This is a genomic window from Nocardia sp. NPDC006044 (assembly GCF_042871115.1).
Classification (GTDB): domain Bacteria; phylum Actinomycetota; class Actinomycetes; order Mycobacteriales; family Mycobacteriaceae; genus Nocardia.
The window spans coordinates 1-56057 of the sequence record NZ_JBIAID010000001.1 but is presented as its reverse complement, the minus strand read 5'-3'; the positions used below and the strand labels follow the sequence as shown (position 1 = coordinate 56057).

Below are 56057 nucleotides of genomic sequence, written 5' to 3'. Positions count from 1 at the left end.
GGGCACGACCGGCACCGGCTTCGTGAGTGCCGCCCACGCAACGACTCCCGCGCAGGTCAGCGTCGCCGCCTCCACGTCGGTCAGGTGCGCGGGCACGTGCACCACCGAATCCTGCTCGACCACCGCGTAAGTGGCGAGCATGCCGTCGAAGTTGGCGCCGTACTGCTCGGCTGCCATGGCCAGGCGCTGCGGGCCGTCCACCCACCGGACGAAGTAACTGGCGGTGATCCGGTCGCCGAGCGCGGCACGGGTCACGTTCGCGCCGACGGCGATCACCTCGCCGACGCCATCGGAGAGCGGGACGATCCCCGGTGTCGCGGGCAACGGGTAGACGCCGTCCATCAACATCAGGTCGCGGCGATTGATCGAGGCCGCGCGCACCCGGATCACGACCTGGTCCGGACCGGGCCGGGGAACGTCCTGCGCCGCGGTGCTGAGCCCGTCGAGGCCGCGCAGCGGATCCAGGTGGTAGGCAACGCCGTTCATCGGACACCCACGATGTACTGGTGATCGGACAGGATCCGGCCCTCGTCGTCGAGGCCGATGACCTCGAAGCCGCCACCGGCCACCGTGCCATCGGCCTTGGCCACCATGGTCCAGCTCACGCCGATCAGCCCGGCGGGCAACCGGATCGGCGCGTCCTCGACCGCGAATTCGTATTCGCCCGACTCGATGAACATCTCGTAAGCCCGAGTCACCCTGCGGTCTAGCGCATCATGGCCGCGGACCTCCAGTGGCGGCATCGGGAACTGCAGTTGCTCCGCTGCTTCGCGCATCTCCACCGGCGGGTCGACCAGGGTCTGCGCACCGGTCGGCGCCCACAGTTCGCGGATCGCCTTGCCGCGCGCTTGCGGGTCGGCCTCGTTCCACTGCGCCGCGTACTGCTCGGCGAAGCGGGCCAGTTCGTTGTCGTTCAGTTGCTTGCTCATGACCCGAAGTTTTGCGATCCCGGCGATTCCGCGCGATTCCCGGCAGGGAATAGCCGCCCGGCCCCGCTTCTCATACCCTGCGCGGAATCGCACTCCGGTGCAGGTCAGATAAGAATGTGGGCATGACGACGGCGATAGAGGCACCGGGGTTCGCCCGTGAGCTCAAGCACTGGCGGACCCTGCGTCGGGTCAGTCAGCTGGATCTGGCGATCCGGGCGGACACCACGCAGCGACATCTGAGTTTTCTGGAACAGGGGCGGTCGCGACCGGGGCGCACGATGGTGGTGCGGCTGGCGGAGTCGCTGGAGCTGTCGCTGCGGGAGCGCAACGATCTGCTGCTCGCTGCGGGCTACGCACCCGCGTTTCCCGAATCCGATGTGGACGCACCTGAATTGGAGCCGGTACGGGAGGCGTTGCGGACGATTCTCGACGGCCACCTGCCCTATCCGGCGATCGTGGTGAAGCCGCGCGGGGTGCTGCTCGCCGCCAATGCGGCGTTCACGGTACTGACCGACGGTGCGGCGCCCGAGTTGCTGAACGGACCGATCAACGTGCTGCGCCTGGCGCTGCATCCGGAGGGCCTGGCGCGCCGGGTGATCAACCTGCCCGAGTGGGGCAAGCACGTGATCGAGGCCCTGCGCGGGCGGATGTCGCGCAGCCCCGACCCGGCGCTGGCCGAGTTGATCACCGAGCTGGAAGGTTATCTCCCGCAAGCAGAACCAGGCCCCGACCACCTCGGTTTCGCGGTGCCGCTGCGCCTGCGCAGCGACGACGGAGAGCTGCGCCTGATCACCACCCTGACCTCGTTCGCCACGGCAACCGACATCACCCTCGCCGAACTCCACCTGGAGGCCTTCCTCCCCGCCGACCAGCAAACAGCGCAGATCCTGCGCAACCGCGCGGCCGCATAGACATCCGACGCACACCCCCTGATTTCCCGCATACCGATTCGCATGCGATTGCGTGTGCGGGAAATCAGGGGGTGTGCGGCTACCAGGTTCGGGCGGCGGTGCGGAGGCGGGCGTGGACCAGGTCGACGTGGGGGCGGGTGTCGGTGCCCGCGCGGCGGACGAGGAATCCGGTGTTGATCGGCGGGTCGGGTGGGTCGAGGAGGGTGACCAAGGTGCCTGAATCCAGTTGGGGGGCACAGAGATAGCGCGGGAGGACGCTGATGCCCGCGCCCGCGACTACCGCGCCGGCGACGGCGCGCAGGTCCGCGACGATGACGGCCGCCTCACCGGTCAGCCGGATCCCGAAGACGTGCCGCCAGTATCGGCGCAGGATCGGCAGGTCGGGTGCGTAGCTGACGAGCGGCAGCGCGGCCAGCGCGGCCGGGCCTTCGGTACGCAGCCGCGCGGTATCGATCCGTCCGGCCACTGCGGGCGCGGCGACCAGCACGAACTCCTCGTCGGACAGCGCTTCGGCGACCACGGTCCGGCCGCGTGGACGCACCGTCGACAGCACCAGGTCGTAATGCCCCGCACGCAACCCGGTCAGCAGATCCTCCGAGAGCCCGGAACTAACGGTCAGCCGCACACCGTGCCCGATCAGCGGGGCGAGCGCCGGAAGCGCCTGTACCGCAAGCAGTTCCGCAGGACCGGCCAACCGGACAGGCGGCTGCGGTTCGGCCTCGTCGGTAATCGACCGGCCGGCAACCGCACTCAACGCGTCCAATGGTTCGGCGATCCGCGCGGCCAGCTCCGCGGCGGCCGCGGTCGGCGCCACCCCGCGCGGCAGCCGCTCGAACAACCGCTGCCCGAGCCGCTTCTCCAACATCTGCAACTGCGCGGTCACCGTCGGTTGCGACAACCCGATCAGCCGCGCACCGCCGGTAATGGACCCCGCCCGATGCACGGCCAGAAACGTGCGCAACTGATTCAGATCCAAACTGCCATCGGAATCCCTATCGCTCACCCGGCCAGTCTATTGCCCTGCCGATACAACCTCCGCCCACACGCACCACTTCTGCTTTCCCGCACCGAAATCGCATGCAATTCTCGGTGCGGAAAATCGAGAGTGGCGCGGCTGGGGTCAGCGGGGACGGACCGCGTCGAGGAGTTCGGGGCCGTGGGTGGTGAGGCGCTTTTCGGCGAGGTGGGTGGCGATCAGCGCGGCGGCGATGCCGGTGGCGAGGCCGACCGGGACCGCCAGCCATTCGATCGCTTTCAGCTCGGTGAAGTGGCCGATCAGGAGGATGGCCAGTACCGGGAGCACGGCGAACAGCTGACCGAAGAGCACGGTGAACTGGAGCAGCACCTTCGCGCAGCCGGGGTTGCCCGAACCGGAGAACGGATTCCCGGTGCGCTGCGGAATCGGATACGGCGCGTGTGTGGAGATGAACATGGCGGCGCCGACGCCGACGCCGAGGGCGGCGAAGTACAGCGCGAGCACCCAGGGGTACTGGTCCGCGTGGCCGAACGCACCCGGCAGGATCAGCGCGAGCAGCAGCGTGGGCAGTCCGAGCACGATCCCCAGCGCCAGCAGGCGGCCGCGCACGTCCGCGCGCACCGCGCCGGGTGTGACCAGGGCCTGCCACACGGCGGTGCCGTCGTAGCCGTACAGGTTGGCCCCGGCGAGCGCGGCGAACGAGACCGAGGTGACTCCGGCGAACGGCACACCGCCGGTGCCGTTGCCCTGGAAGGCCGGGAACACCGGCATCAGAATGCCGACCACCAGCACCGGCAGCAGCGCGGCCCGGCGGCGACTGTCCCGCGACCAGGTGCGCAGTTCCTTGATCAGCACGGCGCCGACCGGTCCGCGCTGACGGACCCGGCCGAGCAGTCCGCCGCCGACGCTGCCGGCCACGGAGTTCATCGGCGCGGCCAGCCGCCGGGCCAGCAACACCGCCCAGGCCTGCCAGAGCCCGAGCGAGACCACCGCGAGCCCCGCCAGCGGCAGCAGCGCGAGCAGCCAATTGCCCTGTGCCGCACCCTCTACCGCGACCGGCGCCCAGCCGGACGGAATCCAGCGCACGGCCGCCGACGCCCAGGGCGGGAGGTCGCGCAGCGCGCTCACGTGCGACATCAGCCAGCTCATCGGGTAGTAGGCGACGCCGAGCAGCCCGGCCAGCAGCACGCCGATGTCCCGGCCTCGCCGGGATCGCATGGCCGCGCCGATCCAGGCGAGCACCACCCGGGACAGCAGCACCACGAACACCAGTTGCAACACGATCCCGATGACCGCGACCAGCGTTGCCGCCCAGCCCAATTGGGCCGCGAGAATGATCAACCCGCCGAACGCGACCAGGTTGATCACCGGCGCGGGCCCGGCGAACGCCGCGGCGAGCAACCCGCCGGCCAGCTGCCTGCTGCTGATCGGCAACAGCCGCAGATGCTCCGGCTGGATGGTCTCGTCGCTGCTGCCGATCAGCACCGGCCCGCACAGCCAGCCGAGCGTCCAGATTCCGAAAATCGTTGCGGCGATGGTGATCCCGTTGGCGACATCACCATCGCGTTCGGCGAACCCGATCAGCGCGGCGGTGATGACCGCGAACACGGCGCCGAACAGGACACCCATCACGAAGCTGAAACCCTGCCACCCGTTGCTCAGCGCGCGCCGGGTGAGCAGCAGCCGCATGCGGATCAGGATGCCAGCCACGACAACCCGTCCTCTCCGCCGACGCGGCCGCCGACCAGCCGGACGAACGCCTCCTCCAGGGTGGTCTCGCCGCGCACCTCGTCCACGGTGCCCGCCGCGACCACGCGTCCGCCGGTGATCACCGCGACCCGGTCGCACATGCTCTGCACCAGCGCCATCACGTGACTGGACAGCACCACGGAACCGCCGGCCGCGACGAAGCGTTGCAGGATGACCCGAATCGTGCTGCCGGACACCGGATCCACCGCCTCGAACGGCTCGTCCAGGACCAGCAGCTTGGGCGCGTGCAGCAGCGCGGTCGCGAGGCCGATCTTCTTGCGCATGCCCGCCGAGTAGTCGACGACCAAAGTCTTTTCCGCGCCGGTCAATTCGAACACCCCGAGCAATTCGTCGGCGCGCTCGGTGACGGTGGCCTCCGGCATGCCGCGCAAAAGGCCGGTGTAGGTGAGCAATTCGCGACCGGTGAGCCGCTCCGGCAGGGCGAGGCCGTCCGGCAGCACACCGACCAGGGTCTTCGCCCGGATGGGGTCGGCCCACACGTCGGCACCGAAGATCTCGGCGCGGCCGGCGTCCGGGCGTAGCAGTCCACAGGCCATCGACAGGGTGGTCGTCTTGCCCGCCCCGTTCGGGCCGACCAGGCCGAAAAAGGAGCCCGGCGGTACTGCCAGGCTCACGTTGTCGACGACCCATGGTCCGCCGAAGCGTTTACACAGGCCGGTCAGGTGCAGTGCGGGCTGATGGTCTGGTCGCATGGTCCCCCGGAGTCCTTTCGGATCGACGTTTCTCCAAAGGGTACGGACCATCAGCCCGCGCGGTTCGAGCGAATCAGGCGGCTACCGCGAGTTCTTTCTGCGCGGGGGCATCCCAGTCGATCCGGTACCGCTGCTCGGGTCCCATGCTCTTCTCCGGGTTCATCAGCTTGATGAACAGCGGTGCCATCAGCTGCATCATCTTGCGTCCGACCGGCCCGAGGGTCTTGCTGTGGTTGGCCTTCGCCGCGCGCGCTGCTACGGCTTCCACTCGGGGCCTGCGCAGCTGCTCATAGGTGGCGAAGGCAGCCTCGGGCGTCGGCAGATCGCGCAGGCAGCGGGCCACCTGAATCGCGCTCTCGATGGCCAGCGAGGCGCCCTGCCCGGAACTGTTGGACGGCGCGTGCACCGCGTCCCCGATCAGCGCCATCCGGCCGCGGAACCAGTGCGGCACCGACGGCATGATGTGCAGCGCGCCGGACACCTCCAGCTGTTCCTCGGTGGTGCGCCGAGCGAATTCACCGCCGGGCGTGTCGTCGGCGTAGGTCTCGCGCAGAATGCCGAGCCAGTGCGCCTTCGGGATCGCCCGGGCCGCGGTGAGCGACAGGTACTCCTTGTGCGGCAGGTTGGCGCCCCACATCACCTGGCCGTCGCCGGTCGCCCCGTACAGGTAGTAGGCCTTCTTCCCGAACGCGAAGGTCATGGATTCCGGCTCGACGTGGCCGTCGTAGTCGATGATCGCGCCGAAGCCGAGCATGCCGAGGTACTCCGGGCCCGGCGCGTCCGGGTCGATCAGGCCGCGCACCGTCGACCGGATGCCGTCGGCGCCGATCAGCACGTCGGCGGTGGCGGTACTGCCGTCGGTGAACCGGGCGGTGATGCCCGAGTCCGACTCGACCACATCGACCAGGCGCTTGTTGTACTCGAACGGCACGCCGGCGCCGACCGCGTGATCGTGCAGGGTTTGATGCAGCTCGCCGCGATCGACCAGTTGCAGCGGCGGCAGGTCGGCCATCGGCGGCATGAACATGTCCTTGCCGCCGATGGACAGGCCCATCTTGGCGATCGGCTTCGCGATATCACGGACCGCGTCGCCCGCGCCGATGATGTCCAGGGCGGCAATGCCGTTCGGGGCGAGCGCGAGTCCGCTGCCGATGTTGTAGGACGAGCCGGGGTAGGCCTCGTAGACGCGGGCGTCGATGCCGGCCTTCAGCAGTGCGGTGGCGGCGACCGGTCCGGCGATGCCGCCGCCGATGACCAGTGCGGTTCTGACTTGTGACATGGGTGTCTCCAGGAATTGGTGTTGCGGGTTTTTCGAATCCCCGAACCGACCCGTGCACCACGCACCCAGTTATCCTGTGGTTGCCAGCCTTGTAGCCGGGTGCGCGCATGCGGGCGCGGTTCGAGACTGTTCAATCGGGCTCGGCGGCGGTGTTGCCGCACCCCGCCGAGCCTGGTCTCGCTGTCAGGACGATTCCGGTTGAGTCATCCTCCCTTCCACGGCCGCGACCACTTCAGCGGGCGGGATGTTGTCGGCATGGACCTGCCGCCACCACTCGACCTCGGGGAATGTGCCGTCGACGAGCTCGTCGCGCAGCGAACGGGCCCAGGCCGCTTCGGCTTCCAGCATCGCGAGCCCGAATTCGGATTCGATGATGAACAGCCGCGGCAGCTTCATCGCCATGACTTTGTCGAGTTCGGCGCGCACACCGTCGATGATGTGACCGAGCGCGTCGATGCGCCGGCCGAGCAGTTCGATGACCTCGTCGGGAGGCAGCACCGAGAGAATGGACAGGCCGGCGACGAAGCGGTGTTGTTCCGGCTCCGGCACGGCGACCAATTCCCTGGTCCAGTCGACGAGTTCGGCGCGACCGGCGTCGGTGAGCTGGTAGATCACCCGTTCCGGCCGCGCGCCGTCGCGCTCGCTGCCGATGATCTCCAGATAGCCGACCTTCTCCAGGTTCTGCACGACGGTGTAGAGCGAGCCCCACTTGATCGTCATGTCCTGGTCTTTGCCGCGGTCGCGCAGCGTCTGCGCGATCTCGTAGCGGTGCTTGGGCCGATCGATCATCGCCGAGAGCACCGCCAGGGCGAGCAGGTTGTTCACCTTGCGCTTCGTGGCCATCACACCTCCTTACTCGTCTACGAATATACGTGTACGAGTATTCGTGACGCAAGGGTCTCTCGCGGCGTGTGTGCCGGTGAGTTCAGGCGCGGGCGGGTTCGTGCTCGCCGGCCTCTTGCTCGAGCAGCTTGGCGGCGAGGTTGTCCAGGGCCTGGTCGAACAGCGCACGATCGGCGGGGTCGTCGTTGTTCCAGTCGTCGAGCCTGCGGTCGAGCCAGCGCCGCCACGCGGCCTTGACCCGGTCCAGCTCGGCCTGGCCCTGGTCGGTCAGGCGCAGCTCGTGGCCGTCGTCGACCAGGTAGCCCTTGTCCTCGACCCGGCGATAGATCGGCGCGAGGACGTCGTCGGGGAGCTTGTGCGCCCGGGCGACGGAGTCGAGCGTCGCGCCGCCTTGGACGCGGTCGCGCAGGTAGACCTGGCCGAGCGCCCAGGCTTCGCCGCGGCTCAAGGTGCTGCCCGCGTCGGCGAGGATGCGCAGGCCGATCGGCCCCTCGGCGTGTTCCTTGCGCAGGGTCGCGGCGATGGCGCGTTCCAGGTGCACCACCCGGTCCGCGGAGTCGGGCACCGAAAAGCCTTCGCCCACATCGCCCGCGCTCGTTCGCGCGCTGTCGCGCAGCGGTACCTCTTTGAGGAACCAGGCGACCACGAAACCGATCAGCGCGACCGGAACCACCCAGACGAAGACATGGTCGATGGTGTTCGCGTAGGCATCGATGATGGGTGCGGCCACCTCTTCAGGAACACTTTGCAGCGCTTGCGGATTCGCCGCGACCTCGGGCGGCACCACCTTCACCTGGACCAGCGCCTCACGCAGATTCGGACCGATCTCGTTGCTGTAGAGCGTGCCGAAAATCGCTGTGCCGAAAGTACTTCCGAGCGTGCGGAAGAACGTGACACCGGAGGTCGCGGTGCCGAGTTGCGCGTACGGCACGGTGTTCTGCACGACGATGGTGAGCACCTGCATGGTCAGGCCGATGCCCAGGCCCAGCACCAGCATGTACAGCGATTCTTCCCAGAAACCCGTGTCGCGGCCCATGGTCGACATCAGGTACAGCCCGAGCGCCATCACCAGCGTGCCGACGATCGGGAAGTACCGGTAGTGGCCGGTCTTGCCAACCACCTGGCCGGACAGGATCGAGGTGACTAGCAGCCCGGCCACCAGCGGCAGCGAGCGCACACCGGACATGGTCGCCGAAACCCCGTCCACGTATTGCAGATACGCGGGCAGGTAGGTGATCGATCCGAGCATGGCGAAGCCGCAGATGAAGCTGAGGATCGAGCAGACGGTGAACACTCTGCTGCGGAACAACCCCATCGGCAGCATGGGCTCCTTCGCCCGCAACTCGACCACCACGAACGCCGCGAACAGCACCGCCGACGCGGCGAACAGCCCGAGGATCATCGACGAGCCCCACGCGTATTCCTGCCCGCCCCACTCCAACCCGAGGATGAGCGTGGACACCGCGACGGCGACCAGGCCGATGCCCGCGTAGTCGATGACCGGCTTGATCACCGCGCGCACCCGCGGGATGGTGCGGGCGGACATGGCGATCATGATGATCGCGATCGGCACGTTGACGTAGAAGCACCAGCGCCAGCTCGCGTGGTCGGTGAACAGGCCGCCGAGCGTCGGCCCGATCACCGTGGTCACGCCGAAGACCGCGCCGAGCGCACCCTGATATTTCCCGCGCTGACGCAGCGGGATGGTGTCGGCGATGAGCGCCATCGCGGTGACCATCAGCCCGCCGCCGCCGAAACCCTGGATGCCGCGGGCGATGATCAGCAGCGTCATCCCATTCGCCAGGCCGGCGATCATCGAGCCGATGATGAAGATCAGCGCGCTGAGCTGGAAGATCAACTTGCGGCCGAACAGGTCGCCGAGCTTGCCGGCCAGCGCGGTCGCCACCGCCTCGGCGAGCAGATACGCGGTGACCACCCAGGCCATGTGCCCGGCCTCGCCCAGATCGGCGACGATCGTCGGCAGCGCCGTGGACACGATCGTCTGATCGAGCGCCGCCAGCAGCATGCCCAGCACAATGGTGGCGAACACGAGGTTGATCTTCGCCCGGCTCATCGGCTCGGGGTCCTTCTCGGCGACAGCGACTGCACCGGTCATCGAAACAGTATGGTCTTGTTTCGCTGAGCTGTCCGTCCAGCGACACGGCAGCGATTCAGCCGAGCAGTCCTTCCAGCGCTTTCACGCGTCCCGGTCGACGGAGCTTGGCCATGCCCTTGGCCTCGATCTGACGGGCGCGCTCGCGGGAGAACCCGTAGGTCTTGCCGATCTCGTCGAGCGTCTTCGGGTCGGCGCCGTCGAGGCCGAAGCGCAGCGCGATCACCCGGGCCTCGCGGTCGGTCAGCCCGGCGAGGACCTCGGCGAGCTGGGCCCGAGTCACCGTCGCGAGCGCCGTCTCGGCCGGGTCGGGCGCGGTGTCGGCGAGGAGCTCGCCGAACTCGGCGGCGTCGCCGGCGCCGACCGGGGTGTGCAGCGAGATCGGTTCGCGCGCATGGTCGAGCACCTCGCGCACCTTGTCCGGGGTCAGGGCCAGTTCGGCGGCCAGTTCGCCGACTGTGACGTCGCGGCCGAGTTGCTGGGTGAGTGCCCGGCGGGTGCGGGTCACCCGATTCAGCACCTCGACGACGTGCACCGGGATGCGGATGGTGCGGCCCTGGTCGGCCAGCGCGCGGCCGATGCCCTGCTTGATCCACCAGGTGGCGTAGGTGGAGAACTTCAGGCCGCGGCGGTGATCGAACTTCTCCACCGCGCGGATCATGCCGAGGGTTCCCTCCTGCACGAGGTCGAGCAGCGAGATGCCGACCGGCGTCGGGTAGCGCTTGGCGATCGAGACGACCAGGCGCAGGTTCGCCTCGATCATGTGGTCCTTGGCGCGCCGGCCATCGGCGATCCGGCGACGCAGCTCACGCTGATCCGCAGGGTCGGCCGTGGCGAGTTCCGCGGCCGCGAGTACGCCCGCCTCGATGCGCCCGGCCAGCTCGACCTCCTGGGTGGCGGTCAGCAGCGGGGTGCGGGCGATGAGCCGCAGGTAGTCGCGCACGGGGTCTTCGCTGACGGTGCCGGAGACGCGGGCGGGGCGCGCGGCGCAGAGCTGGGTCACGGGCGAGTCCTTCCGAAGGGAGCGAACCGGGCGCCGGCACGTGGCCGGCGCCCGGCGGGTGGGGCACTCGACGATCAGCCGCGGCCGGGGATGCGCAGCGGACGCTGCGGGGCCGCACGGAACGCGGCCTGTCGCATGCGAGAGTCGCGAGCGGCCTGACCGCGGGACCGTCCCGCGTTCTTCCGGTCGAGCCGAGGCGCGGCAGGGAATCCGTTGGCGCGCTGCTTCTTTCGCTCGGACGCGGGGTCGCTCGGCGCGAAGCGGCGCAGGACTGCGTCGATGGTGGTCTGCGCGGTGGTCTTGTCGGCCATGGTGGCTGGTCCCTTTCGGTCGGTGGTGGAGATGGTGCGGGCCGGGGTCGCTTCGACAAGTCCGTAGTTCATACGCGGTGGCGCTCCTTCGTTCTCGATACCGAAGACAAAGTTAGAACGGACCTAAAAATATGTCAAGCATAAATTTTGGTCGATATCAGATATGGTGGACGCATGAGCACAGAGACGTTGGGCCTGCGGGACCGGAAAAAGGCGCAGACCAGGGAGAACATCTCCCATCACGCGACCGTGCTGTTCCTCGAGCACGGCTTCGACAAGGTGACGATCGCCGACGTCGCGGCCGCCGCGCAGGTCGCCAAGATGACGGTGACCAACTACTTCCCGCGCAAGGAGGACCTGGCGCTCGACCTGCACGACGTGTTCGTGGATCAACTCGCGCGCGTCGTCCGCGAGCGCAAACCCGGCGAATCCGCCTTGGCCGCGCTGCGGGCGGCCTATCTGACGGCGGCGGCCGAGCAGGACCCGGTGGCCGGCTTCTCCGGGCCGGAATTCGCCAAGCTGATCAACGACAGTCCCGCGCTGGTCGCGCGGTTACGGGAATTCCACGACGAGCGCGAGCAGGCACTCGCCGATACGCTGGCCGCCGAAACCGGCTCGGCGGCAACGGATATCACGCCGCGAGTCGCGGCGGCATTATTAGGCGGCGTGCATCGGGTGTTGTTCGACGAGACCATGCGGCGCACGCTCGACGGTCAGTCGAACGACGAGATCGCCACGGCCATCAGCGAATACGTCGGTACGGCGTTCGACGCGCTGGCGCCGTCGCTGGCCGGCTACGCCGTGCGCTGATCGGGAACTTCCAGCAGCGACAGCGCGATCGGCACCAGCAATTCCACCAGCTCGCCGACCGAAGGGCGCGGATCGGCCAGCACCCACTCGTGCGCGAGCCCGTTGATCGCGCCGATGAGCGCGCTTGCGCCCCAGGCACTTCCGCCGCGGATCCGGGCGCCGGGCGCCACCGCCGGCACCAGGCCGGTATCCAGCAGCGTGGCCCACGCGTGCCGCCGTTCCCGGCGGTGCCGCTCCATGCGGTCGCTGACGCCGACCACCTCGACGAAAGCGACCTTGGCCCGATACGGGTCGGAGCCGATCGAGCCGAGGTAGGCCGAGACCATGGCGGTCATCGCCGCGGTCATGTCGACGTGCGGATCGAGTTCGGCCAGCGCCGCGACCAGCACGGCCGCCGCGTCGTCCTGGATCCGGTCGTAGGCGGCGACCAGCACGTCCTCCCTGGTCTGGAACTCCTCGTAGAACTGCCGCTTGGACAGCGACGCGGCGGCGCAGACGTCGGCGAGCGAGCAGTTGGCGTAGCCGCGTTCGGCGAAGATCCGGGTCGCCGCGTCGAGGAAGCGCTCGCGGCGTTCGGCCTTGCGTTCCGTGACGGCACGTCCGCCGTATTGCCTGCCAACAATGGTCACCGCTCCACCGTATCGGAGCCGCCACCGCAACCGTCGTGACCAGGCACGTTTCCGTCGGGAGCGAACCCGCGGCAACCGGACCGCGAGACAAGTCTCGTTGCCGGGTATTTGTGATCCGCGTCATGGCGTTGCATACTCGACGCAGTCTGAAACCAACTGGGCTCACATGTGCGTCCGGGCAACAAAGAGGTTGATCTGTGGTTACTCCGCACAAGCACGCACCGAAGCTGCTCGTCGCCCTCGCCGCGCTGGCGATCGGGCTGCCGTTCGCCCTCGCCGGGCAGGCCGTCGCAGCACCGGACGCTCCCCCGGTCCAGCCCGCGCTGCCGTTCCCGATTCCGCCCATGCCGCCCGGCTTCGACCCGGCGTTCTATCGCCCGGCGCCGGAGACCTACGCGAATCTCGAACCGGGACAGCTCATCGCGGCCCGGCAGGTGAATGTGGCGAACCTGTCGCTGATACCGGTCAACGTCGATTCCTGGCAGCTGTCCTACCGGTCGACCAATACCCGTGGCGAGCCGATCGCCGCGGTGGCGACGGTGCTGAAGCCGCGCGGCTACGTCGCGGATCGGCCGCTGTTCTCCTATCAGATCGCCGAGGACTCCACCGGCAACTACTGCATGCCGTCCTATCAGCTCCAAATGGGTTCCATACCGGCGACATTGACCGGCTCGGTCCTGGTCGCCGCGCAGTTCCTGGAGGTGCAGGCGGCGCTGGCGCAAGGCTGGGCGGTGGTCGTGCCCGATCATCAGGGCCCCGATTCCGCCTATGCCGCAGGACCTTTGGCCGGCCGGATCACCCTGGACGGCATTCGTGCGGCGGAGCACTTCGATCCGATGCAGTTGTCCGGCACCAGCACCCGGGTGGGGATGATGGGCTACTCGGGTGGCGCGATCGCCACCGGCCATGCCGCCGAACTGAAGCAGAGCTACGCTCCGGAACTCAACGTCGTCGGCGTCGCCGAGGGCGGCATCCCCGCCGATCTGTCGGCCGCGCTGAAGATGGCCAACGGCAATCTCTCCGCCGGGCTCATCTTCGCCGGCGCGCTCGGCGTCTCCCGCGAATACCCGGAACTGCGAAACTTCCTGGACACCAACATGAACGGTCTCGGCAAGCTGATGATGGCGGCCAAGGACCAGCTCTGCGCGAGCTACCAGTCGATCTTCTTCCCGTTCGCCGACAACGTCGGCATGCTGGCGAAAAACCCGTTCACCGATCCCACGGTGGCCTCGGTGCTGGACCGGACCAAGATGGGCAAGGCCGTGCCGGACATGCCGATGTTCATGTTCCAGGCGAACCCGGACTGGCTGATCCCGGTCGGCCCGGTCAACGAGCTCGTCGCCTACTACGCGCAGGACCCGAACGCGCGGGTCGAGTACGTCCGCGATCACTTCAGCGAGCACCTGACCCTCGACCCGATCGGCGCGCCGCGCGCGCTGCTGTGGTTGCGGGATCGGTTCGCCGGCAAACCTGTGGCACCCGGCGTCACCACCACCGATGTCGGCTCGATGATGCTCGACCCGGCGACCTGGCAGGTGTGGGGCGAGACGGTCGGTACCACGCTCGCCGCCGCGTTCCAGCAACCAATCGGCAGTGGACGCTGAATGAACTCCGGGTAGGAAAGATGTGATCTGTAGCGAGCGTCTGGCAGACCGCCCGGCACGCTGTTGTTATCTCATACGACTGTGATCTCTCCCGGCTGTGCGCTCGACCGAGTGACAGTAATCACTTCCGTCTGAGACACTCGTCGACAGATCGCGGGGAAACCCTTCCCCCGGAACTTACTCCAGAGTAAGGTTGATTCATGGCGTGGAAACCTTCTGAAATCCCGGATCAGACCGGACGCACCTTCGTGATCACCGGCGCGAACGGCGGGTTGGGCGCCGTGACCACCGAGGTCCTCGCGGCCAAGGGCGCGACCGTCGTCATGGCCTGCCGCAACGCGGCCAAGGCGCAGGCGGTCGCGGACGGCATCACCGGCGACGTCCGCGTGGCCGAGCTCGACCTGTCCGACCTGGCCTCGGTGCGCAAGTTCGCCGACGAGCAGGCCGAGTTCGACGTGCTGATCAACAACGCGGGCCTGATGAACGTCCCGTTCTCCCGGACCAAGGACGGCTTCGAGACGCAGTGGGGTGTCGACCATCTGGCCCACTACGCGCTGACCGGCCTGCTGCTCGATCGCATCCGCGACCGGGTGGTGACGCTGGCCAGCATCGCGCACAAGCAGACGCCGAAGCTGTGGGTGGACGACCTCAACTACGAGCACCGTCGCTACCAGCGCAACCTCGCCTACGCCCAGGCCAAGCTGTCCAACCTGATGTTCGCCAGGGAACTGCAGCGCCGGCTGGCCGAATCCGGTTCGAGCAAGCGGTCTTACGGCGTGCACCCCGGCGTCTCGGCCACCGATCTGTTCGCCCGGACCGAGACCCCGATCGACCGGATCATCAAGCCGTTCGTCGCGATCATCGGCCATCCGCCGAAGAAGGCCGCGCACTCCTCACTGTTCGCCGCGACCGTGCCCGATGCCGATCCCGAGGTCTACTGGGGTCCGCGCCGGTTCTTCCAGACCCAGGGTCCGGTGGAGGCCTCGCCGTCGAGCCGGTTGTCGAAGAACAAGGAGCTGTGGAAGCGCCTCTGGGAGGAATCCGAGCGGTTGACCGGCGTCACCTACAAGTTCTGAGCCCGACGACCCGCCCGCCGACTGCGGGCGGGTCGTTGCGCGTCCCGGCCGGGTTCCGACCGCCGACCTGCTCCTACGGACCGTGTAGTAGACGGGTACCGTGGTAGCCGTGTCCGCTTCACCCCGCCGCTCGGCACACAATCGCCCGGCCCTCATCGTGCTGGTGATCGTCGCTGCGCTCGGTTGCCTGGGTTTGGCCTGGTGGCAGTGGCAGCGGTTCGAATCGACCAGCGGCACCGGCCAGAATCTGGGATACGCGCTGCAATGGCCGTTGTTCGCGGCGTTCGCGGTGTTCGCCTACTTCCGGTTCGTCCGGCTGGAACGCGAGGCCGAGGAGAGCGAGCAGCCCGGCGCGGAGAAGCCGAGACCGGCGCCGAAAGCCGTTGCGCCGCGTGAGATCCCGGCAGGCCTGCTGCCGGAGCGGCCGAAGGCGGCGCGCGACGAGGACCCGGTGCTCGCCGAATACAACAGGTATCTGGCCGCGCTGCACGCCCAGGACATCGATGATCAGGTCCGCGCGGCGAGCCTGAATACTCGCGACACCGAGAGGAGCGCCGGTTGACCGCCAGCGAGAATTCCACCGAGAGCACCGCGGCCACCGCGAGCACCCTGGCGCCGAAGCCGATCGGCGGGGCGAACACCGCCAAGATCAAGTCGGCGCTGCTGCGCTACCGCACGCTGGCCTGGATCACCGGCCTGTGGCTGCTGCTGCTCACCGGCGAGATGATCGCCAAGTACGGCTTCGACGTGCACACGCCGAGCTGGATCGCGGTCGTGCACGGTTGGGTGTACTTCGTCTACCTGCTGGTCACCGCCGATCTCGCGGTGAAGGTGCGCTGGCCCGTGCTGCGCACCGTCGGCACGCTGCTCGCCGGCACCATCCCGCTGCTGTCGTTCTTCGTCGAACACGTGAACGCGAAGAAGGTCAAGCGGGACTTCGGCGTCTAGCACCGCACCACTTCCGACTTCCCGCACCGAGAATCGCATGCGAATTTCGGTGCGGGAAATCAGAAGGCGTGCGGCTCAGCTCTCGGCCAGCTCGGCGAGCGTGGGGAGCAGTTGGGTGAGGGCGCGGCCGCGGTGGGAGACGGCGTCCTTCTGGGCGGGGGTCAGCTGGGCGGCGGAGGTGTCGCCGCCCTCGGGAATGAACAGCGGGTCGTAGCCGAAACCGCCGTCGCCCAAGGGTTTCCGGCCGACGACGCCCGGCCATTCGCCGCGCACCACGATCTCCGCGCCGCCGGGCACGACCAGCGCGCAGGTCGAGACGAACCGCGCTCCGCGCCGCTCGTCCGGCACGTCGCCGAGCTGGGCCAGCAACAGCGCGTTGTTCGCCGCGTCGTCGCCGTGCCGCCCCGACCAGCGGGCCGAGAGCACGCCGGGCATGCCGTTGAGCGCGTCCACCTCGATCCCGGAATCGTCTGCGACACAGGCCAATCCGGTGGCAACCGCGCCGTCGCGGGCCTTGGCCAGCGCGTTCTCCTCGAACGTCGCGCCGGTCTCCGGCGCTTCGTCGTAGGGCGGCACATCGTCGAGCCCGACGATCTCGATCCCCGCGATGCCCGCGTCGGCCAAAATGCGGCGCAGTTCGTTCAGCTTCTTGGCATTGCGGCTGGCCACCAGCACACGACGGGCCATGACTACTTCTTCTTCGACTCGGACGGCTCCGGCAGCACGCCGGGGTAGGGCAACGCCAGCGCCTCTTTCTGGATGGCGAAGATCTGCTCGCAGCCGACGATCGCGGAGTCGAGCATCTTGTCCAGGGTGGAGCGCGGGAAGGTGGCGCCCTCGCCGGTGCCCTGGATCTCGACCAGGGTGCCGGTGTCGGTGGCGACCACGTTCATGTCGACCTCGGCGCGCGAATCCTCCTCGTACGGCAGGTCCAGGCGGACCCGGCCGTCGACGACGCCGACGCTCACCGCGGCGATGGCACAGGAGATCGGCTGCGGGTCGGCCAGCACGCCCTTGGCGGCCAGGTAGGTGATCGCGTCGACCAGCGCGACGTAGGCGCCGGTGATGGCGGCGGTCCGGGTGCCGCCGTCGGCCTGCAGGACGTCGCAGTCGATCGCGATGGTGTTCTCGCCGATGGCGGCCAGGTCGATGCAGGCGCGCAGCGAACGGCCGATCAGCCGGCTGATCTCCTGGGTCCGGCCGCCGACCTTGCCCTTCACCGACTCGCGCCCGCTGCGGGTGTGCGTGGCCGCGGGCAGCATCGCGTATTCGGCGGTGACCCAGCCCAATCCGGAGTCGCGCCGCCACGGCGGCACGCCCTCGGTTACGCTCGCGGTGCACATCACCCGCGTCTGACCGAATTCGACCAGCACCGAACCGGCTGGATGCGTGGTGAATCCCCGGGTGATTTTTACCTCGCGGAGTTCGTCGTCCGCTCTGCCATCGGCTCGTCTAGACACGCGCACAGCCTAGTCATACAGACCGGTCAGCCGGGGACCCGGTCAGAGATCGAAGGTCTCGCCCGGTGCGACGGCGTGGACCGGCCCGGAGAACTGCGCCTTGGCCTCGGCGATGACGTCCTCGCGCGAGGTCCACGGCGGGATGTGGGTGAGCAGCAGCTCCTTCACGCCCGCCCGCGCCGCGATCTGGCCGGCCTCGGTGCCCGAAAGATGAATCCCGGGCGGACGATTCGCCGGATCGTGGGTCCAGGACGCCTCGGCCATCAGGATGTCGGCGCCCTGCGCGAGTTCGTTGACCGAGTCGCACATCGCGGTGTCGCCGGTGTAGACGAAGGTGCGTCCGGCGGCGGTGACGATGCGCAGGCCGTAGGACTCCGGCGGGTGGAACATCCGGCGCGCGGACACGGTGTGGCCGGGCCCGAATTCGATCTCCTCGCCCTCCGCCCACGCCCGGTGGTCGATCACGTCGGACCAGTCGTCGCATTCGCCGCCGACCTCGGCCGAGGCATTGCCGATGCGCAGCGCGCTGTCCGACGGACCGCGCACGATGGCCCGGCCGACCGGCGGGGTCGGATGGTAGCGCCGCCAGACCAGCAGGCCCGGCAGATCCAGGCAGTGGTCGGCGTGCAGATGGGTGAGGAAGATGTCGACCTCACCGGGATCGGCGTAGCGCTGCAACGCGCCGAGCACGCCGGGACCGAAATCGATCACCACGGGCGTCATATCCGGCCCGGTCAGCAGATAGCCCGACGCTGGGGAATCCGGGCCGGACACGCTGCCCGAGCACCCGAGGACGGTGAGGCGCATTCCCCCATGCTCCCACGACGAATTCTCACTCAAGAACCGATCCCCCACATTCCGTTCCGAGCTGCGGAATCACCGTGGCGACGCAATGATTCCGGCCTGATCCCCGCGACGATTTCGGCGTGCATCACCAGAGAGTACCCAGCCGGCGAGCAGTCCACCCACCGCCCCGAAAAGATGGCCCTGCCAAGAGATTCCAGCTTGGCCGGGTAATACACCCCACAATACAGAGCCGTAAACGGCCAGCACCACGAGTCCTAGGATGATCTGACCGAGATTGCGGGCGAACCAGCCGCGCGAGATCAGGAAGGTCAGCCAGCCGAATACCAGGACCGACGCGCCGAGGTGCACGCTGCCGGAACCGCCGGTCAGCCAGGTGCCGACGCCGGCCACGACCCAGATGATCGCGGTGGCGGCCAGGCCGCGGCCGATGCCGGCGAGCAGGGCGAGAAAGCCCAGGACCAGGACCGGAACGGTGTTGCCGATCAGATGCGGCCAGCCGTGATGCAGGAGCGGGGCGAACAGGATGCCCCAGAGTCCGTCGGCGGATCGGGGATGGATGCCCGCGTTGTCGAGTTGGTTGTCATCGAGGGTGTCGACACCTTCGATGCCGTAGAGCAGCACCACGAAACCCGCGATGAGAACGCCCGCGCGCAACCACAATTGCCGGACGACGGCGAAATTGTTCGACTTCACCGGGGCGCCCGCCGCGGTCCGCGGGGCCGACGCGCCCGGATTCCCCAACTGTGCCCGGATCGCCGCGATCCGATCGGGGTCGAATGACGAACCGATTCCCGAACCGCCGGTCATCGCAGCCTCCTCGTCGAGCCGGCGGACGACTCGGGTGCGAGCCGTCCTCCCGCTATTTCGAGGGTACCGGCGCGGCCGCCGTCGGGCGCTATGCCCAGAGTTGGCCGTCGAGCCGTTCCTCGGCCTCTTCCAGCGTGCCGTCGTAGGCGCCGGTCGACAGGTATTTCCAGCCGCCGTCGGCGACCACGAACGCGATGTCGGCGCGCTTGCCCGCCTTCGCCACCTTGCGGGCGACGCCGAGCGCCGCGTGCAGGATCGCGCCGGTCGAGATGCCCGCGAAAATGCCCTCCTCGGACACCAGCTCGCGGGTGCGCTTGACCGCGTCGAACGGGCCGACGGAGAACCGGGTGGTGAGCACCGACTCGTCGTACAACTCGGGGATGAACCCCTCATCGATGTTGCGCAGCCCGTAGACCAGCTCGCCGTAGCGCGGTTCGGCCGCCACGATCTCGATGCCGGGGACCTGCTCGCGCAGAAAACGACCGGTGCCCATGAGCGTTCCGGTGGTGCCGAGGCCCGCGACGAAGTGCGTGATCTCCGGCAGATCGGCCAGGATCTCCGGGCCGGTGGTCTCGTAATGCGCCAGCGCGTTCGCGGGATTGCCGTACTGGTACAGCATCACCCAGTCCGGGTTCTCCCCGGCGATCTGCTTCGCCAGCGCCACCGCCTGATTCGACCCGCCGGCCGCCGGCGAGTCGATGATCTGCGCGCCGAACATGGTGAGCAGCTGCCGTCGCTCCACCGAGGTGTTCTCCGGCATCACGCACACCATCCGGTAGCCCTTGAGCTTGGCGGCCATGGCCAGCGAGATGCCGGTGTTGCCACTGGTCGGTTCCAGGATGGTGCAGCCGGGAGTCAACCTGCCGTCAGCCTCGGCCTGTTCGATCATGCGCAGCGCCGGGCGGTCCTTGATCGAGCCGGTCGGGTTGCGGTCCTCCAGCTTGGCCCACAGCCGCACATGGTTCTCGCCGTCCCACTGCGGGGACAGCGTGCGCAGGCCGACCAGGGGCGTATTGCCGAGGGTCGCGATCAGCGATTCATAACGCGCCACGGGCCGGTCAGCCGCCGGCGACGGCGGGCAGGATGGTGACGCTCGCGTCGGCGGGCACCTCGGCCTCGAGGCCGCCGGCGAAGCGCACGTCCTCATCGTCGACGTAGATGTTGACGTAGCGGTTCAGCTTGCCATCCTTGAGCAGCCGCTCGGCCAGGCCGGGGTGGTTCGCGTCGAGGTCGGTGATCAGCGCACTGAGCGTGGCGCCCTGCGCCTGCACGCGCTTCTCCCCTCCGGTGAGGCCACGCATGATGGTCGGGATGGACACGGTTACCGGCATGAGAACTCCTCGGTTTCACGAACAAGCATCGGTTCAGGCGGTTTCGTACGCGTCGACGATCTGCACCGGCTCCTCGGTGACCTCGCCGTCGACGATCCGGTAGCTGCGCAGCTCGTGCTGCTCGGGATCGCGGGTGGAGATCAGCACATAGTGCGCGAACGGCTCGGACGCGTAGGACACGTCGGTGCGGCTCGGGTACGCCTCAGTGGCGGTGTGCGAGTGGTAGATCACCACCGGGGTCTCGTCGGCGTCGTCCATCGCGCGCCAGACTTTGAGCTGTTCCCCGGAATCGAAACGGTAGAAGGTGGGCGAACGCTCGGCGTTGACCATGGCGATGAAGCGCTCCGGCCGATCCGAATCCTCCGGTCCGGCGATGACGCCGCACGCCTCGTCGGGGTGATCGGCGCGCGCGTGCGCCACCATTGCCTCCACGAGGTCGGCCCTGATCACCAGCACGAGTCAAACCTTTCCGCAGTGCCGACCTGTCGCTGTCGACAACGAGTCAGAATATTCGGCTATTCCCCGGGCGCTTCGGCTGGTCCGGTGTTCTCCGCGGCTAGCGGGGAAATAGATCGCTGTACGCAGGGACTTCCCCGACCGACACGGCGGACAGGATCGCGTCCACGATCGCGCGTTCCACGCAGAGCGCGGCGGCGGTGCCGAGCAGGTCGACCATCAGGATGTCCGGCGGGAACGCGGGCGGCAGCTCGAAGGTCGCGGCCGGCGGCTGCCAGGTACCGGTCGACAGCGCGAAGAACGCGTCGCCGTCGAACGGTCCGTGCGCCGGGCGGATCGCGCGGGCGAGCCCGTCGTGGGCGGTCATGGCCAGCCGCTGACAACCGATCGGATCCAGTGGCGCGTCCGTCGCCACCACGCCGATGGTCGTGTTGAGCCGCATGCTTTTCGCGGGCAGCGCATTCGCCTTCGCCAGCTGCTCGGCGGTCGGCGGCCGCAGGCCGAAGTGCTCCGGTCCGTCGGTGCCGACGCCCCACGGCAGCCCGGTGCGCGGGTCGAACACCGAGCCCGCCGCGTTCGCCACGACCAGCGCGGACACCGTGGCCCCGGCGGCGAGCCCGTCGCCGAGCACCACGCTCGCGGTGCCGACGCCGCCCTTGATCGAACCGGCGCGGGCACCGACGCCGCCGCCGACCACGCCGCGCTCGAAGTCGAGCGAGGCGGCGGCCGCGGCCTGGTAGCCGAACTCGGCGGTGGGCCGAATGTCCCACGCGCCCAACGGAAGGTCGTAGATCACCGCGCCCGGCACGATCGGCACCACCCGGCTCGGGTTGGTCGGATCCATCGGGATGCCCTCGCGCTGCTCCTCGAGCCAGCGCATCACCCCGTCGGCCGCCGCGAGACCGTAGGCGCTGCCGCCGGTGAGCACGATCGCGTTGGCCCGGCGCATGGTGCGGGCCAGGTCGAGCACGTCGGTTTCCCTGGTGCCCGGACCGCCGCCGCGCACGTCGGCCGCGGCCGTCGCCCCGCCCGGCGCGTAGACGACGGTGGTCCCGGTCGCCGCGCCGGAGCCGAGCGTGGCGTCCGGGTCCAGCGCGGTGTGATGACCGACCAGCAGGCCGGATACATCGGTGAGCGAATTACGTTGCCCGGCTTGCACCTTCACACTTGCTCCTGACACTCGGTCGCGGCGACGGTCGATCTACGTTCTGTTCTACCCGTCTTACCCGGTTCCCGTGGGGACCGTGCCGCATCATCGTCGCGTGGACGCCGGAATCGAGGGTGACCGTTCGTGCCGGATGCCGGTGTCGGCTCAGGGGGCCAGGGCTTGCAGCAACGAGTCCTGCATCCAGGTGAGCCAGTGGTAGACGTCCAGGTGCGGCGCGCGCGGGTCGTCCGGGCCGAGGTGGTCGGGAGTGTCCGCGTCGATGCCGAGCACCGTGCCCAGCGCCAGCCGGACGTCGGTGAGCGCGGTCAGCCAGGCGTCGGCCTGCTCCGGCGTGAGTACGATCTTGCCGCCGGAGGTCGGCACGGTGTCCAGGATGACGCTGCCCGCGGCCAGCTTGGCGTCGATGATCTCCGGCTCGTGCAGCCCGCGCAGCGCGCTGTTGAGGTCGGCGCGGTCGGCGTCGGGGGAACCGGGTTCGCTGCGATGGAAGTCCGGCAGCAGGCGGCGCAGCCGCGGATCGTCGGGCGCGGCGGTGTTTCCGGTGCGCAATCCGGTCAGCGCGGCCAGGTCGTCCTCGGGCGCCGACTCGGCTCGTTCGGTGAGCAGCCCGGAGACCGCACCGACCAGCGAGCGCAGCACGTTGGCCTCACGTGCGTCCATCTCGGATCGCAGTTTGAGGCCGCTCAGCGAGTTCTTCCTGCTCCACTTCCGCACGGCGCCAGGGTAGTCGTCCTGATCAGTCGTCCCGCTGCATGGTCGCCCAGAGTCCCGCCGCGTGCAGCCGCTGGACGTCATGTTCCATCTTGTCCCGCGAGCCCGACGAGACCACCGCTTTGCCCTCGTTGTGCACGCAGAGCATCAGCTCGTTCGCCTTCGCTTTGCTGTAGCCGAACAGCTTCTGGAAGATGTAGGCGACGTAGTGCATGAGATTGACCGGGTCGTCCCAGACCACAGTGACCCACGGGCGATCTTCCGCCTCCAAGATCTCGGTGTATTCGACCGCCTCGGGGGTCGCCTGTGCCGCTGACAGTGTCGCGTCCAAGGCGTCCACCGCGGCGCCACCTAGGACTGTGTTGCACAAGGCCATGACGTCAAGGGTACGACTCGACTCCGATTGAGCAACACCCTACTGAGCACTGTTTCGAGCATTTCCCGACTCGCTGACCGGGCCCCCGCCTATCATGCGGCCTCGCGCGTTCGCGCTGGCAAGCGCTCCCAGCGGCCTCGCGCGTTCGCTCCCGGCGGCATCACGCATTCACCGGACTTGCGCGAGCTGAAAGCCGACCGTCCTGTCTACAGTTGGCAGCGTGGATATCCGCGACGGCGTCACCAGCACCGCACTGCTGACCGACCAGTACGAACTGACCATGCTGGCCGCCGCGCTGGCCGACGAATCCGCGCATCGCCGATGCACCTTCGAGGTCTTCGCCCGCCGCCTGCCCCACGGCCGCCGCTACGGCGTGGTCGCGGGCACCGGGCGGCTGCTCGACGCGCTGGAGCGGTTCCGATTCGGCGAGCCGGAGCTGGCGGTGATCGCCCACTTCCTGCCCGCACAGACGGTGGATTGGCTGCGCGAATACCGGTTCACCGGTGACATCGACGGCTATGCCGAGGGCGAGCTGTATTTCCCCGGCTCCCCCATCCTTTCGGTGCGCGGCAGCTTCGCCGAATGCGTCGTGCTGGAGACCCTGGCGCTGTCGATCCTCAATCACGACAGCGCGATCGCCTCGGCCGCCGCCCGGATGGTCAGCGCGTCGGGCGGGCGCCGGATGATCGAGATGGGGTCGCGGCGCACCCACGAACTGGCCGCGCCGGACAGCTCGCGGGCCGCCTATCTGGCCGGCTTCGACGCCACCTCGAATCTGGAGGCGGTGCGGCGCTACGGCGTGCCGGGCGCGGGAACCAGTGCGCACGCGTTCACCCTGTTGCACGCGGGGGCGGCAGCCGGCGGCGCCGACGGGGTGGGTAACCGCTCTGACGGAGAACACGAGGCGGCGGCATTCCGCAGTCAGGTCGCGGCGCTCGGCATCGGCACCACGCTGCTGGTGGACACCTACGACATCACCCGCGGTGTCGCCACGGCGATCGAGGTGGCCGGCCCGGAGCTCGGCGGCGTACGCATCGATTCCGGCGATCTCGGCGTGCTGGCCAGGCAGGTGCGCGACCAGCTGGACAGTCTCGGCGCGACCAAGACCCGCATCGTGGTGTCCGGTGATCTCGACGAATACGCCATCGCCGCGCTGCGCGCCGAACCGGTCGATGTGTACGGCGTCGGCACCTCGCTGGTGACCGGGTCGGGCGCGCCCACCGCGGGCATGGTCTACAAGCTCGTGGAGGTCGAAGGCGTGCCGGTCGCCAAGCGCAGCAGTCACAAGGAGTCGCGCGGCGGGACGAAGAAGGCGGTCCGGTTGTCCCGGCAGACCGGCACGATCGTCGAGGAGATCGTCTACCCGGCGGCCGGGCCCGCGCCGGCGGCACATGGATTCGAGGCGCGTGAGCTGCTCGTTCCGCTGGTGCGCGGGGGCAAGCCGGTCGACGACCTGCCCACGCTGCCGGACAGCCGCGACCATGTGGCGAACGGACTGATCAGCCTGCCGTGGGAGGGGCTGAAGCTCTCGGCCGGGGAACCGGCCGTGCCCACCACATTCGTGAGCTGAGCACTCAACGCCTGGCCAGCCGGAGCAGCAACAGCAGACCGGCCGCGAACAGCATCGCGAACAGGACCCCACTGGCGGCGAAGCGGACCCAGTCGGCTTCGCTCGCCGGACGGTTGCCGAGCAGGATCGTGGTCGCGAGGTAGGCGATGGTGCAGGTGAGGACGCTGGTCGAGAGTCTGGTGCGGGTCATGGATGCTCCGTGCGCTGAGTCGTGGTGTTGCCCGGGAAAATAGGGGCACCAAGTAATCAACGGGCGGGTTCGCGATGTTTACAGTGCGGACAAGGCGTTACCGCAAGCCCCATGGTTCGGTGATCGCGCCGAGCGGCACAATGCACCAGAGGTACTCAGTTCACACCGCGGGAGGTCATGATGACCCGGGCCCTGATCGTCGTCGATGTACAGAACGATTTCTGCGAGGGCGGGTCGCTCGCCGTCGCCGGTGGCGCCGCGGTCGCGTCCCGGATCAGCGAGCACATCGCGGCGTCGGACTACACCGCGATCGTCGCAACCCGCGACTATCACATCGATCCCGGTGAGCACTTCTCCACGCATCCGGATTTCGTCGATTCATGGCCACCGCATTGCCGGGTCGGGACACCGGGTGCGGAATTCCATCCGAACTTCGATACCTCGACCGTGCGGGAAATCTTCTCCAAGGGCGCGTATTCCGCCGCCTACTCCGGTTTCGAGGGCGCTGCCGAGGACGGGACCGCACTGGCCGACTGGCTGCGCGAGCACCGCATCGAGGCGGTCGACGTCGTCGGCATCGCCACCGATCACTGCGTGCGCGCGACCGCGCTGGACGCCCGGATCGAGGGCTTCGACACCCGCGTCCTTCTCGACCTGACCGCCGGCGTCGGCGCCGACACCACCGAGGCCGCGCTGGCCCGCATGCGCGCCGCGGGCGTCGACCTCGAGGGAAGCGTTTCCGGGTAGCCGGATCGGCGCGACGGCCGCCATCGGTGTCGGTCCCGGGCAGTAGGCTGCTCGGGTGCCCGAACTCCCCGCCGTCCCCGAACTTTTGGCCACTGCCGTGCAGGCGCTCGGCGGGAAAGAGCGCGTCGGGCAGGTGACGATGGCGACCGCGGTGGACCACGCGATCGACACCAAGGAGCACCTGGCCGTGCAGGCCGGCACCGGGACCGGCAAGTCGCTGGCCTACCTGGTGCCCAGCCTGCGGCACGCGGTGCGCACCGGGCGCACGGTGGTGGTGTCGACCGCGACCATCGCGCTGCAACGCCAGCTCGTCGACCGGGACCTGCCGCGGCTGTCCGAGGCGCTGAGCAAGCCGCTCGGACGCGCGGCGAAGTTCGCGATCCTCAAGGGGCGCAACAACTATCTGTGCCTGAACAAGATCAACAGCGTGGTCCCGGAGGAGCCGGAGGCGGAGCTGTTCGACGCGTTCGCCATCTCCCGGCTCGGGCGCGAGGTGCAGCGGCTCAACGAGTGGGTCTCCGACACCGAGACCGGCGACCGGGACGAACTCGTGCCCGGCGTCACCGACCGCGCCTGGAAGCAGGTCAGCGTGTCCTCGCGCGAATGCCTCGGCAAGTCGCGCTGCCCGTTCGGTCAGGACTGCTTCGCCGAGAAGGCCCGCGCCGAGTCCGCGCAGGCCGACGTGGTGGTGACCAACCACGCGCTGCTGGCCATCGACGCCATCAGCGGTATCCAGGTGTTGCCCGAACACGACGTGGTGGTCATCGACGAAGCACACGAACTGGTCGACCGGGTCACCGGCGTGGCCACCGCCGACCTGGCCTCGTCGGCGATCAGCGCGGCCGCGCGCCGCTGCACCAAGCTCATCGATGAACGCGAGGTGGACCGCCTCGAGGGCGCGGCCGAGGCGTGGCACGACGTCCTGGCGGAGCTGCCCGCTGCCCGCTGGGAACGGCTGCCCGACGGTGTCGCGCCGGTCCTGGCCCTGGTCCGCGACGCCGCGTGGAACGCCCGCACCGCGCTCGCGCCGCAGGGCGGCACCACCCAGCAGGGTGACGTCGAGACCGCCGCCGCGCGCACCCAGGCGCTGGCCGCGATCGACGAGATCCACGACAGCGCGGTGCGCGCGCTCACCGCGTTCGACGAACCGGATCCGGCGAAACGCCACGACGTCATCTGGCTGTCCGCCGAGGAGATGCGCGGCGTCGCCCGGCGCTCGCTGCGGATGGCGCCGCTGTCGGTGGGCGGGTTGTTGCGCAGCAGGCTGTTCGGCACCGCGACGGTGGTGCTCACCTCGGCGACGCTGCAAATCGGCGGCTCGTTCGACGGGCTCGCGGTCACCTGGGGGCTGCCCGCGCAGTCATCGAACCAGTCCGACCCCAGCCTGGCCAACGGCGCCCAGGCGCCCGCCGACGCCGACAAGGTGCGCTGGAGTTCGCTCGACGTCGGATCGCCGTTCGACCACGCCAAGTCCGGCATCCTCTACGTCGCCAAGCATCTGCCCGCGCCGGGCCGCGACGGTCTCGCGCCCGCCTACCTGGACGAGATCGAGCGGCTCATCAAGGCCGCGGGCGGACGCACGCTCGGGCTGTTCTCCTCGATGCGCGCGGCCAAGGCGGCGACCGAGGCGTTGCGCGAACGGCTGGACACGCCCGTGCTGTGCCAGGGTGACGATTCGACCGGCGCGCTGGTGCGCAAGTTCGCCGACGATCCGGAGACCTCGCTGTTCGGCACGCTGTCGCTGTGGCAGGGCGTCGACGTGCCCGGCCCGTCGCTGAGCCTGGTGATCCTGGACCGGATTCCGTTCCCGCGCCCCGACGATCCGCTGCTCACCGCGCGGCAGCGCGCGGTCGAGTCGCGCGGCGGCAACGGGTTCATGGCGATCGCGGCCAATCACGCGGCGCTGCTGCTGGCGCAGGGCACCGGACGGCTGTTGCGCAGCGTCGACGATCGCGGGGTGGTCGCCATCCTCGACTCCCGGCTGGCCACCGCCCGCTACGGCGGCTACCTGCGCGCCTCGCTGCCGCCGTACTGGGAGACCTCCAACCCGGAGGTCGTGGTGAAAGCGCTGAAGCGACTCACCGAAAACGCGGTGTGAAACAGCGCACATTGGCGCGCATATGCTTCCGGACAGAAGTAAATTAAAGGTGGTACTTCGGTGAACCCCCAATTCCCACACCGAATGTATCGGCGGTCCCCGCGCCAAGCCCTGCACGCGGCGCGGGGACACCACAAATTCCTCCGCGCGCCGGTCCGCGCATGAGACCGTTTCCAGATGAAGCACCCTTACGACAGTGACGTCCTAGGCGAATTCCTGGTCAGCTCTAGATCATTGGCCGAGTATCGCGCGATTTTCTCCCTCACCGACGCCGATCTGCACGGCCGAATTCTCGACTGCCCTGGCGGCGCAGCGAGTTTCACGGCCGAGGCGAGTGCACTCGGCGCCCAGGTCACCGCCACCGATCCGGTCTACCGTCGCCCACCCGGTGACCTGCGCGGACTCGCGATCGCCGAGACCGATCGCGGAAGCGATTGGGCCACCGCGCATTCGGAAAGATACCGGTGGGATTGGTACGGCGGCCCGCGTCAGCACCGCGAGATGCGGCACGCGGCGGCCCGCCTATTCGGCGACGATGTACTCGTCAATCCTGGACGGTATGTCGCCGCCGAACTGCCGTCGCTCCCCTTTCCCGACGACAGCTTCGACCTGGCGCTCAGCTCCCACCTGCTGTTCACCTATGCCGACCGGCTCGACGCCGATTTTCACCTGGCCGCCCTGGTCGAGCTGGCCCGCGTCTGCGCGGGCGAGGTCCGCGCCTATCCGCTGGTCGATCACCTCGGCAACGCACAGCACGACCTCGTCGCATATCTCCGAAAAGAATTGGAAGACAAAGGTATTCGCACCGGACTCCGGGAGATCGATTACGAATTCCATCACGGCGCGAATACCGTGCTGGTGTTGCGCCCTTGACTACCAGCTGTGCGCCACCGCGCGGTAGGTGGTTTCGATGAGCGAGCGCAGTTGCCGCTGGACCTCCTCGGCCGAGGCCGGAGTCAGGGTGAACTCGTCGTCGCCGTGATTGTGCAGCAGGTATCGGCCATCGGCGGGCAGGTAGTCCATCCAGTGGAAACCGCGGCCGTCGGTGGTCGGCCTGCTGTCGATCGCGCCGCCGGCGAACACACCGACCTCGCCCAGCCCGGAGCGGGGACGGCGGACGATGCGGTTGAGTTGCTCGGTGTGCGAAAGACGCGTCGGATGCTTGGCGTATTCGACCCTGGTCAGATCCGAGCGGCGGCCACTGATCGTCGGGTATTTGCCCGGCGCGCAATTCGGCAGCTGTGCGGCGATCTGCGCGGGTAACGCCTGCGGCGGGCAACGGGTCAGCAGGATGTCGCGCCCGTATTCCTGTGTCGGGCCCGGCAATTGGACGGCGACCGTCGCGGCGCGTTGGGTCATGCCCGCATGCACGCGCACCACCTGATGGAAATCGCGTCCGAAGAAACCGTGCACCTCGACCCGAACCTGCGGTTCCAGCAACACATTCAGCGCGTTGAACAATTCCGGGCTCGCGAAACCAGCCAGCTGTTGCCGCGCATTCGCGCGCAGCCGCTGATAGTCCTCGTAGGCCTCGACGCCTTCGATCGTGTAGCGCAGCGGATAAGGCAGGCGGTCCCGGCCGAGCGCCTCCAGCGCCAGCTCGAACATCAAACCGTCCAGGCGCCAGCGGGATTCGTTCATCCGCCGATGACCCCGCCCGGCGGCAGCGCGGGTGGCTGCGTGCCCAGCAGTTCCGAACCACGGTCGTAGATCAGGTAATCCGGGGTCTTGTGCTCCCCGTCCTCGTCCCCCTTGCCGCGCCCCGCACCCGCGCCCATACCCGGTGCGCCGGCGGTGCCCGGCTTGCCGGACGACGCGGCGCGGGCGGCGGTCGACGCGGCGGTGGTGGCGGGGGTTCCCGCCTTGCCTGGGATGCTCTTGCTCGGAGCCGGGGTGGTGGTACTCGGAGTGCCCGGGGTGCGCGACGGCGAGCCCGGGAACGTCGTGGTGGGGTGGTTCGTCGGGGTCGACGGCGTCGAAGGTGTCTTCGTCTTCGTCGGATCGTCGGTCGGCGTGTTCGCCGGCGTCGTCGAGGCCGGCGTCGTGTTCGCCGCCTTCTTATCCGTGGTGTCGCTCGGATTCATACTCGCCGGCTGCGTCGACGGGTCGACGGCACTGTCCTGCTTCTTCGAATAGTCCGTGGACTTCTTGTCCGTCGTATCCGGCGAGCCGGACGGGTTGTTGCTGTTCGGACTACCCGGCTGATCCGAATTCGGACTGCTGTTCGGCCCACCGGGGTCGTTCTTGCCGACGGTGCTGGTGGGCTCGGGGAGGATCGGGGTGATGCCGTCGACCTCGTTGACGCCGGGTCGGTAGTACTGGGTCATGACGAGACGCGCGTCGCTCTCTGCCTCATTCGCACGGTAGGTGGGGCCCTTGAGGATGTTCTGCCCAGGCAACGAATCGAGGATCTTGTCACCGAACGTGTAGTTGTCCGGTTTACCGACAGAGCCCTTGGCCTGAGCCAAATGCCCTTGCGTCAGATCCAAACCGTGTCCGACCATTTGAAACGTCGCCGCCAGCTTCGAGAACGAAGTCGTGAACTCACGGGTGGCATCGATGGCGCCCTGTCCGGATTTTCCGTTCCAGTGCTGAGTGATGGATTGCTCTACGCCCTTGGAGAACTCGTCGACCGCGGCCCTCGCGCTGTCGGACAACCGGCGCCAGCCATCGGCTTTGGTGTTGATCGCGTCCGACTGCACGCCTTGCAGCGCATCGTAAATCGCCTGATGGGACATGGTCTCGAACGGATCCTGGGTCTTGATGGCGCGACCATCGAATTTGTCACTGCCGTACTCCGACAGCAAGCTCGACCACTCGTTGTTTACGTACCCACGATCCTGGTCCCACTTTGCCTTTTCGTCGGACGCTTGCTGTTGGTCGGTGTGCTTGTTCTTGTCAGCCTCATGCCGTGAGTTGGTGATGCTTCCCGCACCGATAGCTACCAGCCAATCGTTGAACGAGGCCATCACGAGGCTCCTGCGTTTAGCTGAGCAAGCTTGTCTGCGGCGGACTGATCCGACTCAGTCAGCTTGCCGATGGCGAGCTTGTATGTGTCGCGCATCAGAGTGGCAACCTCGACGCTCTGCTGAAGTCGCTTAACTGCCGAATCGTCGCCATTGTTTGCCTTGAGTGCGAACTTGGTTCGCAAATCCTCCGCCGACGCTAGGGTGCCGAAACCGGACAGGTGCTCGAGGTCGCCAGCAGCATCGACCATTCTCTGGACTGAGCTGCGCATACGCTCAGCGTGGTCCGCAAGCTGTTGACCGATCTCCTCGTCAAGGCGGAATTCGCCGCCCTCGGCCTGCTTCTTCAACGTCTGCCAACGAGTCACCATCGCCTGCATTTGGGTGTTCTCGCCCGGAACAGATTCCGACATCGCTCTCCTCCCAGCTACTTCGGCAGATACGGCTCGAGTTGCTTCGCATGCTCGACCGCAAGATCGCAAACATCACCCGTCACCGGGTCCCCATAGCGCCAACCGACCGTTACTTCGAACATGCCCTGTGCCGCAGGCATGCTGGCGTAACACCGCAGGTTGCCGGCATCGGACTTGTCCCGGTAGATCAGCCCGGAGCGAGGACCAATCGTCACATCGCGCAATCCGGTGAGTGAATCGTTCTTGCGAGCCTCGTCCTGCGTGGCCGTCGTCGATGACACGGTGACAAAATACGGACCTTGAGTCGAGTCCCACTTGCAGATACGGGCTGTGACCCCGCCCCTTGGCGCATCCGTGACGACATATTTCGTCGCCGGATCTACGTGAGTCACCCGCAATGCCTCATCCGACAAGTCCGTGCACGGGTTGAACTGGACGGTCCGCTGTCCACTGGTCGGCGCTCCGCTCGTGCCCTCCGGGTTCGGTGTTCCATCCTTCGTAGGCGAGCACCCCGCGACCAGCCCGACCACCGCCATCCCGGCCAGGACCGTCCGTGCGGCGACCTTCGGCGACACAATGGCGGTTCGCATATCTCTCCTGACTTCGGCCCAGACACCCCGACACAGGATAAGACGCACTGGCTCTCCCCCTGGTTCCATTCCAAACTAGAGCAATCCAACTGGATCGTTCCAGTCCGGCCGCGGAATCGGGTGCACGCTCACCCACCCGATCAACCTACTTCGGCAGGTGGTCCTCGGACTGGGCGGCATGCCGAAGTGCGAGGTCACGCTGCGGGAGCGCGGAAGCCGAGCACTTTCGCCGTGAGCGTCAGCCGAAGACCCGACGTTGCCGAGTCCCGCCGAAAGCAGATCCGCCCAATCCTTCCCGCCCCGCCGGCGGACCGGATCAACCGCGCACGGCCACCGCGTCCACCTCGAACAGCATCCCCGGCAAGGCAAGCGCGGCAACACCATTCAATGTCTGCACCGGCGGCCGCTCACCCCAGATCTCCGCGATCTTCTTACCCAGAACCGCAAGCTTGCCGAGGTCGTGATCGACGATGAACGTACGCAACTGCGCCACATTCAAATAATCCAAACCCACTGAGCGCAAAGCGATTCCGAGATTCGCAAAGGCATTCTCGACCTGCACCGCGAAATCATCACTCGTCGTATTCCCCTCCCCATCGGAGTCGTACTGCCCCGCAATAAGCACCAGTTCCCCACTCACCCGAGCCACATGGCTGTACCCGAACCCCACCGGATCGTGCAGCCCCACCGGATTACTGATCTCGATACCCATCACCGTCTCCTCGTTCCTCAACTCTTCCGCCCAACACCGAGACGACGACGCAACTTCCCCGGCTGTGACATAGCAAGGCGCGGTGACCCGGATGGGTCACCGCGCCGAGGTACAGCAGTAGGTCAGAGCACCCACTTGAAGATGAGTGTGATCACCGCGGCGATCACGCCCAGCGCGACGGCGGCCGCGCCGATCACGAATCCCTGCCGCTGCCAAGGCCGCCCATGGTCGAGCGAGAACCGACCCGCACCGGTAAAGGCGAAGCCGGCGCCGATGACGCCGAACAGCAGCGGGGTTTCCCAGCCGTTCTGACCGAACAGCCCGGGTGCCCATGTGGCGTTGATCGCATTGATCATGGTGCCCAGCACAATGGCGCCGGCTAGCGGTGTCAGCAGGCCGATTGCGAGAAGCAGGCCACCGGCCAGTTCGCTGAGCCCGGCCAGGGTGCCGAAGAATTTGCCTGGGTTGTAACCCATGACGTCGAAGCCTGCGGTGGTGGCGTCCCAGCCGTAGCCCCAGAACCACCCGAAGAGTTTCTGCGCCCCGTGTGCGGCGAGTAAGGCGCCGAATACGACGCGGATGATCAATAGCCCGATGTCGGCGGAGACGCCGTCGAGTTCGGTGTTGGCGGTGGCTCGTTCCAGAACAGATTTTGTGGTCATGCTGGTCCTCGTCCCTGCAAGTCAGATTCGAACAGCTGGTCAAATGGCCTCGGCGATGAAGCGGACTGCGGTCCGATCCTTGCACAGGGCACCCTAACTTCCAAGACCCCAGTCCTGCTGTGATCCACGTTTCAAACCCGCGCAGGGTTCACTCCGCCAGGAAGAAGAAGTATCCGAGGAAGATCACCAGCAGGGCCCACATCGCGGGGTGCACGTCTTTGATCCGCCCCTTGGCGACCATCACGATCGGGTAGAACAGCATGCCCATGGCCAGGCCGTTCGCGATCGAGTAGGTCAGCGGCATCATCACGATGGTGATGAACGCGGGCACAGAATACTCGAGCCGATTCCAGTCGATCTCGCCGAGCGACCGCGCCATCAGCACGCCGACCACGATCAACGCGGGCGCGGTCACCTCCCCGGAACCGGCGATGACGGCGAAGATCGGATAACAGAACATGGCGAGCAGGAACCAGCCCGCGGTGGTCACGGCGGTCAATCCGGTGCGCCCGCCCGCGGACACGCCCGCGGTGGACTCGACGTAGGCGGTGGTGGTCGAGGTACCGATGACCGCACCCGCCATGGTGCCGACGGAATCGGCGGCCAGCGCGCTCGCGGCCCGCGGCAGCTTGCCGTCCTTGTCCAGCAGGCCGGCCTGGTTGGCGACGCCGATCAACGTGCCCGAGGCATCGAAGAAGTCGACGAACAGCATGGTCAGAATGACAACGGCCATCTGCCCGGTGAACGCGTCCGGCAGATGAATGACCGCCTGCCCGAACGTGTGCTCGAGCCCCTTGGGCGCCGAGACGACCCCGTTCGGCAGATCCACGAGCCCGCTGACGATGCCGACACCGGCGGTGAGCACGATCCCGTAGAGCACCGCGCCGTGCCACCCGATGACCAGGAAGACCACGGTCACGACGAGCCCGAACAGCGCCAGCAGGGTGGTGCCCTTGGTGAAGTCACCCAGCGTGACCAGCGTCGCGTCGCTGTTCACCACGATGCCCGCGTTCTTCAACCCGAGGAACGCCACGAACAACCCGATGCCCGCGCCGACCGCCAGCTTCATCTGCATCGGAATCGCGTTGAGGATCCGCTCGCGCACCTTGGTGACCGCGAGCAGGAAGAAGATGATCCCGGACAGCAATGTCCCGGACAGCGCGACCTGCCACGGAATGCCCATGCCGAGCACCACCGAGTAGGCGAAGAACGCGTTGAGCCCCATGCCCGGCGCGAGCGCGATCGGATACTTCGCCCACAGCCCCATGACCAGGGTGCCGAACACCGCGGCGACGGCGGTCGCGGTGAACACCGCCTGCATCGGAATGCCCTTGGCGCCGAGCGCGCCCTCGTCGCCGAGCACGGACGGGTTCACGGCGAGCACATAGGACATGGCCAGGAACGTGACCGTGCCCGCCATCAGCTCGCGTTTCATGGTCGAACCGGTCGCGCTGATGCCGAAGAACGCGTCGACGCGACCTCGGGGCTCGGTCGGTACGGCGGTGGCCATGGGCGGTCTCCAGTCGGGGAGTGGTACGGGCGTGCCCAGGCACGTTAGCCGACGATTCACCGAATCGGGGAACCCGACTCAGCGATAACCACCTCGGACGGCTTGTCCGGCTCAGCCCGGATCGGTAGCGTTCACGCGCTCGGCGCGGCGACCAAGCCGAGCTCGGCGTCGCCCGCCAGCAGTTCGTTGTGCGGCAGCACCCGCACCGTGTAACCGACCGCGCCGGACAGCGGGACCGGCGTATCCACGGCGAAAAGCTCTACGCCGGAATCGGATCCGGTGTGCTTCATGGCGACGGTGGTGACGTCGGACAGGTCGTCGGCGGTCGACACCCGGCCGAGCACCGCCTGCACGACAACGTCGGAAACCTGGAGGCCGCCGAGGTCGATGCGCGCGGTCAGCGACAGGTTGGCGCCGATGATCGGCGTGTCCGGCAGGCCGGCGCTGTCCACCTGGATCACCTTCACCGACGGCCACGCCGATTCGACGCGGCGCCGGTAGTCGGCGATGGCGCGAGCGACGGCGAACTCGTCGGCGGTCGCCTTCTGATAGGCCCCCGCGGCGGGCGCGTAGTACTCCACGGCGTAGTCGCGGACCATGCGCGAGGCGAGCACCTTCGGGCCGAGGGTTTGCAGAGTGTGGCGGACCATCTCGACCCAGCGCACCGGCAAGCCCGCGGCGTCGCGATCGTAGAAGCGCGGCGCGACGGTGCGTTCGAACAGGTCGTAGAGGGCCGCGGCCTCGAGGTCGTCGCGGCGGTGCTCGTCGCGGACACCGTCGGCGGTGGGGATGGCCCAGCCGTTCTCGCCGTCGAACATCTCGTCCCACCAGCCGTCCCGGATGGACAGGTTGAGGCCGCCGTTGAGCGCGGACTTCATGCCGGAGGTGCCGCACGCCTCTAGGGGGCGCAGCGGGTTGTTCAGCCAGACGTCGCAGCCCCAATACAGGTAGCGGGCCATCGACATGTCGTAGTCGGGCAGGAAGACGATGCGGTGACGCACCTCCGGGTCGTCGGCGAAGCGGACGACCTGCTGGATGAGCGCCTTGCCGCCGTCGTCGGCGGGGTGGCTCTTGCCCGCGACGACCAGTTGCATCGGCCGTTGCGGGTCGAGCAGCCTGGCGCGCAGGCGTTCCGGGTCGCGCAGCATCAGGGTGAGGCGCTTGTAGGTGGGGACGCGGCGGGCGAAGCCGACGGTCAGCACATCGGGGTCGAAAACGCTGTCCACCCAGCCCAATTCGGCTTCCGCGGCGCCACGGTCCAGCCAGGACGCGCGCACCCGGCGACGCACCTCGCCAACCAGGATGGCGCGCAACTCGTTTCGCGTCGACCACAGTTCGCCGAGGTCGACGTCGCGCAGCCGCTCCCAGCCGCGCGCCTCCTCCACCAGGTCGGCGCCGATGTGCTTGCGCGCCTTGTCGAACCACTCGCGCGCGGCCCAGGTGGGGGCGTGCACACCGTTGGTGACCGAGCCGATCGGCACCTCGGCCGCGTCGAAGCCCGGCCACAGTCCGGCGAACATTTCCCGGCTGACCTCGCCGTGCAGTTTCGATACGCCGTTGGCGCGCTGGGCCAGCCGCAGGCCCATGTGCGCCATGTTGAAGACGGACGGGTCCGCCTCGCGGCCCAGCGCGACGATCCGATCCACGGAAAGTCCTGGGAGCATGGCGGATTCGGATTCGCCGTGCGCACCGCCGAAGTAGCGGCGCACCATCGGCATCGGGAACCGGTCGATGCCCGCGGGGACCGGGGTGTGCGTGGTGAACACCGTGCCCGCCCGCACCGCGGCCAGTGCCGTGTCGAAATCCTGTCCGGCAGAGACGAATTCGCGGATTCGCTCGACGCCGAGGAATCCGGCGTGGCCCTCGTTCATGTGGAACACGTCGGGGTCGGGCAGGCCGGTGGCATTGGTGTAGGCGCGAACCGCGCGCACGCCGCCGATGCCGGCCAGGATCTCCTGCCGGATCCGGTGCTCCTGATCGCCGCCGTAGAGCCGGTCGGTGACCGCGCGCAACTCCGGATCGTTCTCCGCGATATCGGAATCCAGCAGCAGCAACGGCACCCGGCCGACCTGCGCGATCCACACCCGCGCCCGCAGCACCCGCTGATCCGGCATCGCCACATGGATCAGCACCGGCGCGGTATCCGATTCACCGTTGTCCGAGGTGAGCAGCCGCAGGGGCAGGCCCTGCGGATCCAGGTCCGGATAGTGCTCGGTCTGCCAGCCGTCCGCCGACAGCGTCTGCCGGAAATAGCCTGAGCGATACAGCAATCCGACGCCGATCAACGGCAGCCCCAGATCCGAGGCCGCCTTCAGGTGGTCGCCGGCCAGGATCCCGAGCCCACCCGAATAGTTCGGCAGCACCTCGGTGACCCCGAATTCCATGGAGAAGTACGCGATCCCGCGCACCCCCTCCTCACCGGCCCGCCGCTCGAACCAGCTCGGCGCGGCCAGATAGTCGCGCAGATCCGCCGCCGCGGCATCCACCCGGCGCACGTACTCCGGGTCCGCCGCCAGCTCGTCCACCCGCGCGGCCGGCACCTCCCCCAGCATCCGCACCGGATCGTGCCCCAGCTCCAGCCACCGCTGCGGATCCAGCTCGGCGAACAGATCCTGCGTCGGCGGATGCCACGACCAGCGCAGGTTCGTAGCAAGCTCGCCGAGCGCGGCCAACCGCTCAGGCAAATGGGCACGGACGGTGAAACGACGAAGTGCCTTCACCGTGCGAACCCTACCGAACCCCGCGGGTTCCGGCCGCCCCGGCGGTGTGGGTCACAGCGCGCAAATTCCATCCAGAAGGATGCCGGCGTCGAACTACATCTGTCCGATCGCGAACCTGGACGTACGCCGGGTTCGCTGCCAACCAGTTCAGGAGTAGAAGCTCATGACCATCACAGAGCAAGCATCTGTCTTACCAATGTCGTACACTTATAACATGGCGACAATCACCTTCCGCCCAACCGTCGACGATGAGCGCATCATCAACCGCGCCCGCCGCGACGACGAGAACACGACCGACGTCATCCGCCGAGCCCTGCGGTTACTCGATCGCGAAGAGTGGTTGGCGCAAGCACGTATCGATGCGGCGGCGCTGCGCGACGAAGACCTGAACGCGGAGCCCGACGCATGGTGAGCGTGATACGGGGAGCCGTCCACCGCATTGATCTCGGCGACGCCAAACGAGGTCACGAGCAGCGTGGACGTCGGCTCGGGATCATCGTTTCGCCGACAGATCTGCTCTCGTCGGTAGTGACGGTAGTACCGACATCGACGTCGGCGCAGCGGTCGATATTTCGGCCGTCAGCAGAAATTGATGACCGCGAAACACTGTTGCTAGTCGACCAGATACGAACCATCGATCTGGACTACCTCGGCAGGTTCGTGGGGATGCTGAACCGCACCGACCTGGCCACCCTCGATGACACGCTCGGCCGATTTCTCGGAATCAGTTGATTGATCGACAACGCAATCCCGATTTGATATGCCTTTGAATACTGACAATATGCGTGAATAAACTTGCCTGGCACTGCGCCGACTCTGCGCCGCGTGCCCTTTGCGTTGACGGTGGTAGCGGGCGGACAAGCTGCCCGCCCGCTATCAACCCCTCCCTCTCGACGCCACCCCTCAGCGGAGGGTGAAGGTTGCGTCTCCCGACAGGTGTTCCATATCCCGGTGGTCCTCGGTAGTAGTGACGATGTGGGCTTCCACTCGGCCGACGCCCGGCGCGGTGCCGAAGCCGGTGATGATGTTGTCCTTGGCGTCGATGACGGTTCCGGTGACGCGGTGGGATTGGCCGTTCTCGATTCCGGTATCGAGGTTCCTCCAGCGCACGGCGACGCGATAGGCGCCGCAGCGCTCGCCGGTCTGGGTGATCTTCAGGCGGACGCCGAACGTGCCGGCCTGCGGCTGAGGCACCGTTTCGGCGTTGATGATCGCGGCGCAGTCGCCGCCACCCGGCATGGCGCGGGTGAGCGTCGGGCTGAAATGGACGACCGGGTCGGTGGGTGAGGCGTTGGACGGGGCGGCGAGCCCGACCAACGCGGCACCGGTCACAGCGGCGATGACAACGGAACGACCCGAGAACCGTTGAACCTGCTTGCTTTTCAGCTTCATGTCTAGATTTTCGGAATCCGGCCACAGCCTGTTATCCGCAGACTTGCCCCCAAATACATTGGCAGAGAAAATAATCGATGCCGGCCTCGGCCATCGCGATCTGGCACCGCTTTCCGGCGGCCTGCCGCACCCCCGCCGATTGATCCGGGCTCGGCGTCCGAAATTCACTGGCGGGATCACCGACCAGAATGTCAGCATCGGCGGATGCCGCACTGGGTCGCCGTTCTTCCGCAATTCCTGCTGGCCTCGCTGATTCTCGCCGCGCTGCCCGGACCCGCGACGGCCCTGTTCCTCCAGCGTTCGGTGCGGGACGGCCGCACGGCGGGGCTGGCCGCGGTCGCGGGGAACGAGATCGGCGTGCTCGGCTGGAACATCGCCGGTGGCGCGGGACTGTCGGTGCTGCTGGTCGCCAACCGGTACCTGAACACCGCGATGCACGTGGTCGGCGCGCTGGTGCTGATCTGGCTCGGCGTGCAAGCGTGGCGTGGCGCGCGCGACCACGGGGAGTTCGGCAGCACCATGACGAAGATGCTGCCGTCGGGCCGGACCCCCGGTGCGGCGTTCCGCGCCTCGCTGGTGTCGATCGCGGCGAATCCGAAGGCGGCAGTGTTCGGGCTGACCATCCTGCCGCAGTTCCTGCCGTCCAGCGGACCGGTGCTGCCGACCGTGTTCGCACTCGTGATCATTCAGCTGGTGGTCGATACGGCGTGGTGCGTGGGCATCGTGCTGGCCGCCGACCGCGCGGGCGACTGGCTGCGCCGCACCGGCGTCCGGCAGCGGATCGAACGCGCGCTCGGCGCGATCCTGGTCGCGCTGGGCCTCGGTCTCGCGGCGGACGCCCGCTGACCCCTCGTTCCCGCGCTGATCCCGTGCATCCGCCCCGCTGCCGGTAGGTTGGTTCCGTGACCGGCCGCATCGCAATCGATGACACTGCCCCGTCCATCGCAGGCGGTCGGCCCGCCAAGGCCGTCGTCGGGGAGGTTTTCCCGGTGCGCACCGTGGTGTGGCGGGAGGGGCACGACGCGGTCGCGGCGACGCTGACCGTGCGCGGGCCGAACTCGGCGCGCCCGATCCGGATCCGGATGACGCTCGATCTCGAACCGGACGTGTTCAACGCCACCTTCATCCCCAACCTGCCCGGTCCGTGGACCTACCGCATCGAAGGCTGGAGCGATCCGATCGCGACCTGGCGCTCGGCGGTGGAGGCGAAACTCGCGGTCGGCCAGAACGCCGCGGACCTGGACAACGACCTCGAGCTCGGCGCCCGCCTGTTCGACCGGGCCGCGCAGGCGGTGCCGAAGAAACAGTTCGAGCGATTGCGCGCGGCGGCCGCCGCCCTGCGCAGCAACGAGCAGTTGCCCGCCCGGGTGGCGCCGGCCTTCGCCGAGGAGATCGCAGAGATCCTGCGCGCGACCCCGTTGCGCGACATGGTGACCCGCGGCCCGCAGCACACCGTGCAGGTGGAACGGCAGCGCGCGCTGTTCGGCTCCTGGTACGAATTCTTCCCGCGTTCCACCGGCGGCCGGGACAAGTCGGGCAAGCCGATCCACGGCACCTTCGCCACCGCGGCAAAGGAATTGCCGCGCATCGCCGGCATGGGTTTCGACGTGGTCTACCTGCCGCCGATCCATCCGGTCGGCGAGGTGAATCGCAAGGGCCGCAACAACACCCTGGTCGCCGAGCCGGGAGACGTGGGCTCACCGTGGGCCATCGGATCCGCGGACGGCGGGCACGACGCCGTGCACCCGCTGCTCGGCACCACCGCCGACTTCGCCGAATTCGTCGACACCGCCGCACAACTCGGCCTCGAGGTGGCGCTCGACCTGGCGTTGCAGTGCGCGCCGGACCATCCCTGGGTGGCCGCCCACCCGGAGTGGTTCACCACCCTGCCCGACGGCACCATCGCCTTCGCCGAGAACCCGCCGAAGAAGTACCAGGACATCTACCCGGTCAATTTCGACAACGACCCGGACGGCCTGTACGCCGAGGTGCTGCGCGTGGTCCGGCATTGGATCGGGTTGGGCGTCAAGATCTTCCGCGTCGACAACCCGCACACCAAACCCGCCGACTTCTGGGAATGGCTGATCGCCACGGTCCGCCGCACCGACCCGGACGTGCTGTTCCTGTCCGAGGCGTTCACCCGCCCGGCCCGGCTGTACGGGCTCGCGCGCCGCGGTTTCAGCCAGTCCTACACGTATTTCACCTGGCGGGTGGCGAAGTGGGAGCTGACCCAGTTCGGCGAGGAACTGGCGGCCAAGGCGGACGAGGCCAGACCCAACCTGTTCGTCAACACCCCCGATATCCTGCACGAGAGCCTGCAACACGGCGGCCCCGGCATGTTCGCCATCCGCGCGGCGCTCGCCGCCACCCTCGCGCCGACCTGGGGCGTGTACTCGGGATTCGAGCTGTTCGAGCATCAGGCGGTGCGCCCCGGCAGCGAGGAATACCTGGATTCGGAGAAGTACGAGTTGCGCCCGCGCCCGTTCGCCGAGGCACTGGCGCGCGGAGAATCGCTGGAGCCGTGGATCACCCGGCTCAACGAGATCCGCCGCGCGCACCCGGCCCTGCAACAGTTGCGCTGCATCCACTTCCACCACGTCGACAACGACTCGCTGATCGCCTACTCGAAGGTCGATCCGATCAGCGGCGACGCGGTGCTGGTGGTGGTGAACCTGAATCCGTTCGCCCCCGAATGGGGCATGGTCTCGCTCGACCTGCCCGCCATCGGCCGCGAATGGCACGATCACCCGGTGGTGTTCGACGAGGTCAGTGGCGAGGAATACCACTGGGCCCAAACGAATTACGTGCGCCTGGACCCGTCCGTCGCGGTCGCGCACATCCTCACCCTGCCCCCGGTCGCGCAGCAGGCCCGCACCGAACTCGCCTATCGGAGCACCCTGTGAAACGCCGCGATCTGATGCTGCTGGCCGCGGGCACCCACGGTGACCCGCACACCGTGCTCGGCGCGCACCCGCATCCGGACGGCACGCAGGTCAGCGTGCTGCGCCCGCACGCGGAATCGGTCGCCGCCCGGGTCGGCGGCACCGACCATCCGCTGAAGTCGTTGGGGCACGGCATCTTCGCCGGGGTCGTCCCCTATCCCGACCTCATGGACTACCGCATCCTCACCACCTATCCGGGAGGCCAGACCATTCTCTCCGCCGACGGCTACCGTTTCCTGCCGACGGTCGGCGAACTGGACCTGCACCTGATCGGCGAGGGCCGCCACGAACGGCTCTGGGACGTGCTCGGCGCGCACCCGCGGCACTACACCACCCTCGACGGCGACGTCGACGGCACCTCGTTCGCCGTGTGGGCGCCGAATGCGCGCGGCGTCACCGTGATCGGCGACTTCGACGGCTGGAGCGGCAGCACCGCCCCGATGCGCGCGCTCGGCACATCGGGCATCTGGGAGGTTTTCGTGCCCGGCGTCGGACCGGGCGCCCTGTACAAGTTCCGCGTGCACGGCGCCGACGGCCGCACGATCGACCACGCCGACCCGATGGCCTTCGCCACCGAACTGCCACCCGCGACCGCCTCGGTGGTGACCGAGAGCCACTACACCTGGGACGACCAGGCCTGGCTCGACACTCGCGCGAGCACCGACCCGACCCAGGCCCCGATGAGCGTCTACGAGGTGCACCTCGGTTCCTGGCGCCCCGGGCTCGGCTACCGCGAATTGGCCGACCAGCTGGTCGATTACGTACAGGCGACGGGCTACACCCACATCGAACTCCTGCCGATCGCCGAGCACCCGTTCGGCGGCTCCTGGGGCTATCAGGTCACCTCGTACTACGCCCCGACCGCGCGCTTCGGCACCCCGGACGACTTGCGCGCCTTCGTCGATCGGCTGCACCGCGCGGGCATCGGCGTGCTGCTCGACTGGGTGCCCGCGCACTTCCCGCGCGACGAATGGGCGCTGGCCCGCTTCGACGGCACCCCGCTCTACGAACACCCGGACCCGCGCCGCGGCGAGCAACTCGACTGGGGCACCTACGTTTTCGACTTCGGCCGGCCCGAGGTGCGCAACTTCCTGGTGGCCAACGCGCGCTACTGGATCGAGGAATTCCACATCGACGGCCTGCGCGTCGACGCCGTCGCCTCCATGCTGTACCTGGATTACTCACGCCCCGAAGGGGGTTGGGAGCCGAACGTGTACGGCGGCCGGGAAAACCTGGAGGCCGTCGACTTCCTGCAAGACCTGAACAACACCGTGCACCGCCACCATCCGGGCGTGGTCACCATCGCCGAGGAGTCCACCAGCTGGCCCGGCGTCACCCGCGGCACCGACGTCGGCGGCCTCGGTTTCACCATGAAATGGAACATGGGCTGGATGCACGACACCCTCGGCTTCCTGCAACGCGACCCGATCCACCGCTCCTGGCACCACAACGAGATCACCTTCTCGGCCGTGTACGCGTGGAGCGAGAACTTCGTGCTGCCGATCAGCCACGACGAGGTGGTGCACGGCAAGGGCACGCTCTGGACCAGGATGCCCGGCGACGATTTCGCCAAAGCCAGTGGGGTGCGGGCACTTCTGGCCTACATGTGGGGCCATCCCGGCAAGCAGCTGCTGTTCATGGGCCAGGATTTCGGGCAGTTCCGCGAGTGGTCCCACGATCGCGGGCTGGACTGGGCGGAGCTGGACAACCCACTGCACCAGGGGATCACCACCGCGGTGCGCGACCTCAACGCGGTCTACCGCGCCCATCCCGCGCTGTGGACCCAGGACACCACCCCGGGCGGCTACTCCTGGATCGAGGCGAACGACCAGGCCAACAACGTGCTGGCGTTCCTGCGCTACGGCTCGGACGGATCCGTGGTCGCGTGCGTCTACAACTTCTCCGGGTCGCTGCACGGTGAATACCGGGTCGGCCTGCCCTTCGCCGGGCAGTGGACCGAGATCCTCAACACCGATGCCGCCGAATACGGCGGCTCCGGCGTCGGCAATCTGGGTGCGGTGAAAGCCACCGACGAGGGCTGGCACGGTCGTCCCGCGTCAGCCACCATCGCGTTGGCCCCGAACAGCGCCGTCTGGCTGGCCCCGAACAGCTGAGCCGGTCCCCGTACCGCTGAGTCGATCCCGCGCGTGCGTCAGTTCAGGGCCGCGCGTGCGTCAGTACAGCGCGGCGGCGAGCTTGCGGCGCGCGGCGACCACGAACGGCTCGGCCTGGTCGAACAATTCGAAGAGTTCGAGCAGGCGGGTGCGGGCCTTGGTCCGATCGTCGCCCGCCGAGCGCTTGACCGCCGCGATCAGCCGATCGAAGGCGGCGTCCGGCTGCTGGTTGAGCATCTCCACGTCGGCGGCGTCCAGCGCGGCGTCCACATTGCCGGGGTCGGCGTCGGCGGTCGCGATCGCGGACTCGGGCAGCACCTGCGCCCGCGCCAGGAACCGCAGTTGACGCAGCGCGCCCTTGGCCTCTTCGTTGCCCGGCTCCGCGGCGATGATCGCCTCGTAGGCGGCCTCGGCACCGGCCATGTCACCCTGTTCGAGCGCGGTCTCCGCGGCGACGAACCGCGGATCTTCCGGCGCCTCCTCGGGCTGCTCGCCACCGGGCAGCTTGCCCGCGACCGCGTCGATGACCGCGCTCAGCCACTGCCGGACCTGCGCCTCGGGCTGGGCGCCCTGGAAGTCGGCGAGCGGCTGCCCGCCCGCCACCGCGATCACGGTCGGAATGCCTTGCACGCCGAACGCCTGCGCGATCCGCATGTTCGCCTCGGCCTCGACGGTGGCCAGATCCCAGGCGCCGCCGCTCTCGCCGACCAGGCGCTCCAGCGTCCGGACCAGCTCGACACTGCCCGGGCTGCGCTGCGAGTACAGCGCGACGACCACCGGCACCTGCACCGAGCGGCGTAGCACCTTGGTCTCGAAGTTCGCCTCGTTCACCGCGTAGTCGCCGCCCCCGGCCGCACCGGAGGCGCCGGCGGGCGGTTGCTTCAGACCGGAGAGATCAACTGCCCCGGACATGGCGGCGACAGCGGCTGGCGAAGGGCGGCGTGCGGCAGGTCGAGTCACGGTTTCCAGTTTGTCACGACGTGGCGGCGGCCGGGGCTCCGGAGTCGGCAGAAACCGCGTTGCTCAGCTCTCCGAGCTTGCCCGAACGGACGGCCCAGATCTCGAACACCACGGTGAAGAACGGCGGGATGCTGGACAGCAGCGCGAGCACCGTGGTCTTGGCGTTCCAGCCCAGCTCACGCGCGGCCATGACGGCGGCGATCACGAACAGCACGAAGATGATGCCGTGCGTCATCCCGAACACCTTGACCGGCCACAGCACCGGCTCGGGGAGACGCTTGAACACCATGCCGACGATCAGGAAAACCCAGGAGATCGCCTCGAGCACCGCGATGAAACGAAATCGCTTCGCGACGCTGCTCAGGTCGAAGACATTGCCCATGCGCACCATTGTGCCGGATGCACTACACCGCGTCGTAGTGGGGCGAGTCACATTCACCCAGCGCAATTCGGCATCGGCGACGCGAAAGCCGGGCCCGGAGTGCGGCTTTCGTCCGGATACGGCACAGCCCCCGCGACACCCTGCCCGCGGGGGCTGTGGCGAGAAACTCGGTTACACGCGCACGATCAGCGCGTCGCCCTGACCACCGCCGCCACAGAGCGCGGCCGCGCCGACGCCGCCACCGCGCCGCTTCAGCTCCAGCACCAGGTGCAGCAGGATGCGCGCGCCGGACATGCCCAGCGGGTGCCCGATCGCGATCGCGCCACCGTTGACGTTCACCTTCGCCGGATCGATGCCCAGCTTGCGGGTCGAGGCGACACCGACCGCGGCGAACGCCTCGTTGATCTCCACCAGATCCAGGTCGGCCGGCGAAATGCCTTCGCGCGCACAGGCCTTCGCGATGGCGTTGGCCGGCTGATCCTGCAGCGTCGAGTCCGGGCCCGCGACCACGCCCGCCGCGCCGATCTCGGCGATCCAGCTCAGGCCCAGTTCCTCGGCCTTCGTCTTGCTCATCACCACGACCGCGGCCGCGCCGTCGGAGATCTGCGAGGCAGTGCCCGCGGTGATGGTGCCGTCCTTACGGAACGCGGGGCGCAGCTTGGCCAGCGACTCCGCGGTGGTGTCCGCGCGGATGCCCTCGTCGGCGGCGACCACCAGCGGGTCGCCCTTGCGCTGCGGCACCGAGACCGGGACCACCTCGTCGTCGAACACGCCGTTCTTCCACGCCGCCGCCGCACGCTGATGCGAGGCCGCCGCGAACGCGTCCTGCTCTTCGCGAGCGACCGGCTCGGTGTCGTTGCGCTGTTCGGTCAGCGCGCCCATCGGCTGGTCGGTGAAGATGTCGTGCAGGCCGTCGTAGGCCATGTGGTCGCGCAGCGTCACGTCGCCGTACTTGAAGCCCTCGCGGCTCTTCTCCAGCAGGTGCGGGGCCTGGCTCATCGACTCCTGGCCGCCCGCGACGACGATCTCGTACTCGCCGGCCCGAATCAGCTGGTCCGCCAACGCGATCGCGTTGATTCCGGACAAACACACCTTGTTGACCGTCAGCGCGGGCACGTCCATCGGAATGCCCGCGGCGGCCGCCGCCTGCCGGGCCGGGATCTGCCCCGCGCCCGCGGTGAGCACCTGGCCCATGATCACGTAGTCGACCTGCTCGGGCGCGACCCCGCCCTTTTCCAGCGCGGCCTTGATGGCGAAGCCGCCCAGATCGGAACCGCTGAAGTCCTTGAGGCCGCCGAGCAGCCGACCGACCGGGGTACGTGCACCGGAGACGATCACGGAAGTGGTCACAGCAGCCTCGCTATCTTGTTTCGCAGGATTCCGTACTCCACGGTAACCGCTGTGCCCGAGTTGCCGGTACGCAGGTAACGGCTACCTTCGAGTAGTGAGCAACGTTATGGATTCGGCCGATTTCATCCCCGCGGACTACGTCGTCGCCGTCGATCACGTCGGTGTCGCCGTGCCCGATCTGGATGTCGCGGTTGCCTGGTATGCCGAGAATCTCGGCATGATCGAGACCCATCGCGAGGTCAACGATGCCCAGGGCGTGCACGAGGCGATGCTGTCGCTGCCCGGCGCCCCCGATCGCGGCACTGCCCTGCAGTTGCTGGCTCCGCTCAACGAGGAGTCGACCATCGCCAAGTTCATCGACCGTAACGGGGCCGGCCTGCAGCAACTGGCCTACCGGGTGACCGACATCGATGCGGTCTCCGCGCACCTGCGCGCGCGGGGTCTGCGTTTGCTGTACGAGGCGCCGAGGCCTGGAACAGCGGATTCGCGCATCAACTTCATCCATCCCAAGGATGCTGGCGGTGTGCTGATCGAGTTGGTCGAGCCGAACGCGAATGTTACGCACTAGTATCAAGATCGGGCGGGAAAAACTCTTCGGAATCACATTCGCGGTCGAGTCACCATCAGGTCTCTGTAGGCTGTAGTTTGTGTGCCATGTCGTCACCTGAGTCCGATCGCAATCGCTTCGTTGCACTGCCCTTCACCGTTGTGCGCAAGGGTTATGCGCAAGACGAGGTACGCAACTACTTCGACCGCTTCGACGCCGAACTAAGGGTCACCGCTACCGACCGGGATGCTGCTGCGGCACAAGCCCGTAACCTCGCGAGCCAGCTCGAGGATGCGCGTGACGAGATCGACGAGCTCCGCAAGGAGGTCGACCGACTCTCGGTGCCGCCCACCACCGCGGAAGGCATGTCCGACCGCATCTCCCGCATGCTGCGGCTGGCCTCCGACGAGGCCTCCGAGGTTCGTGCCCTGGCACAGGCCGAGGCCGCGGAAATGGTGTCGATCGCGGAGCAGCAAGCCACCGAGATGCGTGGCAAGTACGAGTCGTTGCTGGCCGAAACCAAGGAAAAGCGCGAGGCGCTCGAGATCGAGTTCGAGCAGACCCTGGCCAACGCGCGCACCGAGTCCGCCAAGATCATCGAAGCCGCTCAGGCCGAGGCCGACCGCCTGGGCAAGGAAGCCGACGCCAAGCGCAAGGCGACCCAGCAGGACTTCGAGGTCACCATGGCCGAGCGGCGTACTAAGCTCACCCGCGCCATGGAGGAGCTGGAGGCCACCAGCCGCGCCGAGGCCGCACAGCGGATCAAGGACGCGACCGACGAGGCCAACCGCCTCATCACCTCCGCGACCCAGACCTCCGAGCGCAAGATCGCGCACGCGAAGGAACTGGCCGAGGAAATGCGCGTGCTGCGCGGACGCGTGCTCGCCCAGCTGCTCGGCATCCGCGGCCAGCTCGACTCGGTGCCCGCGATGCTCGCGGCGGTCAACCGGGAAAGCGAACTGCTGGACGGTGTTCCGGATCAGCGCAAGATCGGCAACAACACCAAGCAGGTCGCCGGCTCCAGCCGCAAGGCCATCTCCGAAGGTGTCTCCGAGGAAGACGACATCGTCGACGAGGAGCGCGAGAACGCCGAAATCAGCAACTAAACGGCGGGCTAGCCCGCCTCTCCGCGTATTCAGGCCAGACCGAGGTACGACGACAGTACGTTGGCGGCCGGCGGTGATGGACAGGCTGAGTCAGCCGGTCCCGGCGAGTTACCCCTGTACTCGCCAAATCAGTTGCTGGGTTACCGAATTCAAATCCAAGGCCGCCCCCGCCCGGGGGCGGCCTTCCTAATTCTCGGAGCCCGGCGGGCGTTGCTTACCCGGAATCGCCTGCACCAACCGGACATTGGGTGTGAACGTTACGTACCGGAGGAATCGCCTCGGCGGCGGTACATCGCGTCCAAGGCGGATCACCCACTGCGGCAGAGACATTCGACCCAACGGCCTCAATCGACTCCCGGACCTGGTCTGCGCTTACGACCAGCGGCGGGTGATCCCGCGCGTCTGACGGCCGTTCCAGCAGCCCTGGTGCCAGTGCCTGCGGTCGTCCTCACCGCCGTCCGCGGCCCAGGCGACGATGTGCGCGACGCCGAGGGCGATTTCGTGGTCACACCCCGGGCAGCGGTAGGTCTTCACCGCACGGGCCCCCGGGATGGTGCGAACGACGTATGTCTCGTCACCGTCGGGACCCGACTCGGTCCGGCCGAAGACATCACCGAGCGGCGCGCCGCCCGTGCGTGAGCGGCCCGTGTGACCGTCTGCGCGCGGTTTACGACGAGGCATGCTCCCCAGACTATTCCCCGGTCGCCGACGCCTTTACCCGACCGGTGCGCCCGACGTGCCGGTTTGCCGAATGCGGTCGGCAGGCCGGCTGGTTCGCCCTGCCGTTCTCAGGTTGATATGGCACAGTAGGGCACCGCCCGCAACACCTTTTCCGCCGCACGCCGGCGATCGGTTTCGCAGCATATTCACAGGGAATACCCTGATCGAGCGCAGCGGAGAACTCGATCATGGAGAGATACCGCACAGACACGGAGGTACGCATGGCCGTCGCCACGATCACGGACGACCGGACAACGGTCGTCGGTCCTCGCTGGTGGCGACCTAGGGTGCCCGCGACCGTCGGCTATCTGGCCGCGCTGGTCATCGTCACGTCGATCTTCTCCGCGCTGAGCGACTCCGCCCAGTCGAAGGTGGTGCTGCACGCCAGCACCAACCTGCACAACCTGCTCCAGGGCCGCGTGGTCACGCTGCTGTCCAGCGCCCTGGTCATCGGCGACGTCGGCACCGCCTGGCTGATCATGCCGCTGCTCGCCTGCCTGCTCGGCCTCGCCGAGCTGCGCTTCGGCGCGCTGCACATGGTGCGCGTGTTCCTGGCCGGGCACATCGGCGCGACGCTGCTCGTGGCGGGCGGACTCTGGGTGGCCGTCGAATTCGACTGGCTGCCCGCGAGCGTGCGCTGGAGCGAGGACGTCGGCATCAGCTACGGCTCGATGGCGCTGATCGGTGCCCTGGTCTTCGTCGTGCCGAACCGGCTGCGGATCGCCTGGGCGGCAGTGTGGTTCGTCGCCGCGATCGGCGGCGTACTGCTCGGGCAGACCTTCACCAACGTCGGGCACCTGCTGGCCTTCTGCATCGGCTCGGCCGTCGGTTACGGCATGATCCGGACCAAGACGCCGGTCACTCGCCGATTCACCCGGGTCGAGCGGGCCCTGCTCGCCACCAGCGCGATCCTGGCCGCGGCAATCCTGTTGGGCTGACGACAAGCTGCCGCACCCGGTCACCTACAGTGCTTGGGTGCGCCTAGTGATTGCTCGCTGTCAGGTCGACTACGTGGGGCGACTCACCGCCCATCTCGCGATGGCCCGCCGCTTGCTCTTGGTGAAAGCGGACGGCTCCGTCCTCGTGCACTCCGACGGCGGCTCGTACAAGCCGCTGAACTGGATGAGCCCGCCGTGCTGGCTGGAAGAGCGCGGCGCCGCCGATATCCCCGAGGGCGCGAAAGCCCTCTGGGTGGTCACCAACAAGGCCGGCGAGGAACTCCGCATCACCATCGAGGACATCGAGCACGACTCCTCGCACGAACTGGGCGTCGACCCCGGCCTGGTGAAAGACGGTGTGGAGGCCCACCTTCAGGTCCTGCTGGCCGAACACGTCACCAACCTCGGCCCCGGCTACACCCTCATCCGCCGCGAGTACATGACCGCCATCGGCCCGGTCGACCTGCTCTGCCGCGACGCCGACGGCGGCACCGTCGCGGTCGAGATCAAACGCCGCGGCGAGATCGACGGCGTCGAACAACTCACCCGCTATCTCGAACTCCTCAACCGCGACCCGCTGCTCGCGCCGGTGGCCGGCGTCTTCGCCGCCCAGCAGATCAAGCCGCAGGCCCGCACGCTCGCCGAAGACCGCGGAATCCGCTGTCTCGTACTCGATTACGACGCGCTGCGAGGCACGGAAAGCACCGAGTTCCGGTTGTTCTGAACCCTTCGATCAGTCCTCGTACGGGACGAAGTCCGACTTCCGGGCGCCGCACACCGGGCACACCCACCCGTCCGGAATGTCGGCGAAGGCCGTACCGGGGGCGATTCCGCCATCCGGATCGCCCTCGGCCGGATCGTAGATCATCCCGCACGTCACACAGATCCACAGCTCGGCGACCGCCGGATTCAGGCCCGCCCCAACGCTTTCGGTCATGGCTCGACCGATCCCGCGGTGGCGGCGGCGAGTCCGAACCGGTTCGCCCGGCGGAAGGTGCCGAAATCGTTGAACCGGACGCCGTGCGCACGCAGGATCACCCGGCATTCGGCGCCGATCGCTTGGCGGATGTAGAACGGGTCACGCACCAGGAAGTGGTGAATGGCATGGGTGCCACCGAAGTTGAAACACAACGCGTGCACCGGCCACAACCACTTGGCCGTCCACACCTGCGTCTGCTGGAGCACATTGTGCGGTTCGACATCGCCGAAGTAGTGCATGTTCGAGCTGACGAAATGCAGGCAGAACGTGCGGATCATGTTGGGGGCCAACAGCGTCACCGCAACGACGTCCAACACGTGCCGCGGACCTGAATAAGCGATGTGACCGCCGGACAATTCGTAGACATGCAGGCCGATCGTCAGATACCAGAGCCCATAATGCACGGCGCTGAGCGGGAAGTAGCCGAGCGGCGTGGTCACGGCGAGGCGGCGAGCCTCCTCCGGATCCCGAGCCACCTGCTCGACATAGGCATGAACCAGTCGGCGCATATGAAACGGCCGCAAGGCGTATCCCAGCACCGTGTCCAGCAATCCGAGTAGCCGATGACCACCCCACCGCTGCCCGTTGGTGATACCCCGCTCCTCCAGGTCGGAGTCGGTTCCCGACCTTTCGTGATGATGCAGATGCAACCCGCGCCGCACCCAGGGGTTGATGGTGCTCGGCCGGAACAACCAGACACCCAGCATCATCGAGTTGTGCACCCACTTGTTCGTGCGGAAATACATCGAATGGATGAGGTCGTGCTCGATCTCGTGCAATAGCGACAACCAGAAAGCCGTCACCAATATGGTTGCCCACCAGGGCAACACACCCGCGACGTACAGCGCGGCGTCACCGAGACAGCCTGCGATAGCGGTCACGAAGATGGCCAAGCCGATCTCGTCCTGGTGGGCGGCCGACCACGGGTGGCTCGTCCGCCAGCGATCACCGACACCCATGATCTTTCCCCGGATGGCCGCGATCTGATCCGCGTCGTCTTTCGCCAGATTACGTTCGCCGGGCAGGCGGGTCGCGAGTCGCATCAAGCGACCCGATCCACGTCCGCCAGCCCGGCGTGGTCGATGTACCAGCCGAGCAGCGAACCGAGGTAGTCCACGTCCATCGGGAAATCGATGGGGGAACCGTAATGCTCGGCGACCGCCTGGGTGAAGAATTTGGCCCGGTCGACGTGCGGCATATAGAACCGCAAGGTGTTCTGGAATCGGCGCTCGATCGGAGTGAATCCTGCTGTGCAGTCCACATACTCGGGCACCGGGATCCCGGTCAGCAACGACGCCGCCGACAGGATCTCGTGCAAGGTCGGCGCGGACTTGTTCGTCAAATGGATGATCCGCGCATCGAAGCCCGGCCGCATGGACAACGAAACTGCCTGCCGCACCAGGAGATCGATCGGGACGAGATTGATCTCCGCCGCCGGATCGGCCTGGATTCGCCGCTGCCGCATGACGAAATTCGAACCGAACACCTTCTCGGTGCGTCGCTTGAATCGCAAACCCTCCCTGGTGAATCCGTAGAGCCCGGTGAAGCTGGTCGCGGCATACGTCACGCTGTGACCGACCACGATGCTCGGCCGCCAGATCCTGGTCTGCATCGAATCACGTTTGGCGACAATATCTTCGGCTACCGCCTTGCTGTATTCGTACTGGTTGTTGGGACAGACGTCGGCGGGCACCGGCGTTTCGGTGAGCGTGCCCGCCGCGGTGCCGGTCACATACGCGGTGCTCATGTAATTGAACCGGGAGACGCCGAGCCGCTCGGACAGATCGAGCAGGCGAGCGGTGCCGTCCACGTTCACCGCGAAGATTTCGTCGCGACTCCGGTCGTCGAACTTGAGCGAGGCCGCACAGTGCCACACGTCGGAGATCTCGCTGCCGGGTAACTGCTCGGCGAACTCCCCCGAGCGGAGATCACCGGCGACGATGTGCAGGCGGTCCTGTTGCCGAGACACGAAATCCGGTTCGAATCCATACGATTCGGCCGCGGCCCGGAGAGCAGCGCGGCAACGCTCCGCACCGGTCCCGGTGTCCCGTACCAGCAGATGGATGGGGGCGTCCGTCGTCATCAACAGTTCCAAGGTGAGCGCACCGCCGACGAACCCGGTCGCTCCGGTTACCAAATAGCCGCTCATGTCAGTCCTTACTCAAGGTGCTGGAACAGGATTCGCTACGTATTCGGGTTGCTCGGATAGTGACGGGCCGACCGGGGCTGCCCGCGCCGCTCCGGGAAACCACCAGTTCCATCGGCCCATGATCTGCATCAAAGCGGGCACCAGGATCAGCCGGATCAAGGTCGCGTCGATGATCAACGCCACCGCGATCGCGAAGCCGAATGCCTTCAGGCCGTTGATCTGTGAGATCAGCAAACTGCCGAACCCGACGGCCAGAATCATCGCCGCGAGCGTGATCGGCCGCCCCGTACTCTGCAGCCCGATCGCCACCGAACCGCGGTTGTCCCCGGTGATCAGATATTCCTCTTGTATCCGGCGAACGAGGAACAGTTCGTAGTCCGTGGACAACCCGAACAGCACCACGAAGACGATCAACGGCACCTGCGGCCAGATCAGGCCTTGGCTGACCAGTCCGGAAGCCTGGTCGCCGACGTCCCGTTGGAACACCAGCACGGTGAGTCCGAACGAAGCACCGGTGGCCAGCAAACTCATCAGGATCGCCTTCAACGGCAACACCACGCTGCGCAGCATGACCATCAGCACCGCGAACATCAGCGCCAGCACGCAGCCCACCACCCACCACAGTTTGGCCGACACCTCGCCGAGGATGTCGCTGATCAGTGCGCTCGGGCCGCCGACGTACCACTGCAGGCCGGGCGGGGCGGCGGCGGGCGCGATGTCCGCGCGGATCCGCCGAACCAGCTCGACCACCTTCGGCGACGTGGGCAGATGCTTCGGGATGGCAAGCACCGCAGTGACATCGACGCCGTTGTCCAGCTTCGACGCCGCCGCCACCTCCGGATCCGCACGCAACGCCGCGAGCAGCGACTCGGTATCCGGCTCGTCGGTACCGGCGGCGCGGGTCAGCAGGATGGTTACCGTCGACGCCATGCCGGGTGCGTCGCGGTCCGCGATGGCCACACCGGTGAGAAACGGGGTACCGGTCAGCGCTCGGCTCTCCGCGTCGAATCCCAGAATCATGCTCGGCGTCGGCGTCGCCGCCAGCAGCAGTCCCGCGGTGACGGCGACCGCGTACAGCCACGGATGCCGCATCAGATGCCTCGCCCACCGCGCCAGCAATCCCTGCGGACCGCCGTCGTCGAGCGGAGCGCGCTTCGACACCCATCCGGGTTGCCATTCGATCCAGCGGGGCAGCGACAGCAGGAGTGCGGGCAGCAGTGTCATCGACGCGATCAAGGAGACCGCGATAACCGTCATCATGCCGACCGCCGCCATGACGAAGATGTGCCAGCGGAGCATGAACAGGGTCGTGCACGCCAGCAACAGGATCAGTGCCGAATACAGCACCGTCCGGCCAGTGGTCGACATCGCCGTCCGGATCGCCTGTTCCGCGACGGCGCCGCGCGCCAGCTCTTCGCGAAAGCGGTTCGTCACGAATAGCGCATAGTCGATGCCGATACCGAGACCTGTCGCATTGACACCGATGAGCAACATGCCGTCGATCGGAAACACACCGCGCGTCAGGGTGAACAGCCCCAGGGTGGTCAGCACGGCCGCGCCGGCGATCGCCAGCGGCACCGCCGCGGCCACCGGTGCCCGAAGACCCACCAGCAGTACAACTATCGCAGCGGGCACCGCGACCAGCTCGATCCGAGTCAAGTCGGCGATCTCGGCTCGCTGCAGTGCCTGACCGAACGCCGAAGCTCCGATCAGATAGGTGCGCACGGCACCGTTCGAAGCGGCCTGGGTGGCCTGATCGATGGCGGCCTGCTCGATCGGGATGAGGTCTTGGCGCCTCCGGTCATCACCCGCGAGGCCGATGAGCAGGTAGGCGGTGTGGTCGTCGTGAAGTAGGGACCGCAACGGTTCCAGCGTCTCGGGCATCGCCGGCGCGGGTTTCGGATCGCCGTACACCGGCAACGGCACCGCTCCGGATATGCCGTCCAGACTTCCGGTGGCAGTCATCGCAGCGTCGATCGCCGCCTGAAACTCCGGGTCTGTCGTGCGTAGCGTGTCGGAGTGCAGCAGTGCGCTCATCTGCTCGTTGCCGAACGACGGCATGCCCGCGCGCAGTACCGTACCCGCTTGTTGCGATTCCGAACCGGCGACCTCGATCGGCGGTGAAGATATCGATGCCAGCAAACAGGGCAGGCCGATCAGGCTGACCGCCACCGCGATCAACCAACCTGCGAAAACGCGATAACGATACCGGGCCATCAGCACGCCGAGCTGTGCCAACGGATCCCTGCGCTGGACGCGCATGTGCCACCTCGATGGATTCACCTGGTCGTACCCGCGCCGCGCCGTTAGCAGGCGCGGCGCGGTCGGCAACTAGTCGGTATTGGCCATGGCGATCTTGGTGACCGTGAACTTGCCGATCGGGACGGCATCGCACTTGCTCATCTTCAGGTCGGCGATGGTCGCCGTAGCCGTCACGGTGTCGTCCGCGTCCTCGCTGTCGCTGCTCAGCTTGCTGGACGTCTTCGCGGTCGCCGGCTTCTTGCCGTCCAGCGGAACGCTGACGGTCACCGTGCCCACCTCGATCTTGTCCGTCTGACCGTCCTCGTTCTCACCGCCCGCGGTGACGATGGGAGCCTTCAATACGCAGGTATTGTCATCCCCCTTCGTGAGCTTGATCGGCCCCGTCGTGCCCTCTCCCTCTTCCAGGCAGTCCGTGCCTTGCAGCGCTTTTGTCAGCTTCCCCGACGCCACGACATCGGAGCCGTCCTTCTTGGTGGTGAAAGAGCCTTCGCCGCCGGAACACGAACGATTCGCCGGTTCGGATCCTTCTGCCATCGTGCCGGGGGCTGCGGCGATGCCGTATCCGACTGCCGACACGGCAATCAGTCCCGCAGCCAGGTAGGCGACACGCCGCGTTCCTCCGCGACGACTACGCGCCGAACCTGCCGACTCGAATTCTTCCGTTCGCTCGATTGTCATCACGAACCTTCCCATCGACTGTGCGGTCACTTGGACGACTCTGCGCGGGCCGATAGCACCGGCCGGCCGTCGTCACGATCCTGCTCAAAGCCTGGTGAAGAATTGGATAGCGAGCAGAACCTACCATCTGGAATGGTCGTCTAACATTCGTTGCTGCCGCGCGTTTAGATGGGTCGTACGGTTGGCTGAGCTGATCCGCTGATCGACCCGTAAACGCAAGAAGACCCCCAACAATGTTGGGGGTCTTCTGCAATGATGTTCCGGCGGTGTCCTACTCTCCCACACCCTGTCGAGTGCAGTACCATCGGCGCTGGCAGGCTTAGCTTCCGGGTTCGGAATGGGACCGGGCG

General features: G+C 67.6%; 59 protein-coding genes and 1 rRNA gene (1 of these 60 running past the window's edge). 19 read left to right on the top strand and 41 right to left on the bottom strand.

Annotated features, from left to right (window positions below; all coding sequences use genetic code 11):
• Positions 1–486, bottom strand: the 5' end (the start) of a protein-coding gene (locus ACFYO1_RS00300; RefSeq protein WP_387225636.1) for an NAD(P)-dependent alcohol dehydrogenase. It extends 534 nt beyond the left edge of the window; 486 of the gene's 1020 nt are visible here — the first part of the coding sequence; the start codon lies at positions 484–486; its stop codon lies beyond the left edge, outside the window.
• The gene (locus tag ACFYO1_RS00295; RefSeq protein WP_387225634.1) at positions 483–929 is read right to left on the bottom strand and encodes a hypothetical protein; all 447 of its coding nucleotides are present in this window, start codon (positions 927–929) and stop codon (positions 483–485) included. Before ACFYO1_RS00295 ends, ACFYO1_RS00300 begins: the two co-directional genes overlap by 4 nt.
• 122 nt (positions 930–1051) lie before the next feature.
• Here ACFYO1_RS00295 and ACFYO1_RS00290 point away from each other — a divergent pair, with 122 nt between their 5' ends.
• Positions 1052–1840: a helix-turn-helix domain-containing protein gene (locus tag ACFYO1_RS00290; protein WP_387225632.1), complete on the top strand. Its 789-nt coding sequence runs from the start codon at positions 1052–1054 to the stop codon at positions 1838–1840.
• A gap of 79 nt (positions 1841–1919) precedes the next feature.
• Here the strand turns inward: ACFYO1_RS00290 and ACFYO1_RS00285 are convergent, their stop codons facing one another.
• The 8 genes from ACFYO1_RS00285 to ACFYO1_RS00250 form a co-directional block, all read right to left on the bottom strand.
• Positions 1920–2843 (bottom strand): LysR family transcriptional regulator, encoded by a 924-nt coding sequence (locus tag ACFYO1_RS00285; protein ID WP_387225630.1) that lies wholly within the window; start codon positions 2841–2843, stop codon positions 1920–1922.
• A gap of 117 nt (positions 2844–2960) precedes the next feature.
• Entirely contained in the window at positions 2961–4526 is a 1566-nt protein-coding gene (locus ACFYO1_RS00280; RefSeq protein WP_387225628.1) for a hypothetical protein, read from the bottom strand.
• The gene (locus ACFYO1_RS00275; RefSeq protein WP_387225626.1) at positions 4511–5278 is read right to left on the bottom strand and encodes an ABC transporter ATP-binding protein; all 768 of its coding nucleotides are present in this window, start codon (positions 5276–5278) and stop codon (positions 4511–4513) included. Before ACFYO1_RS00275 ends, ACFYO1_RS00280 begins: the two co-directional genes overlap by 16 nt.
• 73 nt (positions 5279–5351) lie before the next feature.
• Positions 5352–6557, bottom strand: coding sequence for an FAD-dependent oxidoreductase (locus ACFYO1_RS00270; RefSeq protein ID WP_387225624.1), 1206 nt, complete (start codon positions 6555–6557; stop codon positions 5352–5354).
• 183 nt (positions 6558–6740) lie between these two features.
• Positions 6741–7400 (bottom strand): PadR family transcriptional regulator, encoded by a 660-nt coding sequence (locus tag ACFYO1_RS00265; protein WP_387225623.1) that lies wholly within the window; start codon positions 7398–7400, stop codon positions 6741–6743.
• An 82-nt stretch (positions 7401–7482) separates the two neighbouring features.
• Positions 7483–9516, bottom strand: coding sequence for a DHA2 family efflux MFS transporter permease subunit (locus tag ACFYO1_RS00260; protein ID WP_387225621.1), 2034 nt, complete (start codon positions 9514–9516; stop codon positions 7483–7485).
• A 55-nt stretch (positions 9517–9571) separates the two neighbouring features.
• Positions 9572–10516, bottom strand: coding sequence for a sigma-70 family RNA polymerase sigma factor (locus tag ACFYO1_RS00255; RefSeq protein WP_387225619.1), 945 nt, complete (start codon positions 10514–10516; stop codon positions 9572–9574).
• Between the two features lie 74 nt (positions 10517–10590).
• Positions 10591–10899 carry a hypothetical protein gene (locus ACFYO1_RS00250; protein WP_387225617.1) on the bottom strand — a complete coding sequence of 103 codons (309 nt, stop codon included), beginning with the start codon at positions 10897–10899 and terminating at the stop codon, positions 10591–10593.
• 102 nt (positions 10900–11001) lie between these two features.
• On the opposite strand from ACFYO1_RS00250, the gene ACFYO1_RS00245 reads away from it, so the two are divergent.
• Complete coding sequence (locus tag ACFYO1_RS00245; protein ID WP_387225616.1) at positions 11002–11637, top strand: TetR/AcrR family transcriptional regulator; 636 nt, start codon at positions 11002–11004, stop codon at positions 11635–11637.
• Here ACFYO1_RS00245 and ACFYO1_RS00240 read toward each other — a convergent pair.
• The gene (locus ACFYO1_RS00240; RefSeq protein ID WP_387225614.1) at positions 11622–12266 is read right to left on the bottom strand and encodes a TetR/AcrR family transcriptional regulator; all 645 of its coding nucleotides are present in this window, start codon (positions 12264–12266) and stop codon (positions 11622–11624) included. The genes ACFYO1_RS00245 and ACFYO1_RS00240 overlap by 16 nt on opposite strands.
• Positions 12267–12463: 197 nt before the next feature.
• Here ACFYO1_RS00240 and ACFYO1_RS00235 point away from each other — a divergent pair, with 197 nt between their 5' ends.
• The 4 genes from ACFYO1_RS00235 (at position 12464) to ACFYO1_RS00220 (ending at position 15894) form a co-directional block, all read left to right on the top strand.
• Complete coding sequence (locus ACFYO1_RS00235; RefSeq protein WP_387225612.1) at positions 12464–13870, top strand: lipase family protein; 1407 nt, start codon at positions 12464–12466, stop codon at positions 13868–13870.
• 200 nt (positions 13871–14070) lie between these two features.
• Positions 14071–14946 (top strand): oxidoreductase, encoded by an 876-nt coding sequence (locus tag ACFYO1_RS00230; protein ID WP_387225610.1) that lies wholly within the window; start codon positions 14071–14073, stop codon positions 14944–14946.
• Between the two features lie 109 nt (positions 14947–15055).
• The gene (locus tag ACFYO1_RS00225; protein ID WP_387225608.1) at positions 15056–15508 is read left to right on the top strand and encodes a transcriptional regulator; all 453 of its coding nucleotides are present in this window, start codon (positions 15056–15058) and stop codon (positions 15506–15508) included.
• Positions 15505–15894 (top strand): DUF3817 domain-containing protein, encoded by a 390-nt coding sequence (locus ACFYO1_RS00220; RefSeq protein ID WP_387225606.1) that lies wholly within the window; start codon positions 15505–15507, stop codon positions 15892–15894. Before ACFYO1_RS00225 ends, ACFYO1_RS00220 begins: the two co-directional genes overlap by 4 nt.
• A 75-nt stretch (positions 15895–15969) precedes the next feature.
• On the opposite strand, the gene rdgB is transcribed toward ACFYO1_RS00220, so the two are convergent.
• The 10 genes from rdgB to clpS form a co-directional block, all read right to left on the bottom strand.
• Positions 15970–16581: an RdgB/HAM1 family non-canonical purine NTP pyrophosphatase gene (gene rdgB, locus ACFYO1_RS00215; protein ID WP_387225604.1), complete on the bottom strand. Its 612-nt coding sequence runs from the start codon at positions 16579–16581 to the stop codon at positions 15970–15972.
• 2 nt (positions 16582–16583) lie between these two features.
• A complete protein-coding gene (gene rph, locus ACFYO1_RS00210) occupies positions 16584–17354 on the bottom strand; it encodes a ribonuclease PH (protein WP_387225602.1) in 771 nt (256 codons plus the stop codon).
• Positions 17355–17396: 42 nt separating this feature from the next.
• A complete protein-coding gene (locus tag ACFYO1_RS00205) occupies positions 17397–18161 on the bottom strand; it encodes a cyclic nucleotide-degrading phosphodiesterase (protein ID WP_387225600.1) in 765 nt (254 codons plus the stop codon).
• Positions 18162–18230: 69 nt separating this feature from the next.
• A complete protein-coding gene (locus tag ACFYO1_RS00200; RefSeq protein WP_387225598.1) occupies positions 18231–18968 on the bottom strand; it encodes a rhomboid family intramembrane serine protease in 738 nt (245 codons plus the stop codon).
• Between the two features lie 88 nt (positions 18969–19056).
• Positions 19057–20019, bottom strand: coding sequence for a PLP-dependent cysteine synthase family protein (locus tag ACFYO1_RS00195; RefSeq protein ID WP_387225596.1), 963 nt, complete (start codon positions 20017–20019; stop codon positions 19057–19059).
• A 7-nt stretch (positions 20020–20026) separates the two neighbouring features.
• The gene (locus ACFYO1_RS00190) at positions 20027–20299 is read right to left on the bottom strand and encodes a MoaD/ThiS family protein (RefSeq protein WP_387225594.1); all 273 of its coding nucleotides are present in this window, start codon (positions 20297–20299) and stop codon (positions 20027–20029) included.
• Between the two features lie 33 nt (positions 20300–20332).
• Positions 20333–20755: a Mov34/MPN/PAD-1 family protein gene (locus ACFYO1_RS00185; protein ID WP_150403637.1), complete on the bottom strand. Its 423-nt coding sequence runs from the start codon at positions 20753–20755 to the stop codon at positions 20333–20335.
• A 100-nt stretch (positions 20756–20855) separates the two neighbouring features.
• On the bottom strand, positions 20856–21920 hold the full coding sequence (locus ACFYO1_RS00180) for a P1 family peptidase (protein WP_387225592.1): 1065 nt from the start codon (positions 21918–21920) through the stop codon (positions 20856–20858).
• Between the two features lie 147 nt (positions 21921–22067).
• The gene (locus ACFYO1_RS00175) at positions 22068–22637 is read right to left on the bottom strand and encodes a DUF2017 domain-containing protein (protein ID WP_378720428.1); all 570 of its coding nucleotides are present in this window, start codon (positions 22635–22637) and stop codon (positions 22068–22070) included.
• 22 nt (positions 22638–22659) lie between these two features.
• Positions 22660–23010 carry an ATP-dependent Clp protease adapter ClpS gene (gene clpS, locus ACFYO1_RS00170; protein WP_387225590.1) on the bottom strand — a complete coding sequence of 117 codons (351 nt, stop codon included), beginning with the start codon at positions 23008–23010 and terminating at the stop codon, positions 22660–22662.
• A 220-nt stretch (positions 23011–23230) separates the two neighbouring features.
• Between clpS and ACFYO1_RS00165 the strand changes: the two genes are divergently transcribed.
• Complete coding sequence (locus ACFYO1_RS00165) at positions 23231–24580, top strand: nicotinate phosphoribosyltransferase (protein ID WP_387225588.1); 1350 nt, start codon at positions 23231–23233, stop codon at positions 24578–24580.
• 4 nt (positions 24581–24584) lie between these two features.
• Here the strand turns inward: ACFYO1_RS00165 and ACFYO1_RS00160 are convergent, their stop codons facing one another.
• Positions 24585–24770, bottom strand: coding sequence for a hypothetical protein (locus ACFYO1_RS00160; RefSeq protein ID WP_387225586.1), 186 nt, complete (start codon positions 24768–24770; stop codon positions 24585–24587).
• Positions 24771–24950: 180 nt separating this feature from the next.
• Here ACFYO1_RS00160 and ACFYO1_RS00155 point away from each other — a divergent pair, with 180 nt between their 5' ends.
• The 3 genes from ACFYO1_RS00155 (at position 24951) to ACFYO1_RS00145 (ending at position 28488) form a co-directional block, all read left to right on the top strand.
• The gene (locus ACFYO1_RS00155) at positions 24951–25517 is read left to right on the top strand and encodes an isochorismatase family protein (protein ID WP_387225584.1); all 567 of its coding nucleotides are present in this window, start codon (positions 24951–24953) and stop codon (positions 25515–25517) included.
• A 55-nt stretch (positions 25518–25572) separates the two neighbouring features.
• The gene (locus ACFYO1_RS00150) at positions 25573–27615 is read left to right on the top strand and encodes an ATP-dependent DNA helicase (RefSeq protein WP_387225582.1); all 2043 of its coding nucleotides are present in this window, start codon (positions 25573–25575) and stop codon (positions 27613–27615) included.
• 177 nt (positions 27616–27792) lie between these two features.
• Positions 27793–28488 (top strand): methyltransferase domain-containing protein, encoded by a 696-nt coding sequence (locus tag ACFYO1_RS00145; RefSeq protein WP_387225580.1) that lies wholly within the window; start codon positions 27793–27795, stop codon positions 28486–28488.
• Here the strand turns inward: ACFYO1_RS00145 and ACFYO1_RS00140 are convergent, their stop codons facing one another.
• From ACFYO1_RS00140 to glgP, 8 genes are all read right to left on the bottom strand, one after another.
• Positions 28489–29256: an ESX secretion-associated protein EspG gene (locus ACFYO1_RS00140; RefSeq protein ID WP_387225578.1), complete on the bottom strand. Its 768-nt coding sequence runs from the start codon at positions 29254–29256 to the stop codon at positions 28489–28491. It lies immediately after the preceding gene.
• Positions 29253–30584, bottom strand: coding sequence for a hypothetical protein (locus ACFYO1_RS00135; protein WP_387225576.1), 1332 nt, complete (start codon positions 30582–30584; stop codon positions 29253–29255). The genes ACFYO1_RS00140 and ACFYO1_RS00135 overlap by 4 nt, the downstream gene beginning before the upstream one ends.
• Positions 30584–30994 carry a hypothetical protein gene (locus ACFYO1_RS00130; RefSeq protein ID WP_387225574.1) on the bottom strand — a complete coding sequence of 137 codons (411 nt, stop codon included), beginning with the start codon at positions 30992–30994 and terminating at the stop codon, positions 30584–30586. The genes ACFYO1_RS00135 and ACFYO1_RS00130 overlap by 1 nt, the downstream gene beginning before the upstream one ends.
• A 14-nt stretch (positions 30995–31008) precedes the next feature.
• A complete protein-coding gene (locus ACFYO1_RS00125; RefSeq protein WP_387225572.1) occupies positions 31009–31584 on the bottom strand; it encodes a DUF3558 domain-containing protein in 576 nt (191 codons plus the stop codon).
• A 316-nt stretch (positions 31585–31900) separates the two neighbouring features.
• Positions 31901–32296, bottom strand: a complete 396-nt coding sequence (locus ACFYO1_RS00120; RefSeq protein ID WP_387225570.1) for a RidA family protein — start codon at positions 32294–32296, stop codon at positions 31901–31903.
• A 122-nt stretch (positions 32297–32418) separates the two neighbouring features.
• On the bottom strand, positions 32419–32958 hold the full coding sequence (locus ACFYO1_RS00115; RefSeq protein ID WP_387225568.1) for a DoxX family protein: 540 nt from the start codon (positions 32956–32958) through the stop codon (positions 32419–32421).
• A 148-nt stretch (positions 32959–33106) separates the two neighbouring features.
• Complete coding sequence (locus ACFYO1_RS00110; protein ID WP_378720414.1) at positions 33107–34468, bottom strand: NCS2 family permease; 1362 nt, start codon at positions 34466–34468, stop codon at positions 33107–33109.
• Between the two features lie 131 nt (positions 34469–34599).
• On the bottom strand, positions 34600–37188 hold the full coding sequence (gene glgP, locus ACFYO1_RS00105) for an alpha-glucan family phosphorylase (RefSeq protein WP_387225566.1): 2589 nt from the start codon (positions 37186–37188) through the stop codon (positions 34600–34602).
• 163 nt (positions 37189–37351) lie between these two features.
• Here glgP and ACFYO1_RS00100 point away from each other — a divergent pair, with 163 nt between their 5' ends.
• Positions 37352–37600 (top strand): hypothetical protein, encoded by a 249-nt coding sequence (locus tag ACFYO1_RS00100; RefSeq protein ID WP_387225564.1) that lies wholly within the window; start codon positions 37352–37354, stop codon positions 37598–37600.
• Positions 37594–37920, top strand: coding sequence for a type II toxin-antitoxin system PemK/MazF family toxin (locus ACFYO1_RS00095; RefSeq protein WP_387225562.1), 327 nt, complete (start codon positions 37594–37596; stop codon positions 37918–37920). The genes ACFYO1_RS00100 and ACFYO1_RS00095 overlap by 7 nt, the downstream gene beginning before the upstream one ends.
• Positions 37921–38091: 171 nt before the next feature.
• Here the strand turns inward: ACFYO1_RS00095 and ACFYO1_RS00090 are convergent, their stop codons facing one another.
• Positions 38092–38778 (bottom strand): hypothetical protein, encoded by a 687-nt coding sequence (locus ACFYO1_RS00090; protein WP_387225560.1) that lies wholly within the window; start codon positions 38776–38778, stop codon positions 38092–38094.
• A 6-nt stretch (positions 38779–38784) separates the two neighbouring features.
• On the opposite strand from ACFYO1_RS00090, the gene ACFYO1_RS00085 reads away from it, so the two are divergent.
• Genes ACFYO1_RS00085 through glgB form a run of 3 tightly spaced genes read left to right on the top strand, consistent with a single transcriptional unit; the run spans position 38785 to position 43636 of the window.
• Positions 38785–39426, top strand: coding sequence for a LysE family translocator (locus tag ACFYO1_RS00085; RefSeq protein ID WP_387225558.1), 642 nt, complete (start codon positions 38785–38787; stop codon positions 39424–39426).
• Between the two features lie 56 nt (positions 39427–39482).
• Positions 39483–41483, top strand: coding sequence for a maltotransferase domain-containing protein (locus ACFYO1_RS00080; RefSeq protein WP_387225556.1), 2001 nt, complete (start codon positions 39483–39485; stop codon positions 41481–41483).
• A 14-nt stretch (positions 41484–41497) separates the two neighbouring features.
• Positions 41498–43636: a 1,4-alpha-glucan branching protein GlgB gene (glgB, locus tag ACFYO1_RS00075; protein WP_387231624.1), complete on the top strand. Its 2139-nt coding sequence runs from the start codon at positions 41498–41500 to the stop codon at positions 43634–43636.
• Positions 43637–43696: 60 nt separating this feature from the next.
• Here glgB and ACFYO1_RS00070 read toward each other — a convergent pair whose 3' ends face one another.
• The 3 genes from ACFYO1_RS00070 to ACFYO1_RS00060 all read right to left on the bottom strand — a co-directional run bounded on the left by ACFYO1_RS00070 (position 43697) and on the right by ACFYO1_RS00060 (position 46328).
• A complete protein-coding gene (locus tag ACFYO1_RS00070; protein WP_387225554.1) occupies positions 43697–44548 on the bottom strand; it encodes a tetratricopeptide repeat protein in 852 nt (283 codons plus the stop codon).
• A 61-nt stretch (positions 44549–44609) separates the two neighbouring features.
• The gene (locus tag ACFYO1_RS00065) at positions 44610–44987 is read right to left on the bottom strand and encodes a DUF3817 domain-containing protein (RefSeq protein ID WP_387225552.1); all 378 of its coding nucleotides are present in this window, start codon (positions 44985–44987) and stop codon (positions 44610–44612) included.
• Between the two features lie 162 nt (positions 44988–45149).
• Positions 45150–46328 (bottom strand): acetyl-CoA C-acetyltransferase, encoded by a 1179-nt coding sequence (locus ACFYO1_RS00060; protein ID WP_387225550.1) that lies wholly within the window; start codon positions 46326–46328, stop codon positions 45150–45152.
• Between the two features lie 106 nt (positions 46329–46434).
• On the opposite strand from ACFYO1_RS00060, the gene mce reads away from it, so the two are divergent.
• Both mce and ACFYO1_RS00050 read left to right on the top strand, forming a co-directional pair.
• Positions 46435–46896 carry a methylmalonyl-CoA epimerase gene (mce, locus tag ACFYO1_RS00055; RefSeq protein ID WP_150403704.1) on the top strand — a complete coding sequence of 154 codons (462 nt, stop codon included), beginning with the start codon at positions 46435–46437 and terminating at the stop codon, positions 46894–46896.
• An 86-nt stretch (positions 46897–46982) separates the two neighbouring features.
• A complete protein-coding gene (locus ACFYO1_RS00050) occupies positions 46983–47981 on the top strand; it encodes a hypothetical protein (RefSeq protein WP_387225548.1) in 999 nt (332 codons plus the stop codon).
• Between the two features lie 372 nt (positions 47982–48353).
• Here ACFYO1_RS00050 and ACFYO1_RS00045 read toward each other — a convergent pair whose 3' ends face one another.
• Complete coding sequence (locus tag ACFYO1_RS00045; protein ID WP_387225546.1) at positions 48354–48662, bottom strand: ATP/GTP-binding protein; 309 nt, start codon at positions 48660–48662, stop codon at positions 48354–48356.
• Positions 48663–48922: 260 nt separating this feature from the next.
• On the opposite strand from ACFYO1_RS00045, the gene ACFYO1_RS00040 reads away from it, so the two are divergent.
• Positions 48923–49639 (top strand): rhomboid-like protein, encoded by a 717-nt coding sequence (locus ACFYO1_RS00040; RefSeq protein WP_387225544.1) that lies wholly within the window; start codon positions 48923–48925, stop codon positions 49637–49639.
• 37 nt (positions 49640–49676) lie between these two features.
• Positions 49677–50363, top strand: a complete 687-nt coding sequence (nucS, locus tag ACFYO1_RS00035) for an endonuclease NucS (protein WP_387225542.1) — start codon at positions 49677–49679, stop codon at positions 50361–50363.
• A gap of 9 nt (positions 50364–50372) precedes the next feature.
• Here the strand turns inward: nucS and rd are convergent, their stop codons facing one another.
• The 6 genes from rd to rrf all read right to left on the bottom strand — a co-directional run.
• Positions 50373–50576 (bottom strand): rubredoxin, encoded by a 204-nt coding sequence (rd, locus tag ACFYO1_RS00030; protein ID WP_387225540.1) that lies wholly within the window; start codon positions 50574–50576, stop codon positions 50373–50375.
• Entirely contained in the window at positions 50573–51661 is a 1089-nt protein-coding gene (locus ACFYO1_RS00025; RefSeq protein WP_387225538.1) for a fatty acid desaturase, read from the bottom strand. The genes rd and ACFYO1_RS00025 overlap by 4 nt, the downstream gene beginning before the upstream one ends.
• Positions 51661–52767 carry an SDR family oxidoreductase gene (locus tag ACFYO1_RS00020; protein ID WP_387225536.1) on the bottom strand — a complete coding sequence of 369 codons (1107 nt, stop codon included), beginning with the start codon at positions 52765–52767 and terminating at the stop codon, positions 51661–51663. Before ACFYO1_RS00020 ends, ACFYO1_RS00025 begins: the two co-directional genes overlap by 1 nt.
• 12 nt (positions 52768–52779) lie before the next feature.
• Positions 52780–55029, bottom strand: coding sequence for an MMPL family transporter (locus tag ACFYO1_RS00015; protein WP_387225534.1), 2250 nt, complete (start codon positions 55027–55029; stop codon positions 52780–52782).
• A gap of 69 nt (positions 55030–55098) precedes the next feature.
• A complete protein-coding gene (locus ACFYO1_RS00010; RefSeq protein WP_387225532.1) occupies positions 55099–55737 on the bottom strand; it encodes a hypothetical protein in 639 nt (212 codons plus the stop codon).
• 228 nt (positions 55738–55965) lie between these two features.
• Positions 55966–56057, bottom strand: a 5S ribosomal RNA gene (gene rrf, locus ACFYO1_RS00005); the annotation flags it as partial.

Bases quoted from the DNA above. Each gene is read 5' to 3' on its own strand.
- ACFYO1_RS00130 (WP_387225574.1), bottom strand. From the start codon at position 30,994: ATGTCGGAATCTGTTCCGGGCGAGAACACCCAAATGCAGGCGATGGTG.
- clpS (WP_387225590.1), bottom strand. From the start codon at position 23,010: ATGGCCTTGTGCAACACAGTCCTAGGTGGCGCCGCGGTGGACGCCTTG.
- ACFYO1_RS00270 (WP_387225624.1), bottom strand. From the start codon at position 6,557: ATGTCACAAGTCAGAACCGCACTGGTCATCGGCGGCGGCATCGCCGGA.
- ACFYO1_RS00265 (WP_387225623.1), bottom strand. From the start codon at position 7,400: ATGGCCACGAAGCGCAAGGTGAACAACCTGCTCGCCCTGGCGGTGCTC.
- ACFYO1_RS00290 (WP_387225632.1), top strand. From the start codon at position 1,052: ATGACGACGGCGATAGAGGCACCGGGGTTCGCCCGTGAGCTCAAGCAC.
- ACFYO1_RS00100 (WP_387225564.1), top strand. From the start codon at position 37,352: ATGACCATCACAGAGCAAGCATCTGTCTTACCAATGTCGTACACTTAT.
- rd (WP_387225540.1), bottom strand. From the start codon at position 50,576: ATGACCGAAAGCGTTGGGGCGGGCCTGAATCCGGCGGTCGCCGAGCTG.
- ACFYO1_RS00095 (WP_387225562.1), top strand. From the start codon at position 37,594: ATGGTGAGCGTGATACGGGGAGCCGTCCACCGCATTGATCTCGGCGAC.
- ACFYO1_RS00040 (WP_387225544.1), top strand. From the start codon at position 48,923: ATGGCCGTCGCCACGATCACGGACGACCGGACAACGGTCGTCGGTCCT.
- ACFYO1_RS00025 (WP_387225538.1), bottom strand. From the start codon at position 51,661: ATGCGACTCGCGACCCGCCTGCCCGGCGAACGTAATCTGGCGAAAGAC.
- ACFYO1_RS00120 (WP_387225570.1), bottom strand. From the start codon at position 32,296: ATGGGTATCGAGATCAGTAATCCGGTGGGGCTGCACGATCCGGTGGGG.
- ACFYO1_RS00205 (WP_387225600.1), bottom strand. From the start codon at position 18,161: ATGCGCCTCACCGTCCTCGGGTGCTCGGGCAGCGTGTCCGGCCCGGAT.
- ACFYO1_RS00275 (WP_387225626.1), bottom strand. From the start codon at position 5,278: ATGCGACCAGACCATCAGCCCGCACTGCACCTGACCGGCCTGTGTAAA.
- ACFYO1_RS00245 (WP_387225616.1), top strand. From the start codon at position 11,002: ATGAGCACAGAGACGTTGGGCCTGCGGGACCGGAAAAAGGCGCAGACC.
- ACFYO1_RS00115 (WP_387225568.1), bottom strand. From the start codon at position 32,958: ATGACCACAAAATCTGTTCTGGAACGAGCCACCGCCAACACCGAACTC.
- ACFYO1_RS00145 (WP_387225580.1), top strand. From the start codon at position 27,793: ATGAAGCACCCTTACGACAGTGACGTCCTAGGCGAATTCCTGGTCAGC.
- ACFYO1_RS00250 (WP_387225617.1), bottom strand. From the start codon at position 10,899: ATGAACTACGGACTTGTCGAAGCGACCCCGGCCCGCACCATCTCCACC.
- ACFYO1_RS00070 (WP_387225554.1), bottom strand. From the start codon at position 44,548: ATGTCCGGGGCAGTTGATCTCTCCGGTCTGAAGCAACCGCCCGCCGGC.
- glgB (WP_387231624.1), top strand. From the start codon at position 41,498: ATGCTGCTGGCCGCGGGCACCCACGGTGACCCGCACACCGTGCTCGGC.
- ACFYO1_RS00135 (WP_387225576.1), bottom strand. From the start codon at position 30,584: ATGGCCTCGTTCAACGATTGGCTGGTAGCTATCGGTGCGGGAAGCATC.
- ACFYO1_RS00020 (WP_387225536.1), bottom strand. From the start codon at position 52,767: ATGAGCGGCTATTTGGTAACCGGAGCGACCGGGTTCGTCGGCGGTGCG.
- ACFYO1_RS00125 (WP_387225572.1), bottom strand. From the start codon at position 31,584: ATGCGAACCGCCATTGTGTCGCCGAAGGTCGCCGCACGGACGGTCCTG.
- ACFYO1_RS00050 (WP_387225548.1), top strand. From the start codon at position 46,983: ATGTCGTCACCTGAGTCCGATCGCAATCGCTTCGTTGCACTGCCCTTC.
- ACFYO1_RS00090 (WP_387225560.1), bottom strand. From the start codon at position 38,778: ATGCTGACATTCTGGTCGGTGATCCCGCCAGTGAATTTCGGACGCCGA.
- ACFYO1_RS00085 (WP_387225558.1), top strand. From the start codon at position 38,785: ATGCCGCACTGGGTCGCCGTTCTTCCGCAATTCCTGCTGGCCTCGCTG.
- rdgB (WP_387225604.1), bottom strand. From the start codon at position 16,581: ATGGCCCGTCGTGTGCTGGTGGCCAGCCGCAATGCCAAGAAGCTGAAC.
- ACFYO1_RS00140 (WP_387225578.1), bottom strand. From the start codon at position 29,256: ATGAACGAATCCCGCTGGCGCCTGGACGGTTTGATGTTCGAGCTGGCG.
- ACFYO1_RS00230 (WP_387225610.1), top strand. From the start codon at position 14,071: ATGGCGTGGAAACCTTCTGAAATCCCGGATCAGACCGGACGCACCTTC.
- ACFYO1_RS00190 (WP_387225594.1), bottom strand. From the start codon at position 20,299: ATGCCGGTAACCGTGTCCATCCCGACCATCATGCGTGGCCTCACCGGA.
- ACFYO1_RS00260 (WP_387225621.1), bottom strand. From the start codon at position 9,516: ATGACCGGTGCAGTCGCTGTCGCCGAGAAGGACCCCGAGCCGATGAGC.
- ACFYO1_RS00200 (WP_387225598.1), bottom strand. From the start codon at position 18,968: ATGACCGGCGGTTCGGGAATCGGTTCGTCATTCGACCCCGATCGGATC.
- ACFYO1_RS00015 (WP_387225534.1), bottom strand. From the start codon at position 55,029: ATGCGCGTCCAGCGCAGGGATCCGTTGGCACAGCTCGGCGTGCTGATG.
- mce (WP_150403704.1), top strand. From the start codon at position 46,435: ATGGATTCGGCCGATTTCATCCCCGCGGACTACGTCGTCGCCGTCGAT.
- ACFYO1_RS00155 (WP_387225584.1), top strand. From the start codon at position 24,951: ATGACCCGGGCCCTGATCGTCGTCGATGTACAGAACGATTTCTGCGAG.
- ACFYO1_RS00065 (WP_387225552.1), bottom strand. From the start codon at position 44,987: ATGGTGCGCATGGGCAATGTCTTCGACCTGAGCAGCGTCGCGAAGCGA.
- ACFYO1_RS00110 (WP_378720414.1), bottom strand. From the start codon at position 34,468: ATGGCCACCGCCGTACCGACCGAGCCCCGAGGTCGCGTCGACGCGTTC.
- ACFYO1_RS00045 (WP_387225546.1), bottom strand. From the start codon at position 48,662: ATGCCTCGTCGTAAACCGCGCGCAGACGGTCACACGGGCCGCTCACGC.
- ACFYO1_RS00160 (WP_387225586.1), bottom strand. From the start codon at position 24,770: ATGACCCGCACCAGACTCTCGACCAGCGTCCTCACCTGCACCATCGCC.
- ACFYO1_RS00295 (WP_387225634.1), bottom strand. From the start codon at position 929: ATGAGCAAGCAACTGAACGACAACGAACTGGCCCGCTTCGCCGAGCAG.